A 54,934-nucleotide genomic window follows, 5' to 3' on the forward strand; every position below is an offset into this window, starting at 1 on the left:
GTGTCCATCACGTAGATGGCCCGACTGCGACTGCGTCGGTTCAGGCCTTCAAGGTAATCGTTGACGGTCTTGCGGGTTTCCTGGTTCGGGTCGGCCAGCAGCGTGGAGACGCTGGACTCCAGTTCCAGCAGGCTGGGCAGGTAGGTGTATTTGCTCAGCTCGCTTTCGACGGTGCGGGCATGCAACTCCAACTGGCGTTCGCCGGTGTCGCTGAGGGTGCGGATGCCGTAGTACTCACTGACCCAGAAGCCGATGAAACCCAGGCCGATCATCAGGGCGATGATCAGGGGCGGCAGGAACAGTTGGCGGATCAGACGTGGTTTCACGGCAAGTGATGGCGGTGCGGCGCGAAATTGGTTGGGGTCGCATTTCATCACAGATGCCTTGGGTCAACCAGTTGTGCTGATGGTGCTTATTCTGTGGCGAGCGGGGCAAGCCCGCTCGCCACAACAAGCCCGTCTTCACAGACAGAGCAGCGAGTTGCTTCTTAGTGCTGCAGGATTTTCTCGAGGAAGTGCTGCGCGCGTTCGGAGCGGGCGCTGATGTCGCCGAAGAACTCTTCTTTCGGGCAGTCTTCGATGATCTTGCCGGCGTCCATGAAGATCACGCGGTCGGCCACTTTGCGGGCGAAGCCCATTTCGTGGGTCACGCACATCATGGTCATGCCTTCCTGGGCCAGTTGCACCATCACGTCGAGCACTTCGTTGACCATTTCCGGGTCCAGCGCCGAGGTCGGTTCGTCGAACAGCATGACGATCGGGTCCATGGCCAGGGCGCGGGCAATCGCCACACGTTGTTGCTGGCCGCCGGAGAGCTGGCCCGGGTGCTTGTGCGCATGTGCCGACAGGCCGACGCGCTCGAGCAGTTGCAGGCCTTTCTTGGTGGCTTCTTCCTTGCTGCGGCCCAGCACCTTGATCTGCGCGATGGTCAGGTTTTCGGTGATGGTCAGGTGCGGGAACAGTTCGAAGTGCTGGAATACCATGCCGACGCGCGAGCGCAGTTGCGGCAGGTTGGTCTTCGGGTCGGCGATGGAAGTGCCGTCGACCACGATGTCACCCTTCTGGAACGGTTCCAGCGCGTTGACGCACTTGATCAGGGTGGATTTACCCGAGCCGGACGGCCCGCACACCACGATCACTTCGCCTTTTTTAACCTCGGTGCTGCAATCGGTCAGCACCTGGAAGTCGCCATACCACTTGTTGATGTTCTTGATAGAGATCATACGGCAAACCTTTTTTGCAGACGCTTGACCAGCAGCGAGGCGGAAAAGCTGATGATGAAGTAGACGACACCGGCGAAAACCAGGAACTCATTGGAGCGGCCGATGATGTCGCCGTTGGAACGGGCGGAGTTGAGGAAATCCACCAGGCCCACGGTGTAGACCAGCGAGGTGTCCTGGAACAGGATGATCGACTGTTGCAGCAGCAACGGGGTCATCTTGCGGAACGCCTGGGGCAGGATGATCAGGCGCATCGTCTGGCCGTAGGTCATGCCCATGGCCTGTGCAGCCGCCATCTGGCCCTTGGGGATCGACTGCACGCCGGCCCGCACGATTTCACAGAAGTACGCGGCTTCGAACATCATGAACGCCACGACGCAGGAGGTGAATGCGCCGATCGGGGTGTCTTCGCCGGTGATCCAGCGCAATACGAACGGCACCGCCAGGTAGAACCAGGTGATCACCAGCAGCAGCGGGATCGAGCGGAAGTAGTTCACATAAGCGCCGGCAACGCGCGACAGCAGTTTGCTGGACGACAGGCGCATCAGCGCCAGGACCGTACCCAGCGCGATACCGCCGACCACGCCCATGACCATCAACTGCAGGGTCATGACCATGCCGTTCCACAGGCCCGGGATGGCGGGGATGATGCCGCTGAAATCGAAGTCCATTATTTACCCCCCACGGAGATCAGGCCGGGCACTGCGACTTTCTTCTCGACCACGCGCATCAGCAACATCAGGCTCATGTTCAGGGTGAAGTAGATCAGCGTGGCCAGGGTGAAGGCTTCAAACAGGTTGGCCGAGAACTCGGCGGTCTGCTTGGTTTGCGCCAGCAGTTCCATCAGGCCGATCAGGGACGCCACGGAGGAGTTCTTGAAGACGTTGAGGAATTCCGAGGTAAGCGGCGGAATGATGATCCGGTAGGCCTGGGGCAGCAGCACGTTCCAGTAGATCTGCGGCAGCTTGAAGCCCATGGCGCGTGCAGCGGATTCCTGGCCGCGTGGCAGCGCCTGGATGCCGGTACGCACTTGCTCGCACACTCGGGCGGCGGTGAACAGGCCCAGGCACACGACAACGCTCAGGTAGGCGGAGGTGGTCGGGTTGAGGTCCTGTTTGTACCAGTCCTGCAGGTTCTGCGGCAGCATGTCGGGTACCAGGAAGTACCAGATGAACAGCTGAACCAGCAGCGGCACGTTACGAAACAGTTCCACGTAGCAGGTCGCGATGCCCGCTACGATGCGGTTTGGCACGGTGCGCATGACGCCCAGAATGGACCCCAGCAGCAAGGCGATAATCCATGCCACGACAGCGATGGCGATGGTCCAGCCCAAGCCGGCGATGTACCAGTCGAGATAAGTCTCGCTGCCCACGCCAGTGGACTTGAAGAACACGCCCCAGTCCCAGTTGTAATTCATTAGGGTCTCCCCTCGAGATCGATCGATGTACAAGCACCCGCTTGGGGAAGATCCTTTCCCGCCTGGCGATGAACGCCAGGCACACGCGATCGGCTCGAAAACCGCCAGGTCGAGTGTTCCACAATAAAGCCAGCAGGTAGTAACAGACGCCTGAGGGAGGTTGGCTCCCTCAGGAGATAAGCTTAGTCAGGTATCAGATTTTTACGTCAGGGGCTGGTTTGTCGCTTGGGTTGGCGATCAGCTCCTTCACCTTGTCGCTCATCGGGAAGTTCAGGTTCAGGCCTTTTGGTGGGATCGGGCTCTCGAACCATTTGCTGTAGATCTTGTTGATTTCGCCGGATTTGTACAGGGCAACGATGGCGTCATCTACAGCCTTCTTGAAGTCCGGGTCGCCTTTGCGAACCATACAGGCGTAGGCCTCAAAGGACTGTGGAGTACCGGTGATGACCCAGTCGTCCGGCTTCTTGGCCTTGGCTTCTTCACCGGCCAGCAGGGCGTCGTCCATCATGAACGCTACGGCGCGGCCGCTTTCCAGCATCTGGAAGGATTCGCCGTGGTCTTTGGCGGAGATGACGTTCATGCCCATCTGCTTGTCGGCGTTCATCGCCTTGATGATGCGCTCGGACGTGGTGCCAGCGGTGGTCACGACGTTCTTGCCTTTCAGGTCGGCGAAGTCGGCGTAGCTCGGCTTGCCATCCTTGTCTTTCTTGACCAGCAGACGGGTGCCGATTTCGAAGATGTTGACGGTGAAATCAACTTGCTGGGCGCGTTCGGCGTTGTTGGTGGTGGAACCGCACTCGAGGTCCGCGGTGCCGTTCTGGATCAGCGGAATACGGGTTTGCGAAGTGACCAGGTTGTACTTGGCCTTCAGGTCGGGCTTGTTCAGGTCTTTTTTCAGGGTTTCAACGATAGCCAGCTGAATGTCGTGGGAGTAGCCCACAGGTTTGCCCGAGCCATCCGCGATGTAGGAAAACGGAATGGAGCTGTCGCGGTGAGCGAGGGTGATGGTGCCGGAGTCGTTGATTTTCTTCAGTGTGCCGGTGAGTTCGGCGGCGAAAACTGGAGTGCTGATCAGAGCAGCAGCGATAGCTGCGCCCAGGATATGGGGAACGATGCGCATCAATACTTCCTCGACATTTGTTTTTTTTATGAAGCCGGCTAGACGGCTCTCTTGTACAGCGAATGCCCGTGACGGCTCCTGAGGCGTCTCAGGCAATCGTCAGGGAGTGTAGAGCATGAGTCGTGCCATACCTCGAATAAAAGGTTATCTATTTGATTTATAAGGGTATTAAATTTTTGTTTCGAGGAATTTATCATGCCGTGATCCGGCAATCCGAATAGGCGGTGGTATGGCGTTCGGAAAACCGAATAGGGCGTGTGGGATTTATCTTGCATAAAAAAGCCCCTGGGCCGTCCGGCGCAGGGGCTTTGCGGGGCGACCTGATCAGGCCGCTTCAATCTTTGCACGGGTCTGCTCGACCTTGGACAGGTAACGTTGCACGTTGTCCTGTTCTTCCGGGGTGGTGAACAGGCCGAGCTTGGTACGGCGCCACAGCACGTCCTGGGGCTGTGTGGCCCACTCTTCGGCGCACAGGTAATCGACTTCGCGGGTGTACAGGCCACCGCCCAGGTGGTCGCCCAGGTCGGCCAGCGACTGCACACCTTCCAGCAGGCGCCAGGTGCGGCTGCCGTAGGTGGTGGACCAACGGCGGGCGATCTCGCTCGGTATCCAGTCGAACTTGCTGCGAATGGCTTCGGCCAGGGCTTCTGGCGTCGTCATGTTTTCACCGCCCGGCAGGCTGGCGGTGGCGGTCCAGCTCGGGCGCATCTGGGTGAAGTACGGTGCCAGTTGCGCCATGGCCGATTCAGCGAGTTTGCGATAGGTGGTCAGCTTGCCGCCGAACACCGAAAGGATCGGCGCTTCGCCCGTGCCACCGGACAGTGCCAGGGTGTAGTCACGGGTGATGGCCGACGGGTTGTCCGATTCGTCGTTGCACAGCGGGCGTACGCCGGAGTAGGTGTGCACGATGTCATCGCGGCTCAGTTGCTTCTTGAAGTGCGCGTTGACCACTTTCAGCATGTAGTCGGTTTCACCTTCGGTGATCGCCACTTTTGCCGGATCGCCGGTGTATTCGCGGTCGGTGGTGCCGATGATGGTCAGGTGGTTCAGGTACGGAATGGTGAAGACGATGCGCTGGTCTTCGTTCTGCAGGATATGCGCGTGGGCGCCTTCATACAGTTTCGGCACGATCAGGTGGCTGCCCTGGATCAGGCGGATGCCGTAGGGCGAATCCAGCTTCAGGTCGTCCTTGATGAACTTGGCGACCCACGGGCCGGCAGCGTTCACCAGGGCCCGGGCGCGGATCGAAAACAGGCTGCCGTCGGCGCGCTCCATGTTCATTTCCCACATGCCATTGCTGCGGTGGGCGCTGATGCAACGGGTCTGGGTGTGGATGTGCGCGCCTTTTTCGCGGGCGGCCATAGCGTTGAGCACCACGAGGCGGGCGTCATCGACCCAGCAGTCGGAGTATTCGAAACCTTGGGTGATTTCGCTTTTCAGCGGGCTGTCGGCGCCGAACTTGAGGCTTTTCGAACCGGCCAGTTTTTCACGCTTGCCCAAGTGGTCGTACAGAAACAGGCCGGCGCGGATCATCCACGCCGGACGCAGGTGCGGGCGGTGCGGCAGCACGAAGCGCATCTGCTTGACGATGTGCGGGGCCTTGGCCAGCAGCACTTCACGTTCGGCCAGGGCTTCGCGCACCAGGCGGAATTCGTAATGTTCGAGGTAGCGCAGGCCGCCGTGGATCAGCTTGCTGCTGGCGGAGGAGGTGTGGCTGGCCAGGTCGTCCTTTTCGCAAAGGAATACCGACAAACCGCGACCGGCTGCGTCTGCTGCAATACCGACGCCATTGATCCCGCCGCCGATAACGGCAACATCATAGACTTCGGCAAGCGGTGGAGCAGGCAAGGTAGAAGGGTTCATCGGCTGGCCTCGCGATCTTTTTCGTATTGGAATTCGAACATTAATGTTCATTTGCGAAAATGGTAGCTGATAAACGCGCGCGCAGCCACCTGAGTTCGATTGAAAAAACTCATCGAAGGGCGGGCAAAGGAAAATTTGTGAACATGAGCCAGTGCTGGCTGGAGAAATGGGTGGTCTGGTCAATAGCTATCGGGGGCAAGCCCCCTCCCACATTGGAATGTGATCAACCTGTGGGAGGGGGCTTGCCCCGGATGGCGTCAGTGCAGACGCTACACCACTTCCAGACGAACCTTGTGGTCATTGAGCAACTGCACCAACGCTGGCACCGGCTGCTGATCCGTCACCAGGCAATCCACCAGGCTGATCGGCCCCAGGCGAATCATGGCATTGCGCCCGAACTTGCTGGAGTCCGCCGCCAGGATCACCTGGCGCGCATTGGCGATGATCGCCTGGGAAACCCGGACTTCCTGGTAGTCAAAGTCGAGCAAGCTGCCATCTTCATCGATACCACTGATGCCCACCAAGGCAAAGTCGACCTTGAACTGGTTGATGAAATCGACACTCGCCTGACCGACCACGCCCCCGTCACGCCGCACATTGCCGCCGGTCAGCAGCACGTCGAAGTCGTCCTTGGCACTGAGCATGGTGGCGACGTTGAGGTTGTTGGTGATGATTTTCAGATGGTTGTGGTTGAGTAACGCACGGGCGATGGATTCGGTGGTGGTGCCGATATTGATGAACAACGAGGCGTGATCGGGGATCTGCGCGGCGATGGCTTCGCCGATGCGCTGTTTCTCGTCGCGCATCTGGTCGGCCCGCATGGCGTAGGCGGTGTTTTCGACGCTGGAGTCATAGGCCGCGCCGCCGTGGTAGCGGCGCAGCAGATTAGCGTCCGCCAGTTGGTTGATATCGCGGCGGATGGTTTGCGGGGTAACAACGAAGAGCTGCGCCATTTCCTCGATACTGACATAGCCGCGTTCGCGGACCAGTTCGAGGATTTGTTGTTGGCGGGGAGGCAGATTCATGGGGCGTCCTTTGGGCTGCCATACAAAAGTGGCCCATGATGACGCAGGAATCCGCTCCCTGCCAGTTACAACCCGACGTTGGCTTATTCAGCGCCTTCGTGCGGCTCCCAATCACGGGTGCGGCTGACAGCTTTTTGCCAACCGGCGTAGAGTTTTTCCTTGGCGGCTTCGTCCAGTTGCGGTTCGAATTCGCGCTCGATCACCGCCTTGCCGCGCAACTCGTCCAGGCTGCCCCAGAAGCCGCACGCCAGGCCGGCCAGGTAGGCGGCGCCGAGTGCAGTGGTTTCACGCATTTGTGGGCGCTCGACCTGGGTGCCGAGGATGTCGGCCTGGAATTGCATCAGGAAGTTGTTGGCCACCGCGCCGCCGTCCACACGCAGGGCCTTGAGGCGTTCGCCGGAGTCCTGTTGCATGGCGTCGAGCACGTCGCGGGTCTGGTAGGCAATCGACTCCAGCGCTGCACGAATGATGTGATCCACGCGTACGCCACGGGTCAGGCCGAACAGTGCGCCACGGGCATACGGGTCCCAGTAGGGCGCGCCCAGGCCGGTAAACGCGGGTACCAGGTACACGCCGTTGCTGTCCTTGACCTTGCCGGCAAAGTATTCGGTGTCGTGGGCATCGTTGATGATTTTCAGCTCATCACGCAGCCACTGCACGGTGGAACCGCCGTTGAATACAGCACCTTCCAGGGCGTAGGCCACTTCGCCACGCGGACCGCAGGCGATGGTGGTGAGCATGCCGTGCTTGGACTTCACCGCTTTGTCGCCGGTGTTCATCAGCAGGAAGCAGCCGGTGCCGTAGGTGTTCTTAGCCTGGCCGGCTTCGACGCACATCTGGCCGAACAGGGCGGCCTGTTGGTCGCCGGCGATACCGCCGATGGCGATGCCGCTTTTGGTACGGCCGTAGATTTCCGAGGAGGACTTCACTTCCGGCAGCATTTCGCGCGGCACGTCGAGGATCTCCAGCATCTTGGCATCCCACTCCAGGGTGTGGATGTTGAAGAGCATGGTGCGCGAAGCGTTGGTGTAGTCGGTGACGTGGGTCTTGCCGCCGGTAAATTTCCAGATCAGCCAGCTGTCGACGGTGCCGAACAGCAGCTCGCCGTTGCGCGCACGCTCGCGGCTGCCTTCGACGTTGTCGAGGATCCACTTGAGCTTGGTGCCGGAGAAGTACGGGTCGGTGACCAGGCCGGTGGTGTCGCCGATGTATTGCTCGTGGCCGTCGCGCTTGAGTTGCTGGCAGATCTCGGTGCTGCGGCGGCACTGCCAGACGATCGCGTTGTAGATCGGGCGACCGGTGACTTTGTCCCACACCACGGTGGTTTCACGCTGGTTGGTGATACCGATGGCGGCGACCTGGTCATGGTGCAGGCCCGCTTGAGCCAGGGCCTCGACCATCACGGCGCTCTGGGTGGCGAAGATTTCCATCGGGTCATGTTCGACCCAGCCCGCCTGCGGGTAATGCTGGGCGAATTCGCGCTGGGCGGTGCAGACCACGTTGGCGTCACGATCGAAGATGATCGCCCGGGAACTGGTGGTGCCTTGGTCAAGGGCGATGATGTAGTTCTTATTCTGAATATCGGTCATGTCGAATGCCTTGGAAAATAAGAAAGTCGGTAATCAGCCTGGGCCGTAAAAAGGGCAGGTACGTTCAGGCTGGCGCTATCAGGAAATACGGGTCTTGCCGTTGACAGCCGTGTCAGGTGTTGCTTCAGCTATAGCAGGTGCGGCGCTCGGCAGGTGACGGGCAATCAGCCCGCGATAGGCCGCGGCGCCGAGGCATGCGCCGACAATCGGCGCGAAAATCGGTACGAGGAAGTAAGGAATATCGCGGCCGCCAGTGAAGGCCATTTCACCCCAACCCGCAAAAAAGGTCATCAGCTTGGGCCCGAAATCCCGCGCCGGGTTCATCGCAAAGCCGGTCAGCGGGCCCATGGCGCTGCCGATCACTGCGATCAGCAGGCCGATCAGCAGGGGCGCCAACGGGCCGCGTGGCAGGCCGTTGTTGTCATCGGTGAGGGCCATGATCACGCCCATCAGAATGGCGGTGATGACCATTTCCACCAGGAACGCCTGGGCGGTGCTCAGCAGCGCATGGGGGTAAGTGGAGAACACCGACGCCAATTCCAGGCTGGCCTGGGAGCCGCGCACCATATGGTGGGTTTGTTCGTAATCGAAAAACAGGTTGCTGTAGAGCGTGTACACCAAGGCCGCCGAGCAGAAGGCGCCGGCGATCTGGGCGAGAATGTAGAAGGGCAGTTTGCGCTTTTCGAAGTCGGCGAAAATGCACAGCGCGATGCTGACAGCCGGGTTGAGGTGGGCTCCGGAAATACCGGCGCTCAGGTAGATCGCCATGCTGACGCCGACCCCCCAGATGATACTGATCTCCCACAAGCCAAAGCTGGCACCCGCGACCTTGAGCGCAGCGACACATCCTGTACCGAAGAAGATCAGAAGCGCAGTCCCCAGGAATTCGGCCATGCATTGGCTCGAAAGTGAAGGCTGTTGAAGAGCAGTTGTCATGGAAAACCTCAGTTGTTGTTCTTGTCTGGCGCACAACCTCAACGGGCTGTTGCGCGATTTTCACCGTGGCAGGGATCCCCATCCCGACCATGGCTTACTGCTTTGAACGCTGCGGGTGTATTCCTACAGCATTCGGAAACGAAAAAATATAGACAAGAATGACGGCTGTCAAAGGTCGAAAGTGAACTGTCAGTCACTTTCAAACTATTGGTCTGGTGAATGATCACGCTTGTCACATTGCGTGTGTACCGCAAGAGTGGGCGGACTAGAGCGTTTTACGTGGGCTTGGCCTAGAATTGGCCATCTGTTTGCCATGCCTCGGAGATACCATGACGCCCGCATTGGACCTGTTGAAAAAAGTTCGCGCCGAACATCGAGTCCACAGTTACGAACATGACCCAAAGGCGGCGTCCTATGGGCTGGAGGCCGCGGAAAAATTGGGCCTGGACCCGGCGCAGGTGTTCAAGACCTTGCTGGCCAGCAGCGAGAAGGGCGAATTACTGGTGGCAGTGGTGCCGGTCGTCGGAAGTCTGGATCTGAAGGCCCTGGCGCACGCGGCAGGCGTCAAGAAAGTCGAAATGGCCGACCCGGCGGCCGCGCAACGCTCCACTGGCTATCTGTTGGGCGGCATCAGCCCGCTGGGTCAGAAGAAGCGTCTGCGCACGTTTATCGATGTGACGGCGCAGCCGTTCGCGACGATTTTTGTGAGCGCGGGAAGGAGGGGGTTGGAGGTTGAGCTGCCGGCGGCGGTGCTGGCTGAGCATACCCAGGCCAAGTTCGCGGAAATTGGCCGGGTATGACGGGGCTTTATACCGGGCTGTAACGCCGTACGCCGGATTCGACTGGAGGGAGGTGTGCGGCCGTGCTGCCGGACGCCTGGAACAACACCAGGTGTTCGGCGGCCACCCGAATGCCCACATCCGCACCGACCTGATGATCGGCATGACTCGGGAAAATCGACTCCAGCTGCGCGCCGGTCGGCAGCTGCAGGCGGTACAGCGTCGATGCGCCGAGGAACGTCTTGCCGACGATCCGCGCTTTCAACCCGCTGTCCGGCGCGTAGACGATGTCATCCGGACGCAGCAACACATCCACCGCACCGCCGGTAGGCCAGGTGTAGGCGCGGTTGCCGCGCAGCTCACCCAGTTCGGTGCTGACCGATTCCGGCGAGCTCAATTGACCACGGATGAAGTAACCCTGGCCGATAAAGCTGGCGACGTAAGGTGTCTGCGGTTCGTGATAAAGGTTGTAGGGCGTGTCCCACTGCTCGAGACGGCCCTCTTTGAACACCCCGACCTGGTCGCTGACGGCGAAGGCTTCTTCCTGGTCATGGGTCACCAGGATCGCGCTGGTGCCGCGTGCCTTGAGGATGTCGCGCACTTCGTGGCTGAGCTTGCGTCGCAACTCGCCATCGAGGTTGGAGAAAGGCTCATCCAGCAACAGCAAGGCCGGTTCTGGCGCCAAGGCTCGGGCGAGGGCGACGCGTTGTTGCTGGCCGCCGGACAGCTCATGAGGGAAGCGCTTGCCCAGGTTCTTCAGGTTTACCAGCTCCAGCAACTCGGCAACCACCCGGTCTTTTTGCGGGTGCTTGCGAATACCGAAAGCAATGTTGTCGGCCACGCTCAGGTGAGGAAACAGCGCGTAGTCCTGGAACACCATGCCGATGCGACGTTTCTCGGGAGCCAAGGTGAACCCGGCACTGGAGATCACTTCGCCGGCCAGGCTGATTTCACCTTCGTGCACCGGCTCAAACCCGGCAATCGCTCGTAGGGTGGTGGTCTTGCCGCAACCCGAGGAGCCCAGCAGGCAACCGATGTCGCCCGCATTGAGGTGCAGGTTGAGGTTCTGTACCACCCGTTGATCTTGATAGCCGCATGCCAGGTTGCGCAGGTTCAGCAGTAATGGATGGCTCATGCGTGGTGGTACGACGGTGGCACGAGGAATTCGAGCAGGGCCTTTTGTGCATGCAGGCGGTTTTCAGCCTGGTCCCAGGCGACCGAGCGAGGGTCGTCGAGCAGGTCGGTGCTGATCTCTTCACCACGGTGGGCCGGCAGGCAATGCATGAACAGGACATCGGGCGCGGCCAGGTCGAGCAGGGCGCGGGTCACCTGATACGGGGCGAACAGGGCCAGGCGCTTGGCGGTTTCGTCTTCCTGGCCCATGGAGGTCCACACGTCGGTGCTCACCAGGTGGGCGCCGATCACCGCGTCACGCGGATCGCGGACCAGGGTCACGCGGTCGCCGGCTTGTGCCAGGAAGCGCGCGTCAGGCTCGTAGCCTTCCGGGCAGGCCACGCGCAGTTGGAAGTCGAATTGGATGGCCGCTTCTATATAGCTGTTGCACATGTTGTTGCCGTCGCCGATCCAGGCCACGGTCTTGCCCTGGATCGAGCCACGGTGTTCAAGGAAGGTTTGCATGTCGGCCAGCAGTTGGCACGGGTGCAGGTCATCGGACAGGCCGTTGATCACCGGTACACGGGAGTTGGCGGAAAATTCGGTCACGGTGCTGTGGGCAAAGGTACGGATCATCACGGCATCGAGCATGCTCGACATCACTTTCGCGCTGTCGGCGATCGGCTCGCCACGGCCCAGCTGGGTGTCGCGCGAGGACAGGAAGATAGCCTGGCCACCGAGTTGGATCATGCCGGCTTCGAACGACACACGGGTGCGGGTCGACGACTTCTCGAAGATCATGCCGAGCACGCGGTTTTTCAAAGGCTCGAACAGTACGCCGCGGTTACGCAGGTCTTTAAGCTCAATGCCTCGACGGATCACGCTGACCAGCTCTTCGGGCGTGCAATCCATCAGGGAGAGAAAGTGCCTTGCGCTCATCATTAACTACCTTTTTGCAACAGACCGCAGATACTCAAAGCCTTGTTTGTTGTGACAACGGGCGAGACCTGCGGCGAAAGCCGCACGGGGCGACGAAATAGGGGAAGGCGCGATCTTATAATTAAATGTCGCGTCTTACCAATAGGGCTACGGTTTTTAAGGGTGTTCAAGCAGGGCGCCGAAGCGCTTTTGAAGATGAATTCCAGACAGCAGCGGGCCATTTGTACACTGGCGCCGAGACCTTTTGCAATGCGCGGAGGCGGGCGCAGACCAGGCTGGGTCGGTTTCAGAGGCTATGGGGCGGGTTTTGAAACATTTGCTCACGCTTGCTCATGGCCGGGCCTGATGCTGGTCGATTCACGTGGCGAACGTTGCTGGCGCGCCTGCCGCTCCCGGCCCATAGTGGGATCAAAGCCCCTATAAAAGAGACTGGCCATGACCAAGACTCTCCACCACCGTGCCTGCCATCTGTGTGAAGCCATTTGTGGCCTGACCCTGGAAACCACCCAGGCCGACGACGGCAGCCTGGCGATCACCTCGATCAAAGGGGATCCGCTGGATACATTCAGTCGCGGGCATATCTGCCCCAAGGCTGTGGCGCTGCAGGATATCCAGAATGACCCCGACCGCCTGCACCAGCCGATGCTGCGGGTGGGCTGTGAATGGCAGCCGATTGCCTGGGAAGACGCCTTTGCGCTTGTAGCCGAGCGGCTCTCAGGGATTCAGGCGCGGCATGGGCAGAATGCAGTGGCGGTGTATCAGGGCAATCCCAGCGTGCACAACTACGGACTGATGACCCACAGCAATTACTTCCTGGGCCAGTTGAAGACGCGCAATCGGTTTTCCGCCACCTCGGTAGACCAGTTACCCCATCACCTCACCAGCTACCTCATGTACGGCCATGGCCTGCTATTGCCAATCCCGGATATAGATCACACCGACTTCATGTTGATTCTGGGCGGCAACCCACTGGCGTCCAACGGCAGCATCATGACCGTGCCTGATGTGGAGAAGCGCCTCAAGGCGATCCAGGCCCGGGGCGGCAGAGTGGTGGTGGTCGACCCACGGCGCAGCGAGACGGCGGCGATGGCCGACCAGCATCTGTTCGTGCGCCCGGGTGGTGATGCGGCATTGCTGTTCGGAGTGCTCAACACGTTGTTTAGCGAGAACCTGACCCGCACCAGCCATTTGCCGGTGGAAGGCCTTGAGGAGGTTCGTCGCGCCATCGCCGGCTTTACCGCCGAGGCCATGAGCCGTCAGTGTGCGGTGCCTGCCGAACAGATCCGCCAGTTGGCGCGGGACTTTGCTGCCGCCGACAAGGCGGTGTGTTACGGACGCATGGGGGTATCGACCCAGGCGTTCGGCACGCTGTGCCATTGGCTGGTGCAACTGATCAACCTGGTGACCGGCAACCTGGACCGCGTGGGAGGGGCGCTGTGCACTACGCCGGCGGTGGATCTGGTTGCATCGACTGGTGGTGGGCATTTCAATCGTTGGCAAAGCCGGGTTTCCGGGCGCCCGGAGTATGGCGGCGAGCTTCCGGTGTCAGCATTGGCCGAAGAAATGCTCACCGAAGGGGAAGGACAAATCCGTGCGTTGGTGACGGTGGCGGGCAACCCGGTGTTGTCGACGCCCAACGGCCGGCAGTTGGAACAAGCCCTCGACGGATTGGAGTTCATGGTCAGCATCGACCTTTATATCAACGAAACCACGCGCTATGCCGACCTGATCCTGCCGTCCACGTCGGCGCTGGAGAATGATCACTACGACACCACCTTCAATATGTTCGCGGTGCGCAATGTCACCCGCTTCAATCGCGCAATCCTGCCCAAGCCTGCGGGCGCGCTGCATGACTGGGAGATCTTTGTCGGCCTGGCCAAGGCCTTTGCCGCACAGACGGGCGCGGTGCTCAAGCCGACCATGCCGCCTGCGCAGATGATCGACTTCGGGCTGCGTGCCGGGGTGTACGGTGATGCGTCCAGCCACAAGTTGTCGGTGGCCGTGCTGGCGGACCATCCTCATGGTGTGGACTTGGGGCCGCTGCAGCCCAATCTTGCGGCACGCTTGAAAACCGTTGATGGCAAGGTGCAGGCGGCGCCGGGGGTGATCCTTGCCGACCTGGCGCGTTTTGCCGCGCAGCCGTTGCCAGTGGCCGATGAACTGCTGTTGATCGGCCGCCGTCACGTGCGCAGCAATAATTCCTGGATGCACAACTACCATCGGCTGGTGAAGGGCAAGCCACGTCATCAATTGCTCATGCACCCGGATGATCTGGCCAGTCGGCAGTTGAGCGATGGGCAGCGCGTGCGCGTGAGTTCGCGCATCGGCATGATTGAAGTGGAAGTCCTGGCCAGCCTGGACATGATGCCCGGCGTAGTCAGCCTTCCGCATGGTTGGGGCCATGGCCGTCCAGGCGTGCAGATGACAATCGCCAGCGGACAGCCGGGGGCGAGCGCCAACGATTTGACCGACGAGCGGCAGTTGGATGAGTTGTCGGGCAATGCCGCACTCAATGGCGTTCCGGTGCAGGTAGCAGCCGCCTGAGCACCACGCTGGAATTTTGCGTTACAATGCGCCACCGTGCCGACCTGTGAGTCGCAAAGTTCCAGCCGAGGTGTTCCATGGATATCATCGAAACGATCAAAGAGCAGATTGCCAACAACACCATTCTGCTTTACATGAAGGGCGCGCCTAATGCTCCTCAGTGCGGTTTCTCCGCGAAAGCTTCCCAGGCCATCATGGCGTGCGGCGAGAAATTCGCTTACGTGGATATCCTGCAAAACCCTGAAATCCGCGCCAACCTGCCGAAGTACGCCAACTGGCCGACCTTCCCACAACTGTGGGTTGCCGGTGAACTGGTCGGCGGCAGCGACATCATCGTTGAGATGGCGGCTGATGGTTCGTTGCAAACGCTGATCAAAGAAGCAGCGGCAAATGCGGCGGCCAAGACCGACGCGTGATTGGCCTGCAATAAAAAGCCCCGCTTCTCGAGAGAGAGCGGGGCTTTTTTGCTTCTACAGGAAGCGGGGTTACTCGCCCATCTGCGACTGCAGGTAGTTTTCCAGGCTGACTTTATCGATCAGGCCCAGTTGGGTTTCCAGCCAGTCGATGTGCTCTTCCTGGTCTTCCAGGATGTCTTCCAGCAGTTCGCGGCTGCCGAAGTCACCTTTGGTTTCACAGTGAGCAATGGCGGCCTTGAGGTCGCTGTGGCTCTTGCGTTCGAAACCCAGGTCGCTGCTTATCATTTCCTGGGTGTGTTCGCCGATGCTCAGCTTGCCCAGGTCCTGCACGTTCGGCAGGCCTTCCAGGAACAGGATGCGCTTGATCAGCGCGTCCGCGTCCTTCATGGCCTTGATCGATTCTTTGTATTCGCGCTTGCCCAGCTTTTCCAGGCCCCAATCGTCATACATGCGTGCATGCAGAAAGTACTGATTGATCGCGACCAGTTCATTGGCAAGGGATTTGTTGAGTTGCTGGATGACTGAGATGTCGCCTTTCATGACTGGGGTCCTGCCCTGTAATCGCTGTGTATAAAGCGGAGTTTGAGCGGCGAAATCCCTAGTGTCAAACCTAAGTTATTGAATAATAAATGAAAATTAATCGGAATAAGAATGTTTGTGTTCCGCGTCTTAGCGCTAACTTATTGAATTGCGGGCATAAAAAAACCGGACACTAAGTCCGGTTCCTTAAAACATGCCTAATCAGGCGTGTGTAAATTCTGCTGAATAGGGGAGCGCGGTCTGAGCGGTCTGCAGCTGTGTCAGGGTTTCCCGTACCACTTGCTTGGCGAGGCAAGCACATTTACCACACTGGCTGGCAACGCCGGTGGCTTCACGCACTTCCTTGTAGCTGCAGCAACCTTCATAGATTGCTTCGCGGATTTTTCCGTCGGTGACGCCAGTACAGAGGCACACATACATAAGGGAGAACCATCGCGGGTTTAAGGCTTAAGTGCGGTGGATCTTAATGTTAACGAGAATGATTGTCAAAGTAGAATCGTAGGGTATTCACTGGCACCGTGCCCGCACTGACGAACGGTTTTTTCAGTGTATGATGGTCGGTCTTCACGAAGCGTGACTGCGTCACAGGGCTGTCGCTTATAAACGGCAGACTCAAGGCCGGTCCTTTTACTTCAATCGTCACCCTTACATCAGGAGATAACCAATGAGCGTACTCGTCGGCAAACAAGCCCCGGATTTCGACGTACCTGCCGTCCTCGGCAATGGCGAAATCGTAGACAGCTTCAAACTGTCTGAAGCCATCAAAGGCAAATACGGCCTGGTGTTCTTCTACCCGCTGGACTTCACCTTCGTCTGCCCGTCGGAGCTGATCGCTCTGGACCACCGCATGGACGATTTCAAGGCGCGCAACGTTGAAGTGGTAGCCGTTTCCATCGATTCCCATTTCACCCACAACGCCTGGCGCAACACCGCCATCAATGATGGCGGCATCGGCAAAGTGAAATACACCATGGCTGCCGATATGAAGCACGACATCGCCAAGGCCTACGACGTTGAGTCCGAAGGCGGCGTGGCCTTCCGTGGCGCGTTCCTGATCGACGACAAAGGCGTGGTTCGCTCCCAGATCATCAACGACCTGCCACTGGGTCGTAACATGGAAGAGCTGATCCGTCTGGTCGACGCCCTGCAATTCCACGAAGAGCACGGCGAAGTCTGCCCTGCCAACTGGAAAAAAGGCGACAAAGGCATGAACGCTTCGCCGGAAGGTGTTGCGGCTTACCTGACCGAGAACGCTGGCAAGCTGTAAGCCACGTTTGCGGCAAAAAAAACCGGCCTGAGAAGGCCGGTTTTTTTATGCGCGGGATTCCACTTCAGTCGTTGAAGTCTTCCCAGCCGCCCATCTGTTTCCAGCGGTTGACGATGCCGCAGAACAGCTCGGCCGTCTTCTCTGTGTCGTAGCGGGCCGAATGAGCCTCACGACCGTCAAAGTCGATGCCGGCTGCCTGGCAGGCTTTGGCCAGCACGGTCTGGCCATACGCCAGCCCGGCGAGAGTAGCGGTGTCAAAGCTGGAGAACGGGTGAAACGGGTTGCGCTTCATGTCCAACCGCGCCACGGCGGCATTCAGAAAGCCCAGGTCAAAGCTGCTGTTGTGGCCGACCAGGATCGCGCGCTTGCAGCCATTGGCCTTCAATGCCTTGCGCACGCCACGGAAGATATCGGTCAGTGCCGCTTCTTCACTTACTGCCATGCGCAATGGGTGATCGAGCTTGATCCCGGTGAACTCCAAGGCAGCCGCTTCGATATTGGCGCCTTCGAACGGCTCGACGCGGAAGAAGTGGGTGTGTTCCGGGAACACAAAACCCTGTTCGTCCATGCCGATAGTCGTCGCGGCGATTTCCAGCAGCGCATCGGTGGCGCAGTTGAAACCACCGGTTTCTACGTCGATGACAACCGGCAGATAGCCGCGGAACCGCTCGGCCATCGGATGACGGGATCCGCCACCGCTGTGCTCGTGTTCGTCATCGTAATGGTCTTCACTCACTTGCTTTCCTCCAGCAGGCGCCAGCGCAGTGTTTCACCGGCGCGCAGCGGGATGACAGTCAGCTCGCCAAACGGCAGGCTGGCAGGGGCGGTCCAGTCTTCACGAACCAGGGTAATGCGATCGGTATTCGCCGGCAGGCCGTAGAAACGCGGGCCATTGAGGCTGGCGAACCCTTCGAGCTTGTCCAGGGCGTTGCGCTGTTCGAACGCTTCAGCGTATAGCTCGATGGCGGCATAGGCGGTGTAGCAGCCGGCACAACCGCACGCGGCTTCTTTGGCGTGCTGGGCGTGAGGCGCGGAGTCGGTGCCGAGGAAAAACTTCGGATTGCCGCTGGTCGCCGCATCCAGCAAGGCCACCTGGTGCGTGTTGCGCTTGAGGATCGGCAGGCAATAGAAGTGCGGCCGAATCCCGCCTACCAGCATGTGGTTGCGGTTATACAGCAGGTGATGCGCGGTGATGGTCGCACCAACGTTGGCCGAGGCCTCGGTGACGAACTGCACTGCATCGGCAGTGGTGATGTGCTCGAACACGACCTTGAGGGTCGGGAACAGCTCCACCACACGACGCATGTGTTCGTCGATGAAGATCTTCTCGCGATCGAACACGTCCACATCGCCACGGGTGACTTCACCGTGGATCAGCAGCGGCATGCCGACGTCGGCCATGGCTTCGATGGCCGGCAGGATCTTGTCGATACTGGTCACGCCGGAATCGGAGTTGGTGGTGGCGCCGGCCGGGTACAGTTTGGCGGCGTGCACAAACCCACTGGCCTTGGCCTCGCGAATTTCTTCGGGCTGGGTGCGGTCGGTAAGGTACAGCACCATCAGCGGTTCGAACCGGCTGCCGGCCGGCCGTGCAGCGAGGATACGCTGGCGGTAGGCATCGGCTTGCTCGGCGTTACGTACCGGAGGAACCAGGTTAGGCATGATGATGGCGCGGCCAAAGGTACGCGCTACATCGGCCACGGTGTGGGGTAACGCAGCACCATCGCGAAGATGAATATGCCAGTCGTCGGGACGCAGCAGGGTCAGGCGGTCGGACATTGGGGATTCCAGGCGGGTCAATCTGGGGGGAATGCTACCGGAAAAGACTCTATCAGGCACTCGCTATCAAGTTTTGCAGGATGCAACCGATAGCCTTTTGTATGCCTTATCGATGTATGACGCTTTGAAGTGTTGTAGAAACCAGTGGAGCCTCCCGTGCGCCAGCATTACCTAGCCCTGCTCAGTGTGTTCGCCAGCCTGCCCGCGATGGCCCTCACGTTCCAGACACGTCTGGAGAACATTGAGTGGAAGGTAGAGGGCGACCAGTTCGAGTGCCGTCTGACCCAGCCGATCACAGACTTCGGTTCGGGTGAGTTCGTGCGCCGGGCGGGTGAGCAGGCAATATTTCGTCTGAAAGCCTATAACGGTTCGCTGGGCACAGGCTCGGCCACCTTGTTGGCTGCCGCCGCCCCTTGGCAGCCAGGCCGAGGCGATATCAACCTCGGCGCCGTGCGTGCCGGTAGTGGCGATGTGTTGTTCAATAGCTCGCAGGCCCAGGCCGGTCGCCTGTTCACCGGACTGCTGGAAGGGCGCAGCCCGACGGTCCGCCACTACGGCCGTGAAGGCGGCTACTCCGAAATCCGCTTGTTGCCGGTGAAATTCAATAAGGCTTATAACGACTACCAGCTGTGCACCGCCAAGCTGTTGCCGATGAATTACGATCAGGTCAAACAGACCGAAGTCGGATTCCCGGGGGGCGGTATCGAGTTGGACGCAGCCGCCAAGAAGAAACTCGACGTGATTCTTGCATTCATGAAAGCCGACCCGACGGTCAACCATATCGAGTTGAATGGCCATTCGGACAACAGCGGCAACCGCCTGACCAATCGCGACGTCTCTCGCCGCCGTGGCTTGGCGGTGATGGACTACTTCAAGGCCAACGGTATCCAGGAGTCGCAGATCACCCTGCGCTTCCATGGCGAAAGCTACCCCCTTGCGCCCAACACCAATGCGGCCAACCGGGCACGCAATCGTCGTGTGAATATCCAGCTTGAACGCGTGGCAGCCCCCGAGAAGCCGGCGCCCCAAGCCACTGGCGCAAGTAACCCTGCACACACGTCTTAAGGTGCGACCATCGGTCGCCCGTTCGACATAATCTGTCGCTTTATCTTCATTTGCTGTCGCGCCCCTGTAAATCCCCGGTTTTGGTCGGTAGAATCGACGCCTTTCCGTACAACCCCGTGGAGTGATGGCATGGCCGACGTAAACAAGGTCGTTCTCGCGTATTCCGGCGGCCTGGACACTTCGGTGATCCTCAAGTGGCTGCAGGATACTTATAACTGTGAAGTGGTGACCTTCACCGCTGACCTGGGTCAGGGCGAAGAGGTCGAACCTGCACGTGCCAAGGCGCAAGCCATGGGCGTGAAAGAGATCTACATTGACGACCTGCGCGAAGAGTTCGTCCGCGATTTCGTCTTCCCGATGTTTCGCGCCAACACCGTCTACGAAGGCGAGTACCTGCTGGGTACTTCCATCGCACGTCCGCTGATCGCCAAGCGCCTGATCGAAATCGCCAACGAAACCGGCGCCGACGCCATTTCCCATGGTGCTACCGGCAAGGGCAACGACCAGGTGCGTTTCGAGCTGGGCGCCTATGCACTCAAGCCAGGCGTGAAAGTGATCGCCCCTTGGCGTGAATGGGACCTGCTGTCCCGTGAAAAACTGATGGATTACGCTGAAAAGCACGCGATCCCGATCGAGCGTCACGGCAAGAAGAAGTCCCCGTACTCGATGGATGCCAACCTGCTGCACATCTCCTATGAAGGCGGCGTGCTGGAAGACACCTGGACCGAGCACGAAGAAGACATGTGGAAATGGACCGTCTCCCCGGAGAACGCTCCAGACAAGCCGCAATACCTGGAACTGACCTACCGCAATGGCGACATCGTCGCGCTGGACGGCGTCGAAATGACCCCGGCCACTGTGCTGGCGACCTTGAACCGTATCGGTGGCGAACACGGTATTGGCCGTCTCGACATCGTCGAGAACCGCTACGTGGGCATGAAGTCCCGTGGTTGCTACGAAACCCCAGGCGGCACCATCATGCTGCGCGCCCACCGGGCCATCGAATCCATCACCCTGGACCGCGAAGTGGCTCACCTCAAAGACGAGCTGATGCCCAAGTACGCCAGCCTGATCTACACCGGCTACTGGTGGAGCCCTGAGCGTCTGATGCTGCAACAGATGATCGATGCTTCCCAGGTGCATGTGAACGGCGTTGTGCGCCTGAAGCTGTACAAGGGCAACGTGATCGTCACCGGTCGCAAGTCTGATGAGTCGCTGTTCGACGCCAACATCGCTACCTTCGAAGAAGATGGCGGCGCCTACAACCAGGCGGACGCAGCAGGCTTTATCAAGTTGAACGCACTGCGCATGCGCATTGCGGCCAACAAAGGTCGCTCGTTGTTCTAAGTCTCAGCCGGTTTAAAGAATGGCCCCTTATTCAGGGGCCATTTTTTTTGCCTATGGATTTTGTGTGGAATTGCGATGTTTATAGATGGTTAAACATTTGTTGATATTTTTCAGTCGACGCATTTTCAAATGCACCTTCGAGGGTGCTGTTGTTGAAAGTTTGTAGGGCGAATGATTTTTTTACACCTGCCTAGGAACTGGTCTTACAGAAGATTCACTCATGAAAGTGAGGTAAACGTATAAAGCGCGGAATACGCTGTAGGAATTAAGGATGTAAGAGAATATGTTGAATGGAACTAAAACAGTCGGACATTTCTTGTCGGGATTCCTGAGTGGAGTGCAGAGGGAAGGGGCATTTCCTGAGAGTTGTGTGCGGCACGTTTACCCACCCCCAGATACTCCATGGATATTTCACTCAAAATATGTAAGTCCCCGGAAAGGTCTGAAAGGATCTATAAAACTGGATACATCTGAGTTAGCGTTTTTTTGTAGGGCAATTCCTTTATCGCTGTGGGGTGGGTCTCTGCTTGCTGTTGCTCGGGGGGGAACGCTATGCCAACCAGGAAACGACTAGGCTATTGTGCTTGCTCTAAATAATTCGAACAGCGAAATTGGACTTTCTCATGAATAAAGTGCTGATCGTGGATGATCATCCCGTCATTCGTCTTGCTGTGCGTATGCTAATGGAACGTCATGGTTATGAGGTCGTTGCCGAGACCGATAACGGTGTCGATGCATTGCAACTTGCACGGGAGCATATGCCGGACATTGTCATACTGGATATCGGGATTCCCAAACTTGACGGGCTGGAAGTTATTTGCCGGCTGTCTTCTACCAAGCAATCCGTGCCTTTCAAGGTGCTGGTGCTGACGTCACAGGCCCCTGGCCATTTTTCCATGCGTTGCATGCAGGCGGGGGCTGCCGGCTACGTGTGCAAGCAACAGGACCTGACCGAGTTGCTGAGTGCGATCAAGGCGGTGCTGTCGGGCTATAGCTACTTCCCCAACCAGGCACTCAACTCGGTACGCTCCACCATGGGCAATGCCAGCGAGGCCGATATGGTCGAGCGTCTGTCGGGTCGGGAAATGATGGTATTGCAGCAGTTGGCCCGGGGCCGAACCAACAAGGAGATTGCCGACGGCATGTTCCTCAGCAACAAGACCGTCAGCACCTACAAGACACGTTTGCTGCTCAAACTCAACGCCCGCTCCCTTGTGGACCTGATCGAACTGGCCCAGCGCAACGGCTTGGTATAGAGGAGGGCACTGCAGCGCACATTGTCTGGGTGACCGGCAGAAAAAAGCCTCCGTAAGGGAGGCTTCCGGCCGTCGACAGTTCGATCACAGATCGAAGTCATAATCTGCCAGCTGTTTTTGCAAGCGTCGTTCTTCCAGAAGATTGTCGATGGTGCGGCGTTTGCTCAAATTGGTCTTGGCTACCTCAACGGGTGCTTCTGCCCCATCATCATCCGACTCAACAAGGTCGTCTTCCACTTCCAGTTGTTCTTTGCCAGTGCTCATAAGGTTCACTCCGGGCTAGGACTGCCGTTGGCGCTCCTTATAACGATAATCCATGATCGGGTAAAAAAGATTTTTTCAATCGGCTGATCGAGAAAACCAATGATCCCTCAATCGTCGGACGTCTTGTCCTTGTATTCGCACAGGTCTTCGATACGACAGCTGCCGCAACGCGGCCTGCGGGCCTGGCAAACGTAGCGTCCATGAAGGATCAGCCAGTGGTGAGAGTCCAGTAGATAGGGCTTGGGTACAAACTTCATCAACTGCTTTTCGACCTCAACCACGTTCTTCCCACGGGCAATGCCGGTTCTGTTGCTGACCCGGAAGATATGGGTGTCCACCGCCATCGTCAGTTGCCTGAACGCGGTGTTGAGCACCACATTGGCAGTTTTACGACCGACTCCTGGCAGGGCTTCCAAGGCTTCACGGGTTTGTGGCACTTCACCGCCATGCAGTTCCACCAGCAGGCGGCAGGTCTCGATAACGTTTTTGGCTTTGCTGTTATACAGACCGATGGTCTTGATGTACTCAGACAATCCTTCCACACCCAGGGCATAGATCGCCTCTGGTGTGTTCGCCACGGGATACAGCTTGGCCGTGGCCTTATTGACGCCGACGTCGGTGGATTGGGCCGACAGGATCACCGCAATCAGCAACTCGAACGGCGAGGTGTAGGCCAGTTCGGTCTTGGGTTCTGGATTGTCTTCGTGAAGCCTGCGGAATATTTCCAGGCGTTTTGCGGCGTTCATGGGGCGGTGGGTTCCTTGCAGAAGGTCGGCGGGATTGTATCAACACACACCCGGTTTGCAGATCAGGCGTTGTTGAGCGCATCCATTTGGTGCTGCGCGTCCTCCAGCTTGCGTTGCGCCTCGGCCAGTTGCCGAGGTTCGATGTTCAGGTCCTGGGCTTTCTTCAGTTCCGCTCGACGCATCGCCAGCTGGATTTTGGCGCGTTTCAGATCAGCAGTGTTGCTGGATGACGTCGCTGCTTTCGGTACGACACCCACCTCCAAGGCAGCCAGCGCTTGTTCCGCCGCTTCGAATTGCCGTTGCAGGATGATCAACTGCGACTGCTGTTCAAAGGTCGGAGGGTGACCAAACGCCTTCAAGGATTTGTGCAATTGGGCCCGGCTCATTGCGACAGCGATTTTAGCTTTCTTGATCGCGACATCCTGTGCCGTATCGGCTTGCACAGGTAAAACCGGCACGGAGCGCTTGGTCCGGGCCTGGCGTTCAGCGAGTTTTTGCGCTTCCTCCCGTTGCAGGCGCGCATTGCGTTGCTCATACCGCCGCCTTGCCCGGTCGCGCTTGAGGTGGCGTTCATGGCGTTGCTGATCATTTGTCGCCAGGCCACCGACAATCGGCAATACAGTGGTTGTCGGGTGCATTTCAATGCAGTCGACGGGGCAGGGCGCGACGCAGAGGTCGCAACCGGTGCATTCATCCATGATGACGGTGTGCATCAGCTTGGCGGCGCCGACGATTGCGTCTACGGGGCAGGCCTGGATGCACTTGGTGCAACCGATGCACTCAGCTTCGCGGATGTAGGCAACCTGGGCGGGTGCTTCCCCGCGACTGGCGTCCAGATCCAGCACCGGCACCTGCAGCAACCGTGCAACGTCGGCGATGGTTTCCTGGCCACCGGGCGGGCACTTGTTGATCGCCTCGCCACGGGTGATGCCCTCGGCGTAAGGCTTGCAACCCGGGTGCCCGCACTTGCCGCATTGGGTCTGCGGCAGCAGTGCGTCGATGCGTTGAATGAGGTTCATGCTGTGATCACAGGCATAGCAAACTGGGTTTAATGGGAGGGCAGGGATTTGTTGTGGTGAGCGGGGCATGCCCGCTCGCCACAACAAGCTCCTTCACCACAACATGCCCATACAAGGTAGCTTACTTGATGCGCTGACCCGGCTTGGCACCACTGTCAGGGCTGAGCAGGTAGATCTCTTCGCCACCAGGGCCGGCCGCCATTACCATGCCTTCAGACACGCCGAACTTCATTTTCCGAGGCTTGAGGTTGGCGATCATCATGGTCAGGCGGCCATCGAGTTTGGACGGGTCCGGGTAAGCGCTCTTGATCCCGGAGAACACGTTACGTTGCTCGCCGCCGAGGTCCAGTGTCAGGCGCAGCAACTTGTCGGCACCCTCCACGGCTTCGGCCTTGACGATCAGCGCGACACGCAGGTCCACTGCAGCGAAAGCGTCGAAGTCGATTTCCGCGGAAATCGGATCCTTGGCCAGCTCGCCATTACCCGCCGGCGTCGATTCGCCGGTGTCGGTCTGGCTGGCGACCAGGTCTTCTTTCGAAGCGTCGGTCATGGCCTGGACTTTCACCGGGTCGATACGGGTCATCAGTGGCTTGAACTCGTTCAACTGATGATTGCCGAGCAGGGTGGCGTGATCGTTCCAGGTCAGCGGCGCCACGTTGAGGAACGCCTCGGCGTCGGCGGCCAGCAGTGGCAGCACGGGTTTGAGGAAGATCACCAACTGGCGGAACAGGTTGATGCCTGTGGCGCAGATCGCCTGGACTTCCGCCTGCTTGCCTTCCTGCTTGTTCAGCGACCATGGTGCCTTGTCGGCGATCCAGGCGTTGGCGCGGTCGGCCAGGCCCATGATCTCGCGCATGGCACGGGCGAAGTCGCGGGCTTCATAGGCGTCGGCAATACTCGGCGCGGCGGCCAGGAAGGCGTCGGTGAGTTCCGGCGCAGCGTTCTCGGCTACCAGTACACCCGCGTTGCCCTTGTGGATAAACCCGGCGCAACGGCTGGCGATGTTGACGACTTTACCGACCAGGTCCGAGTTGACCTTCTGCACGAAGTCTTCCAGGTTCAGGTCCAGGTCGTCGACGCCACGGCCCAGTTTGGACGCGTAGTAGTAGCGCAGGTATTCCGGGGACAGATGGTCCAGGTAGGTGCGTGCCTTGATAAAAGTGCCACGGGACTTGGACATTTTCTGGCCGTTGACCGTCAGGTAGCCGTGTACGGCAATGCCGGTTGGCTTGCGGTAGCCCGAACCTTCGAGCATCGCCGGCCAGAACAGGGCGTGGAAGTTGACGATGTCCTTGCCGATGAAGTGGTACAGCTCGGCGCTGGAGTCCTTGCTCCAGAACGTGTCGAAGTCCAACTCCGGCGTGCGGTCGCAAAGGTTCTTGAAGCTGGCCATGTAACCGATCGGCGCATCCAACCACACATAGAAGTATTTGCCCGGCTCGCCCGGGATCTCGAAGCCGAAGTACGGCGCATCCCGGGAGATGTCCCACTGCTGCAGGCCGCTGTCGAGCCATTCGGAGAGTTTGTTGGCCACGGCATCCTGCAGGGTGCCGCTGCGGGTCCAGGTTTGCAGCATCTGCTGGAAATCCGGAAGCTTGAAGAAGAAGTGCTGGGAATCCTTGAGCACCGGGGTAGCACCGGAGATCGCCGATTTGGGATCCTTCAGATCAGTGGGTGCATAGGTTGCGCCGCACTTTTCACAGTTGTCGCCGTACTGGTCTTCAGTGCCGCATTTCGGGCAGGTGCCCTTGATGAAACGGTCGGCCAGGAACATTTTCTTTTCCGGGTCGAAATACTGGGTCACCGAACGCTGGTCGATATGCCCGGCTTCCTTGAGCCGCAGGTAGATCTGGCTCGACAGTTCACGGTTTTCTTCGGAGTGGGTCGAGTGGAAGTTGTCGAAATCCACCAGGAACTCGGCAAAGTCGGCGCTGTGTTCAGCCTGCACGTTGGCGATCAGTTGTTCCGGGGTGATGCCTTCCTTTTCGGCGCGCAACATGATGGCCGAACCGTGGGCGTCGTCCGCGCAGACATAAATGCATTGGTTGCCGCGATGCTTCTGGAAGCGCACCCACATATCGGTCTGGATGTACTCAAGCATATGGCCAAGATGGATGGAACCATTGGCATAGGGCAGGGCGCTGGTGACGAGGATCTTGCGTGGCTCGGACATGGGGCTCGGCTACTTGATGAAACGGAGGTCGGCCACTATAAAGCGCCGGGAAATATATTTCACCCTGTGGCGCTGTTTCAGAATCTTCCCAACCTGCGAAAGCATGCCGTAACGCCGCTGGAACGGTTAGGATAGCCGCCTGTTTCAGTCAGTCTTTTTCGGGAGTAGCCCATGAGCGCCGTCAATCGCGCAGCGGTGGAAGCCGTGCTTCGCCAGTACACCGACCCTTATTTGAACCAGGACCCGGTCAGTGCCGGCTGTGTACGCGCCATCGACGTCCAGGGTGACCAGGTGTCGGTCCAATTGGAACTGGGCTATGCAGCCGGTCTGTTCAAGAGCGGTTGGGCGCAGATGCTGCAAATGGCCATTGAAGGTCTCGACGGCGTGCGCTCGGCCAAGGTCGACATCCAATGTGTGATTGCCGCGCACAAGGCCCAGGCACAGATCCCTGGCCTGGCCAACGTCAAGAACGTAGTGGCCGTGGCGTCCGGCAAGGGCGGCGTGGGTAAATCCACCACGGCGGCCAACCTGGCCCTGGCCCTGGCCCGCGAAGGTGCGCGCGTGGGCATTCTCGATGCGGATATCTACGGCCCGAGCCAGGGCGTGATGTTCGGCATCGCCGAAGGCACACGGCCGAAGGTCAAGGACCAGAAGTGGTTCGTGCCGATCGAGTCCCTGGGCGTGGAAGTGATGTCCATGGCCTTCCTCACTGATGACAACACGCCGATGGTCTGGCGCGGCCCGATGGTCTCCGGCGCTTTGCTGCAGCTGGTTACCCAGACCGCCTGGGGCGACCTGGACTACTTGGTGATCGATATGCCGCCAGGCACCGGTGATATCCAGTTGACCCTGGCGCAAAAAGTCCCGGTGGCCGGCTCGGTGATTGTTACCACGCCCCAGGACCTGGCGCTGCTCGACGCGAAGAAAGGTGTAGAGATGTTCCGCAAGGTCAACATCCCGGTGCTGGGCGTCGTGGAGAACATGGCGGTGCACATCTGCTCCAACTGTGGTCATGCCGAGCATCTGTTCGGCGAAGGCGGCGGCGAGAAGCTGGCCACTCAGTACGGCGTGGAACTGTTGGCCTCGTTGCCGCTGTCGATGCTCATCCGCGAGCAGGCGGATGGTGGCAAGCCTACCGTCGTGGCTGAACCGGACAGCCAGATCGCCATGATCTATCAGGAGCTGGCGCGTCATGTAGGTGCGCGGATCGTCCTGCAGGAAGCAGCCACGCCAGCCATGCCGACCATCACCGTCAGCGACGACTGAGGCGGTTGAAGGGAAAAAAGCCCCGACGTGTCGGGGCTTTTTCATGTCTGGAAGATGGTCAAGGTGTGTTTGTTTCTCAATCACGCAGTTGGTCGTGTAAGCATTTGCTTACTTTTTCGTAAGTGTTTGGTTTTTTTACCTTCCACGGACGTCGGTTTTCTTCGAAGCTTTTTTCTAACCAATTGAAATTTAACAATTAATTATTCCGTGTTCAGGGCGATTGCATGTCAGTTCATGGGTAGGATCCCGTTGAACTTCCTATGGAACTCTTTAAGATCAGCCCTGTGTCCACGGATTGGCACGGCCATCAAGGAACGATGGTTGAAGGAACGTCGCAGGATGCGATTCATCAGGATGATGAAAAGGAATACAGGGACTAGGGAAAAAATGTGGGCGGGTCATACCGCCCCTTTTTTTTGCCTGTAGGAAAGAGAAACCGGCCACCTAGAAACGCAAAAAGGCCCGCAAGGGGCCTTTTGGATGGGGCGACGCTATCAGCGTTCGAGGTGTGCAATCTTACCTTTTTTGCCATCCCACTCCGCTGCATCCGGCATCGGATCTTTGCGCTCAGTGATGTTCGGCCAGACTTCCGCCAGCTCGACGTTCAACTGAATGAATTCCTGCATCTCCGCCGGGACTTCATCCTCGGAGAAAATAGCGACGGCCGGGCATTCAGGTTCACACAGGGCGCAATCGATGCACTCATCCGGGTGGATAACCAGGAAGTTCGGGCCTTCGTAGAAGCAGTCCACCGGACACACTTCGACGCAGTCGGTGTACTTGCACTTGATGCAGTTGTCGGTAACGACGAAGGTCATTTCTAATTTTCTCCTCAGGCGGCGGCAGCGAAACCCTTTGTGGCAGGGCTCGCGAGGTTTGGGAGCGATAGTCTGCAGGCCAGGCTAATAGCCTGCAGCATCCCAAACCGCGCGAGAGTCTACCAGCTTGCAAGCGTGTGCGTTATATCCGAACTTGCAGTGCATATAACATTTCGAGCGCTTTTCGCGGCGTCAAGCCGTCCAAGTCAAGCTTAGCCAATTCATCCAGCACCGGATGGGGCAGGCTGGCAAACATGTCGCTCTGGTGCGGCGCAGCCGGTTTGCTGGCGGCTTTGGCTGGGCTGGCGACCACCGTCTCATGGGGCAGGGCCGTGGTTTCCAGACGGCTGAGGTGCTCGCGAGCGCGGGTGATCACATCGTTCGGCACCCCCGCCAGTTGCGCCACGGCCAGGCCGTAGCTCTGGCTGGCGGGCCCTGGCAGCACGTGGTGCAGGAACACGATGCGCTCGTTGTGCTCGGTGGCGTTCAGGTGCACGTTGGCTACCAGCGGCTCGCTTTCCGGCAACACCGTCAGCTCGAAATAGTGCGTGGCAAACAGCGTGTAGGCACGCAGGTGCGCCAGGCGTTCGGCTGCCGCCCAGGCCAGGGACAAACCGTCGAAGGTGCTGGTGCCGCGACCCACTTCGTCCATCAGCACCAGGCTGCGTTCGGTAGCGTTATGCAGGATGTTGGCGGTTTCGCTCATTTCCACCATAAAGGTCGAGCGCCCACCGGCCAGGTCATCGCTGGAACCGATGCGGGTGAAAATGCGGTCCACCAGGGACAGCTCGCAACTGGCCGCCGGCACAAAGCTGCCGATATGCGCCAACAGCACGATCAAAGCGGTCTGACGCATGTAGGTGGATTTACCGCCCATGTTCGGACCGGTGATCACCAACATACGGGTATCGTCGTCCAGGGACAGGTCGTTGGCAACGAACGGCGTGGTCAGCACCTGTTCTACAACCGGGTGACGACCTTGCACGATGCGCATGCACGGCTCGCTGACAAAACGCGGGCAGTTCAGATCAAGGTTCAGCGCACGCTCGGCGAGGTTGCTCAGCACGTCCAGTTCGGCCAGCGCTGCGGCAGTGTCCTGCAGCGGTGCCAATTGGCTGATCAAGTCCTCCAGCAGATTCTCATAGAGCATCTTCTCTCGAGCCAGGGCGCGGCTCTTGGCCGACAGTGCCTTGTCTTCGAATTCTTTCAGCTCCGGGGTGATAAACCGTTCGGCGCCTTTGAGGGTCTGGCGACGTTGATAATCGATCGGCGCCGATTCGGCCTGCTTGCTGGGCAACTCAATAAAGTAGCCATGCACACGGTTGTAGCCGACTTTCAGGTTGGCCAGACCGGTGCGGGCTTTTTCGCGGGCTTCCAGGTCGATCAGGAACTGCCCGGCGTTTTCGCTCAGGGACTGCAGTTCGTCCAGCTCGCTGTCGTAACCGGTCTTGAGTACGCCGCCATCACGGATGATCGCCGGCGGGTTGTCGATGATGGCTTTTTCCAGCAAGGCCGCCAGCTCCGGGTAAGTCCCGGCTGTAGTTGCAAGCTGTTGCAGGTGCGGCGTATCCAGCTCGGTCATCGCCACCTGCAGTTGCGGCAGGGCACCGAGGGCATCGCGCAGGCGCGCCAGGTCACGGGGTCGTGCGTTACGCAGGCCGATCCGCGCCAGGATGCGCTCGATATCGCCGATTTCCTTCAACTGTGGCTGCAGCTTTTCAAAGCGATAGCCGTCCAGCAGGCAGGTAATGGACGTCTGGCGTGCTTGCAGCACAGTCAGGTCCCGCAGCGGACGGTTCAGCCAGCGGGTCAGCAGGCGGCTGCCCATGGCCGTCTGGCAGCGATCGACCACCGATTGCAAGGTGTTATCGCGACCACCGGCCAGGTTGGTGTCCAACTCCAGGTTGCGACGGCTGGCGCCATCGAGCACCACGGTATCGTCCAGACGCTCATGACGCAGGCTGCGCAAGTGCGGCAGGGCGGTGCGCTGGGTTTCCTTGGCGTAGCCAAGCAGGCAACCGGCGGCGCCGATGGCCAGGGTCAGGGTCTCGCACCCGAAGCCTTTGAGGTCCTGTACGGAGAACTGCTGGCACAGACTTTTCAGCGCCGAATCACGCTCGAAATCCCACGGCGCACGGCGCTTGGCCCCACGACGTTTTTCTGCCGGCAGATCCTTTGGCCAATCATCCGGGATCAACAGCTCCACTGGGTTGATGCGTTCCAGCTCCGCCAGCAGGTTCTCCCAGCCCTTGATCTCCAACACGCTGAAGTTGCCGCTGGTGATATCCAGTACCGACAGGCCAAACAGACGCTCATCGCCCAACACGGCGGCAATCAGGTTATCGCGACGCTCATCCAGCAGCGCCTCATCACTCACCGTTCCCGGCGTAATAATTCGCACCACCTGGCGTTCAACCGGCCCCTTGCTGGTCGCCGGGTCGCCGATCTGCTCACAGATCACCACCGACTCGCCCAGCTTCACCAGCTTGACCAGGTAACCCTCCAACGAATGGTAAGGAATCCCACACATCGGAATCGACTGCCCCGCCGATTGCCCGCGCGCGGTCAGGGTGATGTCCAGCAGCTTGGCGGCCTTCTTCGCGTCTTCGTAGAAGATCTCGTAGAAGTCGCCCATGCGGTAGAACATCAACTGATCAGGGTGCTGGTTCTTGAGGCGCCAGTACTGCTGCATCATCGGGGTGTGGGAGGACAGGTCTGAAGTGGTTTTACTCATTGGTCGTAGGCAAATTCGTTGAAAGGAGTGGGGCAAATGTGGGGCATTCCGCCCTGCGATTTTGCGATGGGCGCAAGGTTAACATGCGAGGTCGGAGCTTCGCAGGTCGCAAACGGATAGGTAAAACGCAAAAGCCGGCGGTGCATTTACTTAACTGCAAGTAAACGCGCCGCCGGTATCTTTGATGCCTTTGTATTACAGCGACCGCACAGGGATGCAGATGTCGCAGATGAACTCACCGGTGTCCGAATCGGTTGCGGTTGCCGCAAAGAACATCTCGAAACATGGTCGGTCATCGCATTGCAGACCGCTGGAAGGCATCCATTCTCGCGTCAGCCACATCCAGGCATCGGCTATTTTTTCTGTTTTCCCTTTGAAGCTCGCTACGGCATAGCGGCCGCCCGGCAGGGTCTGAATGTCTGCCTGGGCGCTGGTTAAAAAAGAGGCTGGCACTTCAACGCAAGCATCGTAGCGGCACTTGTTCGGGGGCGTGATGGATGGATCGTCATACCCTATGCCGTAACACCGTTCATCGCCGAGGCCATTGGAGTGCATCCACGGCGCCATGGTCCCGCGCCAGAAATGGCCGATTGCGGGGCCATAGGGGCCGATCAGGCGTTGGTAGGCAACGCGTACCTTGGGTAAATCAATGATGCGTACGTCCATGGTGGGCTCTTTCGTTGAAGGAGAAGAGAGCCCAGCGTCGTCGAACGTACGCTCATGTGCCTGATGGGCATTGCCGAAGACCTGATCAGGATTGCTCTGCTGCGCACCCGGCCGCGGGCCGATGGCTGCCGCCTGTGCTGCCAGTCGCTGCGGTGTGTTGGTGCGCCACTCGGATGGCGTGCAGCCAAACTGTAGTTTGAAGGCCCGTGCGAATGCTTCGCCCGAGTTGAAACCGCTGGCCAATGCTGTTTCGAGTACGGTTTCGTGGTTGCCGCAGGACAGGCGGAACGCTGCCTTCTCCAGTCGCCGCCGGCGGACATAGCTGCCCAATGTCTCGCCCATCCACGCCGCGAAAATCCGATGAAAATGGAAGCGCGAAAAGTTGGCGATATCGGCCAACCGGGCACCCTCCAAGGGGGTATCCAGGTGGGTATCGATGTAGTTGAGTACGCGGTTCATGCGTCGGGCGTACTCGGCGCGGGATGCGTGGACGGAGGATTTGGTTGTCATAGTGCGTGACAGTATGCATAAAAAATGCAAATTAGCATTTGCCAAGCCAAAAAACTCCCGTCACTATCCTCGTTATGCAAAAACGCAACGTTTCTATCGTCTTAAGAGAATTGCTGGACCGCGACCGGATCTCCCCCACGGAGCTTTACCGGCGCACCGGCGTGCCACAATCCACGCTGTCCCGGATCCTCAGCGGCAAGATCGTTGATCCGTCGGACAAGCACATCTCCCGTATTGCCGAGTACTTCCGTGTCAGCACCGATTACCTGCGCGGGCGCGCGGCGATGGGCGCTTTGCGCGATGACGCGCGCGACCCGATGCATTCGGAACTCAAGGACATAAGCCTGTGGGACGACGACACGCCCGTCAATGATGACGAGGTGTCGATCCCCTTTCTGCGCGAGGTTGAATTGGCTGCTGGATCAGGAAGATTCGTCATCGAGGAAAGCGAGAAGGCCAGCCTGCGGTTCGGCAAGCGCAGCCTGCGGCATAACGGTGTGCAGTTCGACCAGGCCAAGTGCGTGACGGTGCGCGGCAACAGCATGTTGCCGGTGCTGCGCGACGGTGCGACGGTCGGGGTGAACGCGGGCAAGAGTGGCATCGGCGATATCGTCGATGGTGACTTGTATGCCATCAATCACAACGGCCAATTGCGCGTGAAACAGCTCTATCGCCTGCCTTCCGGGATCCGCCTGCGCAGTTTCAACCGCGATGAGCACCCGGATGAAGACTACAGCTTCCAGGATATCCAGGATGAGCAGATCAGCATCCTGGGTCATGTGTTTTGGTGGGGTATGTACGCCCGTTAACCTTCCCGCGTAAGACAAAGCCCGCCAACGAGCGGGCTTTTTTCCGTCTGCAGAAAATCGCCAAACCCCCGTCCTATAAGGCTATAAATGCGTCAATGCATTTATCCGCTAAAAATAAATGCATTTGTGCATTGACTGTATATGCATACATATCTATTCTTCATCTCAAGCCAGCCAAACAAGGCCTGGTGGAGGCGGCAAGGATGCTGCCAGGAAAGACAAGGAAGGCACGCAACACCGGCAAGGACGCCATCTGAGCGGTGGCAGGGATGCCAGGCAATACCGGCAAGGATGCCGACGCTCTTTAGTTTCAAAGCATGACCAACACAGGCAGCGATGAACCGGCCTCATAACGGTTCAGAGGGTTGGCAACTGACCCGGGTGTGCAGCGTAAAGCACCAGAAGCAGTTATCCGGCAGACAGGGATCGTGGTCGGAAAAACATCGAGGAAAGATCCGTACCGCGCCAGTAGCGCCGAAAGATCGAATATGGACCGCATTACTGAAAAGCCCGGGCAACCGGGCTTTTTGGAATGCCTACCTACGAAATGGATTTACCCAAGAGCCGGCCCGGCGCCGGTAGTGCTCAGCCAGGAGGCGTGACATGACAAACGAGCAGCAAGCGTTAGCGGAAATGCCTATCTGGCTGGTGATCGTACTGGCCCTGATCGGCGGGGTGTCCGGCGAAATGTGGCGCGCCGACAAGGAGGGCGCCCGCGGTTGGTCGTTGATCCGGCGCCTGGCCCTGCGGTCCGGGGCGTGCATGGTCTGCGGGGTCTCGGCCTTGATGCTGTGCTACGCCGCCGGCATGTCGATCTGGACCGCCGGGGCCATTGGTTGCCTCACCGCCATGGCCGGTGCGGACGTGGCCATCGGCCTTTATGAACGCTGGGCGGCCAAGCGCATCGGGGTCAACCAGGCCCCGAACTCTCGCCCGGATCAGCAGTAAGCGCTGCAAGGATGCAAGCAGATGACACTTCTCGAAAAACCTTCCCAACTGCCTGTGGCGATTGGGGACGCGCTGAAGCGCGCGTTCCCACAACTACGGGTCGGTAATCACCATGACTTCTCCGAGACGGGCGACAAAACCGGCATTTTGATCAGCGTGGAGCGCAATGGCCCGGGTGTTCGCTCCCTTGCCGGGCGCAAGGCGCATGCCTTGTCGGTTTCACTCAAGGTCACGGTCGTCAGTGGCTCGACGCCCTTTGACGCCTGCGACCTGGCCAGCCAACTGATGGACTTGGCCCTGGATAACCGCTGGGGCCTGCCGCCCGATCAATGTGACCTGCCCACTGCGATTGTCGCGGCACCTTCCGTGCTTACCAGCGCGGAAACGGACTACGACACCTGGACTGTTTCCTTCATCCAAACCCTCTATCTTGGCCCGTCGCTGCTCGAAGATCCCACAGGCAAGCCGCTGTTTGCCTGCACCTGGGAAGTCACGAACATCGATGATCCCGACCAATACCGCCCGTTGCAGGAGTAGCCCATGTTCGATGCATTGCTACGCATGCAACTGGGGCCGATCGTCGAGCGCCTGGCCGAAATGGAAGCCCAGCTTGAAGATCTCTATCGACGCGCAGAAAGCTTCTGCCGAATTGGCGTGTGCCAGGAGGTCGACGCCGCCAGCAATACCTGCACGATCAGCCACGGGGACTTACTCAGTCCGGCGATCAAGTTTTTCAACCCCAGCGCCGGGGCGCAGACCGAAACCCGTATCCCCTCAGTGGGCGAGCAATGCTTGTTGCTCAACTATGGCGGCGGCGAGGGTGGGGCGCAGTCGGTGGCCTTGTTCGGCTTGAACAGCGATCGTTTTCCGCCGGTTTCCAGTGTTCCGACGCTGACCCGGCGGCGTTATCAGGATGGCACCCAGAGCGACTACGACGACGCCAGCCACGCCTTCAATTGGGTCAACGGCCCAACCACGTTTATCGGTTCTCGCGAACAGGTCTACGTCAAGGTCGGCGCCGCCAGCCTGACGATGAGCGGCCAGAGCATCACGCTGCAAGTAGGCGGTACCAGCCTGTTGCTGGATGCCGGCGGCGCGCACTTCACCGGCCCGGTGGTGGACCATCAAGGCCGGGTCATCAGCCCCTGATAAGGACATCCCATGATTGGAATCGACCGTGACACCGGGGCAGCCGTCGATGACTGGTTGCAATTCGTGCAGCGCGCCACCCGAGCGCTGACCACTCCCGTGGGCACTCGCCAGAAGCGCCCGTTGTACGGCTCGCTGATCCCGCAACTACTCGGGCAGAACCTCGGTGACGATCTGCTGATCCTCGCCCAGAGCCACGCCGCCCAGGCGTTCTATAACCCCCAGAACGGTATCGCCGACTTTCAGCCCCAGATCATCGTCGCTACCCGTCAGGGCGCCGGTTTGTTGCTGCGTTTTGCCGGCACCTGGAAAAACCGCCAGCAATCCTTCGAGGTCGTGACATGAGCATGTTGATCCCTGGCCAGAACCAACTGGCCGAACCGGCCATCATCGCGGTCGATGAGTTCGAACCATTGCTGGCCGAGTTCAAGGCCTTCGTGGTTGATTACGTCGCCACTCGCGCCCCGCAAAGCGCGGCCAAACTCAAGATCAGCCTCGACAATGAAAGCGAACTGCTGACCCTGGCCCTGGAAGCATTTTGCGTGCGCCTGCAAACCCACGAACGCAAGTACAACGCCCGCATCAAGCAGATGTTGGCCTGGTGGGCAACCGGCAGCAACCTGGACGCACGCCTGGCTGATATGGGGCTGGAGCGCCAGGTCCTCGACCCAGGTGACCCGGCTGCTTTCCCGCCGGTGCCGCCGATTCTGGAAAGCGACGACGACGCCCGCCTGCGTTACTACCTGGCGCCCCACGCCCCGGCGGCGGGTTCGCGCATGCAGTACCGGCGTGAGGTGTTCACCCTGGGCGAGCGGCCATCGGTCAAGGTGCAAAGCGCCACGCCGGGCGTAGTGACCGTCAGCTACACCTTTGACCCGGACGGCTATGCGGCCCAGGTCAAGGATGGCAACGGTCGGCGTACCGCCCCCGGCGAGGTGATGGTCACCGTGCTTTCCAGGGAGGGTGATGGCACCGCTTCCGCCGATTTGCTTGACGGCGTGCGGCGACATTTCGCACGGCCCGATGTAAGGCCGGAAACCGATCTGGTCACCGTCCAGGGAGCACAGATCCAGCGCTACAAAATCCGCGTGATCGCCAAGATCAACGCCGGCCCGGATTCTGGCTTGACCCAGGTTGCTGCACAGAAACTGCTGCAAACCTACGCCGACTCCTGCCATCGCCTGGAAGGTCGGGTCGACCCAAGCTGGATCGACTACGCCATCCACAGCGCTGGCGCGGCGCAACTGCAGATCCTTGAGCCGCTGGAGCCGATCATCAGCACCGCGTTCCAGGCCCCGTATTGCACGGGCGTCGAGGTGGAGGTGCGCACGCTATGATGGATGAACCCAAAGCGAGCCTGTTGCCGGTCAACAGCTCACCGCTGGAAAGGGCGCTGGACCTGGGGTTGGACCATTTGCTGGAACGGGTTGCGCCAGCGTTTCCAGCGCTAATGGATCCAGCCCGGACACCTGCGGCGTTCTTGCCTTACTTAGCGGCGGATCGCGCGGTCAATGAATGGAGCACCACGGCCCCTGAGGTCGAGAAGCGTCTGACTGTCAAACTCGCCTGGCCCACCGCACGCCAGGCCGGTACACGCAAAGCCCTTGAAAACGCCGCGAGGGGGCTGCAACTGAGCCCCGAAGTGCGCGCCTGGTACGAGCAGAAACCACCGGGTGTGCCCTACAGTTTTACCGTACGCGCCTGGACCGAATTGCCCTACAGCGAAACCATCGACGCCCGGCTCGACCGCCGTTTGGTCGATGCTAAGAGCGAGCGCGACGTCCTCTCGATCGTCGTGGGCCTGAGTGCTTCTGGCTGCCACAGCATCGGCGCAGCCATGCTGTGCGGTGAGCTGACCACAATCCACCCAAACGTGCTATCAGGTGTCGAGGCCTCGGGTCGCACCTTCATGACGGCCGGTCTATACACCGTTGAAACCACCATCCTTTATCCACAGGAGCGCTAAATGGCTGACTATTACACCCTGCTCACAGACGCAGGAATCGCCTACGAAACCGCCTGCAAGGCGGCGGGAGTGCCGATCAAACTGGCGCAGATTTCCGTAGGAGACGGTAACGGCGCGGTCTACAACCCAGATGCCAGCGCCAAGGCACTTAAACGCGAAGTCTGGCGAGGACCTTTGAACGCCTTGTTTCAAGACGAGAGAAACGCCAACTGGCTGATGGCCGAAGTCACTATTCCCTCGGATGTCGGTGGCTGGTATGTGCGAGAAGCCGGATTGTGGACCGATACCGGAATTTTGTATGCCGTCGTTAAGTATCCGGAGTCGTATAAGCCGGTGCTGGCAACGTCGGGGTCGGGTAAAGAGTTTTATATTCGCTCGATCTTTGAAACGAGTAATGCTGCGATTGTGACTTTGTTGATTGACGATACGATAGTCAAAGCTACCCGCGCCTGGGTCATCGATTACATTGCCAATGCGACCTATAAAAAGTCTGAAGTTGATGCAATGACCGCGCAGGCCACTGAGTTAAATCGTGGTACGGCTAAGGTTGCAACTCAAGTTCAGACCCTTCAGGGGCTGGATGACGCCACCATTATCACGCCAAAAAAGCTGCGCTTAGGGTTTTCTATCTCCTTGGGTATCAATAGTTATGTTGTCTTTCCAAGTTGGCTGGGTGGTTTGATCTTGCAGATGGGTTACGGCAACGTGGTGACAACAGAGTCGGTTATCTCTTTTCCTTTGGCTTTTCCAAATCGTTGCCTGTGGGTTTCAGAGTGCGACAACACTGGAGCGACCGGCACTATCAAGACGATCTGGCAGTTTCGCTCTATTTCCGCTACTGGCCTGAATGCGCTAAACATGGGCACGCTTACCAAAGGCTCAAGCACCTTCAACACAACAACCGCGTCAGGTTGTGTTTACTTTGCAATCGGTTATTGAGGTTCAAATGAAGCGTTATTACAGTCAAAAAACGGGATGTACTTACTTGGACGGCCTTCATCAAAGGATGCCCTCGGATGCTGTTTTCCTACCCGAAGAGACCTATGAAGCGGTTATTCGTGATGCAGGCATCAATACTGTTCGCCGCCATGATAAGCAGGGGATGCCCTATCTTGTTGATGTAGTGCCTAGTGTCGCCGACCTTGCACTTGAGGCGCGCAGTTGGCGTGACAATCAACTGACTGCAGTCACTTGGTTACGCGATCGTCATCGCGATCAACTGGAAATGATGGCGCCTACGACCCTGGATGCTGAGCAGTACCTGGCCCTGCTGACTTATATGCAGGCGCTGCGCGACTGGCCCCAATCCGCCCAGTTTCCAAACACTGAACATCGGCCATCAGCACCGTTATGGCTTGCCGAGCAGACCGAATAAGCACCCTGCATTGTCTGAGCATGTTCTTTAGCCCACATACGCTTTCACTCAATACCGCGCCAAGCGGTTTTTTTTCGCCCGGAGATCCATCTATGGTCAATCGCCAAACCTACACCGTCCTCATCCCTTTCCCCACCGGAGGCGGCCATTGGTCCACCGTCGGCGAGGAACTGGAGCTGCTGGACGTCGAAGCATCCGCCCTGCGCACCGCCGGCCGCCTGGAACTGACCAGCGTCCTCAACTCCACCCCAAAGAAGGCTGACTGACCATGGCTGAGGTTCTGAACTTCGAGCACAACGGTATCACCGTGAATGCCACCGAATCCCCCGAGGCCATGGGTGGCCTGGGTGACAACGTGATCGGCCTGGTCGGCACTGCGCCGAAGGCCCATGCGTCGATCCCGAAGAATGCGCCGTTCCGCATCAACAGTTTCACCACCCAGGCGCTGCTGGACCCGACCGGCACTGAGTCGGGCACGTTGTTCCATGCCGTGTACCAGATCCTCAAAGTGGTGAAGGTGCCGGTCTATGTGGTGATCGTGGAGGAGGGCGCCACCCCGGCTGATACGCTCAACAATGTGATCGGCGGCGATGAGCCAGTCACCGGCCGCAAGCTGGGCCTGGCCGCATTGGCCAGCGTACCGGAAGACTTGACCATCATCGGTGCCCCCGGCTTCACCGGCACCAAGGCCGTGGCCGGTGAGTTCGCCTCGTTCGGCAAACGCATCAAAGCCCGCGTGGTGTTGGATGGCAAAGACGCAAGCGTCGCCGACCAAGTGACCTACAGCGGTGAACTGGGCGGCGCCGATCTCGGTTTTGACCGCTGCCTTCTGGTGCACAACATGCCGTCGGTGTACTCCAAGGCGGCCAAGAAAAACGTGTTCCTCGCGCCATCGTCCCTGGCTATCGCTGCGCTGGCCAAGGTCAAGCAGTGGGAAAGTCCAGGCAATCAGGTGACGTTCGCCGAGGACGTTTCCCGCGTGGTCGAGTACAACATCCTCGACACCTCCACCGAAGGCGACCTGCTCAACCGCTACGGCGTGAGCTACTACGCCCGTACCATCCTCGGCGGTTTCTCGCTGCTGGGTAACCGCTCCATCACCGGCAAGTTCATCAGCTACGTCGGCCTCGAAGACGCGATCAGCCGCAAGCTGGTCAAGGCCGGCCAGAAAGCCATGGCCAAGAACCTCACCAAGTCCTTCATGGACCAGGAGGTCAAACGCATCAACGACTGGCTGCAAACCTTGGTCGCCGACGAAACCATCCCTGGTGGCAGCGTGTACCTGCATCCGGAATTGAACAGTGTCGAGAAGTACAAGAACGGCACCTGGTTCATCGTCATCGACTACGGCCGCTACGCGCCGAATGAACACATGATTTATCAACTCAATGCCCGCGATGAAATCATCGAGCAGTTCCTGGAGGACGTTCTCTAATGTTTACCAACCGAGTCAGACAGGCCATCGCGGCCACCCTTCAAGGCCTGCCGTTGTCCGCGACGGTGGAGGAGTTCACTCCGCCGAAGATCGAGTTCGACATGGAGCCCATGTCCGGCGGGCGCTTTATCGCCGAGGAAATGGCCAAGAGCGGCAAGGTGCTCGGCGCCACGCTGGTGCTGCAAGGTGCCGGCCCGGAGATCATGCTCGCGCTGGGCGTACGCCTGGGTGATGACATCCTGCTCAACGTGCGCGAAGCCGGCCAGGATCAGGATGGCAAGACCTACTTCACCTACCACACCGTTGGCGGCAAGCTCAAATCCCTGTCCGAAGCGAAGCTGAAGATGGGCGATAAGGCACTCACCACCCTGGAGTTGTCCTGCCGCACTTACAACCGCCTGGAAAACGGTATTCCGGTCATCGACATCGATGTACGCACCCAGAAGTTCGTGCTCAACGGCGTCGACATCCTCGGCGATGCGCGCCGCGCCGTGTTGATGCCGTAATGCCCCGGGGGCGGGCGTGCTCGCCCCCATACTTCACCAAGGAGCTGTCTCATGGCCTGGATGCCACCGCTGCATGTCCTGCTGTCCCCGATCACCGCCGATACCGGCGCGATAATCGAGCAGGTGCAACTCAAACCGCTGTACTACGCCGCGCAAAAAGACGCGCTGGCCCGGGCCGGTGATGACGAGGACGACCAGTTTTTCGAACTGGCGAAACTCGCCACCGGCCTGTCGGAAAAAGAACTCGACCAACTCAAGCGCCCGGATTACGTGAGCATTGCCCAGTACGTACACGAGATGTCGACGCGTCCTGCGTCGTTCTTTCTCGGCGAACAAGCGGAGTCGACCCACGACCAACCCGTCCAACTGCTGTTGCCCCTCGACGCAGCCGGCCGAAACCTCATCGAACTGCCCCTGGAAATGCCCGCGCTGCGCGCTACCAAGGTGATGAAGAAACTCGCCACCAACAAAGAGCGCGCCGAGTTCATCACCGCGCACTGCGCCGGCCTGATGATTCCTGACCTGGCCGGCCTGACCGTGCCTGACTGGACCGAATTGCAGGAGCGTATCGACGATTTTTTAAATCAACCGGCGGACTTCTTTCGGAGCGCGACATCGAAGTGATCCTCGATGTGGTGCCGCTGATTTACTCAGTCAATGAGGCCGAGATCCTCGACTGGGACGCCGGAAAAGCATTGCGCCGCTACGACATCGCGATCACTCGCCTTGGCGTCAAACAGGAGTAAGCGGGATGCAGAACAAGTATTCGCTGGCGTATGCCGCGGCCAAGGATGGCCAGGCGGTCGTCGGCAAGGACGCCGCCATGGTCAACTCAGGCGCGTTGGCACCTGAGCGCCTTGGTGAGACGGCACCGATACACCCGAGGAGCGTGGCGCTGACTAACGCAAGCTTGCAGCTCAGTGGTCTGTCATTGTCCCTGGGGTTACTGCGCAGCAGCGTGGATGGACTGCGCGCCTCTGTATCGCGGCTTGAAGCCGTTGACGTTAACCCGTCCAGAACTGACAGGCAGATTGAGCCGAGCAGCGCCACGGCGTTCAAGTCGAGCAAGGTGGATGATCGGCGCCTGACCCGCGAAGCCTTGACGGTGCGCAATATGGAGCGCCTCGACCCGGTCACGGCTTTTCAGCAGGCGAATGCCAGCTTTGCGTTTGGATCGAAACGCCCCCCTGAAAAATCAATAACGGTCTTGCGCGAAGAGTCGACCAAAAGCACGGAGCGGTTGACCAAAACGCTTGAACCTGTGCCGGTCCTGGGAGAAGCCACATGGCTGCGGGCTAAAACCGGCGTGTTGGACACTGTCAACAATTGGGCCAGCGATTCACCGGTCGCCGCTGAATCGCTCAAGACTGCTGAAACGGTGATGTCGTCGGTCGTTTCACCGGTGGTTTCCGAATTCTTTTCGGGCGTGGGCGAGACGATTAAAGAGCGGGTGACGGGCAATTTGGTGGATATGACGCTGGGCAAGTTGCCCGGGGTTGGCACGTTGTTCAAGGACGGCGGTTACGATAAAGAAAAGGACAAGGGTCAAGGTTGCTGCTGCCCTGACGAGTCGCAGAGCGGCTCCACGCGCCCCAGCATTATTCTGCCGCCGGGCTACGAGCGTGAGCGTGGGCAAAGCACTTCCGGTAAAGCCCCCGGCAAGGGCTCGGGTAAAAAAGGCGGCAGGCTCGGTAATTGGCTGCGTGATGCATCCGATCGATTGGGTAAGGCGATGTTGCCCACGCCGCCTGCGTTGCACGCTGCGCAGGCGCCCCCTTTGCCTCAAGCCTCGACTTCGCGGTTGGCCGGCACCATGACCCGGCTGGAGTCGGTCGGTGCCCGTCGTCTCGGCCCGATGCGGTATGTGGACACCGCTATGGATGTGGTTGAGGGCGTGCGCAACGGTGACGCCAAAGCCGTCGGCGCCGGACTCAGTGCCGCCGGTGGCGCCTGGGCCGGGGCCTCTGCCGGTGCGGCCATCGGCACCATGATTTTTCCCGGTGTCGGTACAGCGGTCGGTGGTGCAATCGGTGGTTTGTTGGGCAGTGAGGCTGGCAGTTGGCTCGGTGACAAGCTGCTCGGTTCAAGCGACCGCCTGCCCGCGCCCGCCGACGTCAGCAAGCGCCTGGACAATGCTCAGGCCGACAACCGTCAAGTCACGTTCGCCCCGCAGATCACCATCAATGCAACGGAGCAGGCCAGCTATCAACAGCTGGCGGAGTTGGTGGTGCAACAGATCGAAGCGCAATTTTCGCCGCTGTCGATGAGCGACCTGCTGGGGTCACGACGTGATTCGGCACTGACCGATATTGGAGGGGTGTGATGCGGCAACAGATGGCATTGGGCACGTTTATTTTCGGGCTGTCTCGTGGATTCGCCTACGACACCCTGGACCGCGCCAGCACAGGTGGATGGGTCGGCCTGCCGATTATTGCCGGCAAACCCAAGTCCAGCCAGGTCGGCCAAGAGCTTGAAACGCTGACCTTCGGCGGTAAGGCCGCACGGGCAACCGGCATGGCACGCCTGGATGAGCTGCGTGCGTTGCAAGCCCTGCGTGCGCCATTGCCGCTGGTCGATGGCGTAGGCCTCAGCTGGGGGCTGTGGACGATCAAATCGGTGAGCGAAAAACAATCCAATGTGATCGACGATGGCACCGCCATGGTTATCAATTGGTCGCTGGTATTGGAGGAGTTCGTCAATGCGTAGGGTGCGAAGTATTGCTGGTGATTCGGTGAACCTGTTGCTGTACCGCGAGCTTGGCCGCTGTGACGATGCCGCCGAGGAAGTGCTGTGGCGGTTGAACCCAGGGTTGGCCGAGCAGGGCGCAGTACTGCCGGCAGGTGTCAGTGTGATTGTGCCGGAACTGGACAGGCAGCCCATTGCGAAGCAGCCCGTTTCGGCCTGGGACTAAGGAGCGACCATGACACTTGGATATACGCCAGTGGTGGAAATCTACGGAGCCAATGCCGCGCTGCTCAACGAACGCCTGTTGGAGTGGGAGCATAGTGATACGGCCGGTCTTGTCTCAGACCATCTCAAGTTAACCCTCGATATCGAGGGCCTTGATGGCCTGCCCGACCTGGGTGGGAAAATCGGTCTGCGCGTGGGGTATCTGGAAACCGGCCTGGTGGACAAGGGGACGTTCAAGATCACCAAGCGCACACCGTCACTGTTTCCCATGCGCCTGGCATTGGAGGCCACGGCGGCACCGTTTGACATGGACGGGTTCAAGCAACGTCGCACCGCCAGTCACGGGCCGATCACCCTGGGCGCGCTGTTCCGTCAATTGACGGCGCGCTACGGTTATTCACCACGGGTGGCGCCTGACCTCGAAGGCAAGCAGATTCCGCACATTGACCAGACCAACGAAAGTGACATGGCGTTGCTGACACGCTTGGCCAGACGTTTTGATGCCGTGGCCAAGCCGGTCGATGAGTTTTATGTGCTGGGCCGAAAAGGCCAGCTCACGTCGTTGTCGGGCAAGACCCTGCCGGATGTGCGGCTGTCGCTGACGCGTGACAATCGCCCGGGTGAGCGTGCTTTTATCAGCGCCAAGATGTCCGAGGGCAGTCGCGCTAAATATGACGGCGCACAAGCGTCCTGGTGGGATGCGGCGGCCGGTAAGAAAAACGTGGTGCAGGTGGGTATCGAGCCGTTTAAAGAGGTTACGCAGCGTTACCAGAACGAAGCCGAAGCCCGTTCCGCTGCTGAAGGCGAGATGCGCCGTGTGAGACGTGAAGGGCTGAAGATCGAGGTGATTTGCCCTGGAAACCCCGCATTCGCCGCTGAAGGCTTGTTGCTGCTGGATGAGTCATGGCCAGGCTTCATGCAGGGGCGTTGGTCGATCAATACCGTGACGGCCAGTGGCAAGCGCAAAGACAGCTATCGCTGCACGATCAGCGCGAGCGGTTTGTCCCCCGCGGAATAAACCGCGCCATTGACACCCCTCATGCTTCGTTTGAGGTTTCTGATGTGGAGACAATATGGTCCTGTCTGAGCAGCAACTCGTAACTATCCTACCGAACTCCCGCATCAAGGCGGGAGTTTTCATTACTGCGCTGAACTGCGCCATGCTCCACCGTCAAATCAACACGCCACAACGCATCGCCGCCTTCCTCGCCCAAGTCGGCCACGAGTCCGGGCAACTGCGCTACGTGCGCGAACTGGGCAGCGATCAATACCTGAGCAAGTACGACACTGGCATCCTGGCGGCGCGCCTGGGCAATACTCCTGAAGTGGACGGCGACGGCCAGAAGTACCGGGGCCGGGGGCTGATCCAGGTGACGGGGCGCCGTAACTACCAGGCCTGCAGCCAGGCATTGTTTGGTGATGATCGTTTATTGCGCGAGCCGATGTTGCTGGAGCAGCCCCAGTGGGCTGCTGAATCCGCCGCCTGGTTCTGGCAAAGCAATGGCTTGAATGAACTCGCTGACAAGGACCAGTTCACCACCATCACCCGGTGCATCAACGGCGGGCTCAATGGACTGGAGGATCGTTTGCAGCTGTGGGCGCGGGCGAAGGCGGTGTTATGCGTTTCTTAGTTGCGATTGGCGTATGCGTGCTGGTGGCCGTTGTCTGGCAGGTGCAGGCGTGGCGGTACGGGGCACAGATTGAACGCTTGTCGGCCGCACAGACCCAGAAAGCCCTGCATCTACAGCAGGCCGAACAAGACAGACGGCTGGCCCTTGAGCAACAGCTCAGTGCCATCGACCAACAACATGCCCGGGAGTTGAGCGATGCCCAACGTACTCAAGCCGCTTTGCGTGACCGCCTGGCTACTGCTGATGTGCGGCTGTCAGTCCTTCTCGACGCTTCCAGTGGCTGCCCAATGCCGGCCGCCACCGCCGCCGGCAGCGTGGTTCATGCAGCCCCGCGAGCCCGACTTGACCCAGCGCATGCTCAGCGAATTCTCCGCATCACCGACGACGGCGACAGCGCCCTGATTGCCTTGCGTGCCTGCCAGGCGTATGTGCGAGCCGTCGCCCGTTAGTGTCTTGAGACAGTCCGTCACTTGCGTGTGAGATTGTCTCCTGTAGGGTAGGCGAACCCCCGCCCACGACTGGAGACGACCGTGAAGGAAATCACTCAACTGGCTGCCGAACTGGGCCGCCGCCTGCAGGTGCTCAACGCCCATGTCACCACGGCCGAGTCCTGCACCGGCGGCGGTATCGCGGAGGCCATCACGCGAATTCCGGGCAGCTCAGCCTGGTTCGAGGCGGGCTATGTCACCTATTCCAATCGGCAGAAGACCCGGCAATTGAATGTGCCGGAGACATTGTTTGCAAAAGTCGGGGCGGTCAGCCAGGAAGTGGTGGAAGCAATGGTCCGTGGCGCCCAGGAAAAAAGCCTGGCGCGGTTTGCTGTCGCCGTCAGTGGCGTGGCAGGGCCGGACGGTGGTTCGCCAGACAAACCGGTCGGCACCGTATGGCTGGCGTTTGGCGTGGGCGAAGAGATCACGGCCGAGCTTGAGCACTTCACCGGCAACCGCGATGAGGTTCGCCGACAAACGGTTAAGGCCGCGCTAGAGGGCTTGTTGCGACGAGCTGCAGCAGAAATAGAAAATCAGGGGTAGGCGATCCCGGATCTTTGTGGAACAATACTGTCTACTTATACAGGTGTTGGCCGACCAGGCCTTATTGATTACGTGAGGACTTTAATGGACGACAACAAGAAGAAAGCCTTGGCTGCGGCCCTGGGTCAGATCGAACGTCAATTCGGCAAGGGTGCCGTAATGCGTATGGGCGATCACGACCGTCAGGCGATCCCGGCTATTTCCACTGGCTCTCTGGGTCTGGACATCGCACTCGGCATTGGCGGCCTGCCAAAAGGCCGTATCGTTGAAATCTACGGTCCTGAATCTTCCGGTAAAACCACCCTGACCCTGTCGGTGATTGCCCAGGCACAGAAAATGGGCGCCACCTGCGCGTTCGTCGATGCCGAGCACGCCCTGGATCCTGAATACGCCGGCAAGCTGGGCGTCAACGTCGACGACCTGCTGGTCTCCCAGCCGGACACCGGTGAGCAGGCCCTGGAAATCACCGACATGCTGGTACGCTCCAACGCCATCGACGTGATCGTGGTCGACTCCGTGGCCGCCCTGGTGCCCAAGGCTGAAATCGAAGGCGAGATGGGTGACATGCACGTGGGCCTGCAAGCCCGTCTGATGTCCCAGGCGCTGCGTAAAATCACCGGTAACATCAAGAATGCCAACTGCCTGGTGATCTTCATCAACCAGATCCGCATGAAGATCGGCGTGATGTTCGGCAGCCCGGAAACCACCACCGGTGGTAACGCACTGAAGTTCTACGCTTCGGTCCGTCTGGACATCCGCCGTACCGGCGCGGTGAAAGAAGGTGACGAGGTTGTGGGTAGCGAAACCCGCGTCAAAGTCGTGAAGAACAAAGTGGCTCCGCCTTTCCGTCAGGCTGAGTTCCAGATTCTCTACGGCAAGGGTATTTACCTGAACGGCGAGATGATCGACTTGGGCGTACTGCACGGTTTTGTCGAGAAATCCGGTGCCTGGTATGCCTACAACGGCAGCAAGATCGGCCAAGGCAAGGCCAACTCGGCCAAGTTCCTGGCGGATAACCCGGACATCGCCGCCACGCTTGAAAAGCAGATTCGCGACAAGCTGCTGACCGCAGCGCCAGACGTGAAAGCTGCCGCCAACCGCGAGCCGGTTGAAGAAGTGGAAGAAGCTGACACTGACATCTGAAGCAAACGATGACCGTTGTACTGGATACAATCGTCGCCGTTCGGCGCACCGCAATGGACCTGCTTGCTCGCCGCGAGCATGGTCGAGTCGAGCTGACGCGTAAACTGCGTCAGCGCGGCGCGGAGCCCGAGATGATCGAAACCGCCCTCGACCGCTTGACGGAAGAGGGGCTGCTTTCCGAATCCCGTTACCTTGAAAGCTTTGTTTCCTACCGGGCGCGTTCTGGTTACGGCCCGGCACGCATTCGTGAAGAACTGAGCCAGCGTGGCCTGCAACGAGCAGATATCGACCTTGCGCTACGGGAGTGCGGCATCAGTTGGCAGGCGCAGTTGGAAGACACCTGGCGACGCAAGTTCGCGGGCCATCTTCCGATTGATGCCAGGGAGCGTGCGAAACAGGGGCGCTTCCTGAGTTATCGCGGGTTTTCGATGGAAATGATCAGCCGCTTGTTGAGTGGTCGGGATATGGACGACTGAACACCTTGCTGTGCTGGCCGCATTGATGAGCAGACTTCTATGGCGAGCTGGCTTGTTGTAGTGAGCGGGTTTGTTGTGGCGAGCGGGCTTGCCCCGCGTTGGGCTGCGCAGCAGCCCCAAATGCCTCGCCTCCACTCCACCTGAAACACCACCAAAAAGACCCACTATGAAAATAGTGGGTCTTTTTTTTTGCCCTCAAAAAATCAAGCCGGCTCCGGCGTAACCCGCTGCTGCGCCTTCCCCTGAGCCTGCGCCCAGTTCTCCGGCAGGTTGATGTAATCCACCAACTCCCGCAGCCGGCCCTGATCGCGGCCATTGAAGTTGAACACCAGCCGCGTCAAATGGCTGAACCGTGGCTCATCATGTTCCTCGCCGGTGTATGCGAGCTGTTGAAACTCTCCGCTCAACCGCAGGCTGGCAAATTCAGTCTGCAAATGGGCCAATGCCCCATCGCTGAGAGGGTGATGCATGCGCACCACAAACTCACGCTTCAACCAGCGGGTGGAGTGGAAGTTGGCATAAAACTGGTTGATCTCTTCCACGGCCTCTTCGGCGCTGTACACCAGGCGTATCAGCTTGAGATCGGTAGGCAGGATGTAGCGGTTGGCTTCCAACTGACTGCGGATAAAGTCCAGGGCGCCTTGCCAGAACCCGCCGCCGGGCGCGTCCAGCAACACCACCGGCACCAATGGGCTCTTGCCAGTCTGGATCAGGGTCAGTACTTCCAGCGCTTCATCCAGGGTGCCGAAACCGCCTGGGCACAGTACCAGCGCATCGGCCTCCTTGACGAAGAACAGCTTGCGGGTAAAGAAGAAGTGGAAGGACAGCAGGTTCTCGGTGCCATCAATGGTCGGGTTGGCATGCTGTTCAAACGGCAGGGTGATGTTGAACCCCAGGCTGTGTTCCAGGCCCGCGCCTTCGTGGGCCGCCGCCATGATGCCGCCGCCACCGCCGGTGATCACCATCAAGTCAGAGCGTGCCAGCGCAGCGCCGACTTCGCGGGCCAGGGCGTACAGCGGGCTTTCCACCGGAGTACGGGCCGAGCCGAATACCGTCACTTTGCGGCGGCCCTTGAACTGTTCGAGCACGCGAAAGGCATTGTCCAGTTCACGGATGGCTTGCAGAGTGATCTTGGCGTTCCAGCGATTGCGGTCGTCCTGGGCCATGCGCAGCACGGTGAGGATCATGTCGCGATACAGGGGAATATTCGGACTGTTGGGAGCGATCAGCTGGAGTTGAGCGTCGACCTGCTGCGTGAGGTCAGCACCGTTTTCTTCAAAGTGCCGAAGCAGGCGCTCATTCGGTTCGTAAGGCATTCAACTTCTCCTTATTGCAGGGCCCGGGTGGCCGACGAGCCGTTCGCCGGAGGCGACGACACTGCATGTGTCGTTGCTTGCCGCAGGGGGCAACCTTCTTTTGCCCTGAAAATATTACAGAACAGCGTGAAAAGTGCTGTGAATGAATGGTCGGGATGACTTGATCATGGGCCGCAAAACCCTTGGCTGGCAACCGCTTATTGGTCACTTATCAGGGAGTTTAGCCGTTGGCAGGACGTTGAAGCGGGGGAGTACGCGCCACCGGACGGCAGCGCGCGAAGGTCACGCTGTTACTTTTTCTTCTTTGCCGCCGCCGGTGCCGGGCAATCCGCTTCGATGAATTTCACCGAGGCCACAGGACGGTTGGTCTTGTTCTCGGTGATTTCGTAACGCATCACTGCGCCCTTGGCCATCAGCTCGCGGTAGCCCTTGTTCAGGCACACGCTCTGGCCCAGCTGGAAATACACCGCCTTGGGGTTGGCGCGCATTTGTTCGGCGCGGTCAGGCAGGACGCTCAGGTGATCGATCAGTTGCATGCCTTCCACGGTGTAGGCCACTTCCAGGGTTTTTTCGTCGATTTCCCGGGGCAGGTCCTTGTTGCTTTCGGCCGCGACGCTTTGCAGCTTCCGGTTCATTTGGGCCTCCAGCAGCGAGGCCGCCTGGGCGCACACGGGCAATACCAGCGCGAGGGCGACGGATGGGGCGACAAGACGCAGCATGGAACGCAGCATGAAACTCTCCTGATTCGGTTACTGGTGCATAGACCAGCCACTGCGCTGTGCGTTCAGTGGCGCGCAATTATAGGTGAGCCGTTGCCACTACAGCCAGGCGTATCGCTGGTAAACTGCGGCCACTTCCGCCTTCCACGAGTTTTCACCGTGTCGATTTACCCGTCCCTACGGCACAGCCGATGAGCCACGCCGTTTCCCGCCTGCGCACCCAGCGCCTGGCCCGTGCTGTGCGGCCGTTCCTCAATCGTGGCTCGCGTGCCGAACGCTGCCCTGGCTGCCGAGTCATCCCCGAATACTGCCTATGCGCCTGGCGGCCCAAGGTCGAAGCGCGCTCCGCCATGTGCCTGCTGATGCATGACGTTGAGCCGATGAAACCCAGCAACACCGGTTGGTTGATTGCCGATGTCATCCAGGACACCACGGCATTCGCCTGGTCGCGCACTGAGGTCGACCCTGAACTGCTCACCTTGCTGGCCGATCCGCATTGGCAGCCCTATATCGTGTTCCCCGGCGAATTCGTCGTGCCCGAGCGCGTTGTGAGTGAAGTGAAGGTGGAGGAGGGCAAGCGCCCGCTGTTCATCCTGTTGGACGGCACCTGGAGTGAAGCGCGCAAGATGTTCCGCAAAAGCCCCTACCTGGAGCATTTGCCGGTACTCAGCCTGGCGCCGGAACAACTGTCGCGCTACAAATTGCGCCGCTCCAAGCGCGACGACCATTTCTGTACCGCTGAAGTCGCTGCCCTGTGCCTTGAGTTGGCCGATGATCTGGCAGCCAGTGAAGTCCTGGACGCCTATCTGGATGTCTTCAGCACCCATTACCTGGCCGCCAAGTTCCAGATGCCGCTGGATCCTGCGGACACTGTGCATACGCGCCTTGCGCCCTATATTCCGACGGCATAACCAGACGACGTTTGCATGATGGCACCACGCACCCGCAACCCGCTAAAATGCCCACGGGCGTAGTGCTTGACCCTCCAGGCTACGCTGGGCATGCTGGGCGCCGATCAGGGCCCCCCTGAAAACAGGATCATTTAATCAATGGCCACATACGAAATCCTGATAGCCGATGACCACCCGCTGTTTCGCAGTGCGTTGCACCAGGCCGTGACCCTGGGCCTCGGCCCGGACGTGCGCCTGGTTGAAGTGGCCAGCATTGCCGAGTTAGAAGCCCGCCTCACCGAAAAGTCCGACTGGGACCTGGTGCTGCTCGACCTGAACATGCCGGGCGCCTACGGTTTCTCCGGGCTGGTGCTGTTGCGCGGCCAATACCCGCAGATCCCCGTAGTGATGGTCTCGGCCCAGGAAGAAGCCGACGTGGTCGTGCGCTCCAAGGAGTTCGGCGCGAGCGGTTTCATTCCCAAGTCCAGTGCGATGGAAGATATCCAGAAAGCCGTGCGCACAGTGTTGGATGGCGATGTGTCCTGGCCGCCGCAGGCTTTTGAACAAATCAACGTGTCCGACGAAGCCAAGGCCGCCCGTGATGGCCTTGCCAGCCTGACGCCCCAGCAGTTCCGGGTGCTCACCATGGTCTGCGAAGGCCTGTTGAACAAGCAGATTGCCTATGAGCTGAGCGTCTCGGAAGCGACGATCAAGGCGCATGTGACGGCGATTTTCCGCAAGTTGGGCGTACGTACACGCACCCAGGCGGCGCTGCTCTTGCAACAACTTGAGTCAATTTCGCAGCACTAGCTTGTTACCGATTCACGCTTTTTTGACTTTGCGTGATCTAGTTTCCCCACTTCTTTGGTTCAGTTGCCTACATCTATGTCGCCTTTCAAGGGTCAAACCGGTATCAAACGTATCTTCAATGCTGGGGGATATTCCCTGGATGGTCTGCGCGCGGCGTTCACCGGCGAGGCGGCGTTCCGCCAGTTGGTGTTGCTCAACGTGATCCTGATCCCGGTGAGCTTCTTCCTGAATGTCAGCCGGGTCGAGCGAGCGTTGTTGATCGCCGTGTGCCTGCTGGCGTTGATCGTCGAGTTGCTCAACTCAGCGGTAGAGGCGGCGATCGACCGCATCTCCCTGGACCGCCACCCACTGTCGAAAAACGCCAAGGACATGGGCAGCGCAGCGCAATTCGTGGCCCTGACCATGATCACCCTGGTGTGGGCCGTCATCCTGATCTGAGCCTCAGGCAATGCTCGGCAGCACGATCTCGTCGCTGCGCTGAACCCCGGCGGTGAAGGCGCGGCACAACTCCAGGAACTCGCGCATGGCCGAGGTCTGGTACTTCTGTTTATGCCAGATGAAGTAGAACTGCCGGGCCAAGTCCAGGTCCGGGGTTTCCACCGGCACCAGGCTGCCGCGGCGAAACGCGTCGCGCAGCGCCAGCCGCGAAATACAGCCAATCCCCAGTCCTGATTCCACCGCACGCTTGATCGCCTCGGTGTGTTCCAGCTCCAGGCGGATATTCAGCGCGCTGCGGTGATGGCGCATGGCTTGGTCGAAGGTCAAGCGTGTGCCCGAGCCTTGCTCCCGCAGGATCCACGCCTCGTGGGTCAACTCATCCATGCTCGCCATACCATGCTTGGCCAGGTGATGCTGCGGCGCGCAAAACACCACCAGTTCATCTTCCACCCAGGTTTGCACCTCGATATCCGGGTGGCTGCAGTCGCCTTCGATTAGACCCAGGTCAATTTCGTAATGCGCAACCTGGTGCACGATATGTGCAGTGTTCTGCACATGCAGTTTCACCTGGCTCTCGGGGTGCTGCTGCATGAAGCTGCCGATCAGCAGGGTGGCCAGGTAGTTGCCGATGGTCAGGGTGGCGCCGACCGCCAGGGAGCCGAAGCCGGACTTGCCGTTGAGCAGATCCTCGATCTCCTTTGCCTGGTCCAGCAGCGCTACCGCCTGGGGCAACAGTTGATGACCGAGCGCGTTGAGGCTCAGGCGTTTGCCTGCACGGTCGAACAATTGGCAGCTGGATTGACGCTCCAGCTCGGTAATGGAAGTGCTGGCGGCGGATTGAGATAAGGCCAGAAGGCCAGCAGCGCGGGAGACGCTTTCCTGCTGGGCGACGGCGACGAAGACTTGCAGTTGACGGAGAGTAAATCGCATATCGATATAACCGATAACCCTTATCTTAATAATCCAGTTAACAGATATTGTCGCCGCCATTAGAATGCTGTGCAATTGCGCAACTACATTTGGCGCAGACCCATTTCCAGGAGTCCCCCGTACATGAGCAACATGAACCACGAGCGTGTCCTCAGTGTTCATCACTGGAACGACACTCTGTTCAGCTTCAAGTGCACCCGCGATCCGGGCCTGCGCTTCGAGAACGGTCAGTTCGTGATGATCGGCCTGCAACAGCCCAACGGCCGCCCGCTCATGCGCGCCTACTCCATTGCGAGCCCGAACTGGGAAGAGCACCTGGAGTTCTTCAGCATCAAGGTGCCTGATGGCCCGCTGACTTCCCAATTGCAACACCTGAAGGAAGGCGACGAGATCATCATCAGCAAAAAACCGACAGGCACCCTGGTGCTTGACGATTTGAAGCCAGGCAAACACCTGTACTTGCTCAGCACCGGTACCGGCCTTGCTCCCTTCATGAGCGTGATCCAGGACCCGGAAACCTACGAGCGTTTCGAAAAGGTGATCCTGTGCCACGGCGTGCGTTACGTCAACGAAGTCGCCTACCGCGAATTCATCACCGAGCACCTGCCGCAGAACGAATTCTTCGGCGAGGCCTTGCGTGACAAGCTGATCTATTACCCGACCGTGACCCGCGAGCCGTTCGAGAACGAAGGCCGCCTGACCGACCTGATGCGCAGCGGCAAGCTGTTCAGCGACATTGGCCTGCCCCCGATCAACCCCGAGGACGACCGCGCCATGCTGTGCGGCAGCCCAAGCATGTTGGATGAAACCAGCGAAGTGCTGAACAGCTTCGGCCTGAAGGTTTCGCCACGCATGCGTGAGCCGGGTGATTACCTGATCGAGCGCGCGTTCGTCGAGAAGTAAGATAGCCGGGCCATATGCTGACTGGGCCACACAGAAGATCCAAATGTGGGAGGGGGCTTGCCCCCGATGAGTGCGTGTCAGTTGATACATCTGTAGCTGACACACTGTTATCGGGGGCAAGCCCCCTCCCACATTGGGTTTTCGGTTTATCCAGCCGGTAGCACTTCCAACACACAAATCACCCCCGCCTCGGGATAGTGCCAACGCACATCCACATCCCAGAACTGTGCCCCGTATTCGCGCTCCGGTCCCGGCACCTGATACGCCGGTCGTGGATCCTGCGCCAGGCACTGATCAATCAGTTCCACCAGGGGCTCGCCAAGGCGCTGAGCATGCCCTTGTGCCTGCTGCAGCGCAGTCTTCAGCCACTGCACGGGGATCAACTGCGGCGCTGCGCTGGCGATGCTGTTGGTGGCCGTGTCGACAATGTCGGCATACGGCACATACGGCTTGATATCCAGGATCGGCGTGCCATCCAGCAAATCGATCCCGGAAATCCACAGGCGTCCCGGTTCCACCTTGTCCAGCTTCACCACTGATTGGCCAATGCCATTCGGGCGGTGCGTGGCTCGAGTGGCAAACACGCCCATGGACGTGTTACCGCCCAGGCGCGGAGGGCGCACTTTCAGGCGAGGCTTGTCTTCCAGGGCCTGGTGGAACAGAAACAGCAACCACACATGACTGACCTGCTCCAGGCCCTGCACCGCCTCGCCGCTGTCGAACGGCGCCACTAGCTCCAATACGCCACGGGCGGCTGGCGCCAACTGCGGTTGGCGCGGAATGGCGAACTTCTCCTTGAAACAGGAGCGCACGAACCCGACGGGCGAGACCTGGTAACTCATGGCTTACGCACGAACCCGCAGGGTCAGGCCCTTGAGGAAGTTACGCAGCAACTGGTCGCCGCAGGGACGGTAGTTGGTGTGGCCGAACTTGCGGAACAGCGCGCTCAGTTCCGGCTTGGACACCGGGAACTCGGCGGCCTTGAGGATGGCGTGCATGTCGTCTTCCTTCAGTTCGAAGGCCACACGCAGTTTCTTGAGGATGATGTTGTTGGTCACTGGGGTTTCGATCGGCTGCGGCGGACGGCTTTCGTCCTTGCCGCGCTTGAAGATCACCAGCCCATCGAGGAAATGCGCCAT

62 protein-coding genes and 1 pseudogene (2 of these 63 running past the window's edge) are annotated in these 54,934 nt (G+C 59.4%); 36 read left to right on the top strand and 27 right to left on the bottom strand.

Features of this window, described 5'->3' with window-relative positions:
• The 9 genes from aauS to BFN10_RS04795 all read right to left on the bottom strand — a co-directional run.
• Positions 1–374, bottom strand: partial view of a two-component sensor histidine kinase AauS gene (aauS, locus tag BFN10_RS04755; protein ID WP_071488702.1) — the 5' end (the start) only. 1,528 nt of this gene lie to the left of the window's left edge; 374 of the gene's 1,902 nt are visible here — the first part of the coding sequence; it begins with the start codon at positions 372–374; its stop codon lies beyond the left edge, outside the window.
• Positions 375–487: 113 nt separating this feature from the next.
• Positions 488–1,222, bottom strand: a complete 735-nt coding sequence (locus BFN10_RS04760) for an amino acid ABC transporter ATP-binding protein (protein ID WP_071488703.1) — start codon at positions 1,220–1,222, stop codon at positions 488–490.
• Positions 1,219–1,890 (bottom strand): amino acid ABC transporter permease, encoded by a 672-nt coding sequence (locus BFN10_RS04765; protein ID WP_071488704.1) that lies wholly within the window; start codon positions 1,888–1,890, stop codon positions 1,219–1,221. The genes BFN10_RS04760 and BFN10_RS04765 overlap by 4 nt, the downstream gene beginning before the upstream one ends.
• Positions 1,890–2,636 (bottom strand): amino acid ABC transporter permease, encoded by a 747-nt coding sequence (locus tag BFN10_RS04770; RefSeq protein ID WP_071488705.1) that lies wholly within the window; start codon positions 2,634–2,636, stop codon positions 1,890–1,892. Before BFN10_RS04770 ends, BFN10_RS04765 begins: the two co-directional genes overlap by 1 nt.
• Before the next feature lie 193 nt (positions 2,637–2,829).
• Positions 2,830–3,756, bottom strand: coding sequence for a glutamate/aspartate ABC transporter substrate-binding protein (locus BFN10_RS04775; protein ID WP_071488706.1), 927 nt, complete (start codon positions 3,754–3,756; stop codon positions 2,830–2,832).
• A gap of 324 nt (positions 3,757–4,080) precedes the next feature.
• On the bottom strand, positions 4,081–5,619 hold the full coding sequence (gene glpD / locus BFN10_RS04780; protein WP_071488707.1) for a glycerol-3-phosphate dehydrogenase: 1,539 nt from the start codon (positions 5,617–5,619) through the stop codon (positions 4,081–4,083).
• Between the two features lie 269 nt (positions 5,620–5,888).
• The gene (locus BFN10_RS04785) at positions 5,889–6,644 is read right to left on the bottom strand and encodes a DeoR/GlpR family transcriptional regulator (RefSeq protein ID WP_034118315.1); all 756 of its coding nucleotides are present in this window, start codon (positions 6,642–6,644) and stop codon (positions 5,889–5,891) included.
• An 83-nt stretch (positions 6,645–6,727) separates the two neighbouring features.
• On the bottom strand, positions 6,728–8,233 hold the full coding sequence (gene glpK / locus BFN10_RS04790) for a glycerol kinase GlpK (RefSeq protein ID WP_071488708.1): 1,506 nt from the start codon (positions 8,231–8,233) through the stop codon (positions 6,728–6,730).
• Between the two features lie 78 nt (positions 8,234–8,311).
• Positions 8,312–9,169: an MIP/aquaporin family protein gene (locus tag BFN10_RS04795; protein ID WP_071488709.1), complete on the bottom strand. Its 858-nt coding sequence runs from the start codon at positions 9,167–9,169 to the stop codon at positions 8,312–8,314.
• 329 nt (positions 9,170–9,498) lie between these two features.
• On the opposite strand from BFN10_RS04795, the gene ybaK reads away from it, so the two are divergent.
• Positions 9,499–9,969 (top strand): Cys-tRNA(Pro) deacylase, encoded by a 471-nt coding sequence (gene ybaK / locus BFN10_RS04800; protein WP_071488710.1) that lies wholly within the window; start codon positions 9,499–9,501, stop codon positions 9,967–9,969.
• A gap of 7 nt (positions 9,970–9,976) precedes the next feature.
• Here ybaK and BFN10_RS04805 read toward each other — a convergent pair whose 3' ends face one another.
• Positions 9,977–11,083, bottom strand: a complete 1,107-nt coding sequence (locus BFN10_RS04805) for an ABC transporter ATP-binding protein (protein WP_071488711.1) — start codon at positions 11,081–11,083, stop codon at positions 9,977–9,979.
• Positions 11,080–12,000, bottom strand: coding sequence for an ornithine carbamoyltransferase (gene argF / locus BFN10_RS04810; protein WP_010212747.1), 921 nt, complete (start codon positions 11,998–12,000; stop codon positions 11,080–11,082). Before argF ends, BFN10_RS04805 begins: the two co-directional genes overlap by 4 nt.
• 435 nt (positions 12,001–12,435) lie before the next feature.
• Here argF and BFN10_RS04815 point away from each other — a divergent pair, with 435 nt between their 5' ends.
• Both BFN10_RS04815 and grxD read left to right on the top strand, forming a co-directional pair.
• Positions 12,436–14,544, top strand: a complete 2,109-nt coding sequence (locus tag BFN10_RS04815; RefSeq protein ID WP_071488712.1) for a molybdopterin oxidoreductase family protein — start codon at positions 12,436–12,438, stop codon at positions 14,542–14,544.
• 77 nt (positions 14,545–14,621) lie between these two features.
• The gene (gene grxD, locus BFN10_RS04820; RefSeq protein WP_016970749.1) at positions 14,622–14,960 is read left to right on the top strand and encodes a Grx4 family monothiol glutaredoxin; all 339 of its coding nucleotides are present in this window, start codon (positions 14,622–14,624) and stop codon (positions 14,958–14,960) included.
• A gap of 69 nt (positions 14,961–15,029) precedes the next feature.
• Here the strand turns inward: grxD and bfr are convergent, their stop codons facing one another.
• Both bfr and BFN10_RS28650 read right to left on the bottom strand, forming a co-directional pair.
• Positions 15,030–15,500, bottom strand: coding sequence for a bacterioferritin (gene bfr, locus BFN10_RS04825; RefSeq protein WP_071488713.1), 471 nt, complete (start codon positions 15,498–15,500; stop codon positions 15,030–15,032).
• 201 nt (positions 15,501–15,701) lie between these two features.
• Entirely contained in the window at positions 15,702–15,920 is a 219-nt protein-coding gene (locus tag BFN10_RS28650; protein WP_083351544.1) for a bacterioferritin-associated ferredoxin, read from the bottom strand.
• 244 nt (positions 15,921–16,164) lie between these two features.
• Here BFN10_RS28650 and BFN10_RS04830 point away from each other — a divergent pair, with 244 nt between their 5' ends.
• Positions 16,165–16,767, top strand: a complete 603-nt coding sequence (locus tag BFN10_RS04830) for a peroxiredoxin (RefSeq protein ID WP_003172097.1) — start codon at positions 16,165–16,167, stop codon at positions 16,765–16,767.
• Between the two features lie 64 nt (positions 16,768–16,831).
• Here the strand turns inward: BFN10_RS04830 and rnt are convergent, their stop codons facing one another.
• On the bottom strand, positions 16,832–17,503 hold the full coding sequence (gene rnt, locus BFN10_RS04835; protein ID WP_010564138.1) for a ribonuclease T: 672 nt from the start codon (positions 17,501–17,503) through the stop codon (positions 16,832–16,834).
• A complete protein-coding gene (pyrC, locus tag BFN10_RS04840; protein ID WP_071488714.1) occupies positions 17,500–18,546 on the bottom strand; it encodes a dihydroorotase in 1,047 nt (348 codons plus the stop codon). Before pyrC ends, rnt begins: the two co-directional genes overlap by 4 nt.
• Positions 18,547–18,702: 156 nt before the next feature.
• On the opposite strand from pyrC, the gene BFN10_RS04845 reads away from it, so the two are divergent.
• The 3 genes from BFN10_RS04845 to BFN10_RS04855 all read left to right on the top strand — a co-directional run bounded on the left by BFN10_RS04845 (position 18,703) and on the right by BFN10_RS04855 (position 22,214).
• A complete protein-coding gene (locus BFN10_RS04845) occupies positions 18,703–19,611 on the top strand; it encodes a flagellar protein MotY (RefSeq protein ID WP_071488715.1) in 909 nt (302 codons plus the stop codon).
• Positions 19,612–19,740: 129 nt separating this feature from the next.
• Positions 19,741–20,958 (top strand): argininosuccinate synthase, encoded by a 1,218-nt coding sequence (locus tag BFN10_RS04850; RefSeq protein WP_010212738.1) that lies wholly within the window; start codon positions 19,741–19,743, stop codon positions 20,956–20,958.
• Between the two features lie 623 nt (positions 20,959–21,581).
• Positions 21,582–22,214: a response regulator transcription factor gene (locus BFN10_RS04855; protein ID WP_058423776.1), complete on the top strand. Its 633-nt coding sequence runs from the start codon at positions 21,582–21,584 to the stop codon at positions 22,212–22,214.
• 84 nt (positions 22,215–22,298) lie between these two features.
• On the opposite strand, the gene BFN10_RS04860 is transcribed toward BFN10_RS04855, so the two are convergent.
• The 4 genes from BFN10_RS04860 to metG form a co-directional block, all read right to left on the bottom strand.
• On the bottom strand, positions 22,299–22,478 hold the full coding sequence (locus BFN10_RS04860; RefSeq protein WP_071488716.1) for a PA3496 family putative envelope integrity protein: 180 nt from the start codon (positions 22,476–22,478) through the stop codon (positions 22,299–22,301).
• Positions 22,479–22,585: 107 nt separating this feature from the next.
• The gene (nth, locus tag BFN10_RS04865; protein ID WP_071488717.1) at positions 22,586–23,224 is read right to left on the bottom strand and encodes an endonuclease III; all 639 of its coding nucleotides are present in this window, start codon (positions 23,222–23,224) and stop codon (positions 22,586–22,588) included.
• 62 nt (positions 23,225–23,286) lie between these two features.
• Positions 23,287–24,243, bottom strand: a complete 957-nt coding sequence (gene rsxB, locus BFN10_RS04870) for an electron transport complex subunit RsxB (protein WP_071488718.1) — start codon at positions 24,241–24,243, stop codon at positions 23,287–23,289.
• Positions 24,244–24,364: 121 nt separating this feature from the next.
• Complete coding sequence (gene metG, locus BFN10_RS04875; RefSeq protein WP_071488719.1) at positions 24,365–26,416, bottom strand: methionine--tRNA ligase; 2,052 nt, start codon at positions 26,414–26,416, stop codon at positions 24,365–24,367.
• Positions 26,417–26,587: 171 nt separating this feature from the next.
• On the opposite strand from metG, the gene apbC reads away from it, so the two are divergent.
• Positions 26,588–27,682 (top strand): iron-sulfur cluster carrier protein ApbC, encoded by a 1,095-nt coding sequence (gene apbC / locus BFN10_RS04880; protein ID WP_071488720.1) that lies wholly within the window; start codon positions 26,588–26,590, stop codon positions 27,680–27,682.
• 494 nt (positions 27,683–28,176) lie between these two features.
• Here the strand turns inward: apbC and fdxA are convergent, their stop codons facing one another.
• From fdxA to BFN10_RS04895, 3 genes are all read right to left on the bottom strand, one after another.
• Positions 28,177–28,500 carry a ferredoxin FdxA gene (gene fdxA / locus BFN10_RS04885; protein ID WP_071488721.1) on the bottom strand — a complete coding sequence of 108 codons (324 nt, stop codon included), beginning with the start codon at positions 28,498–28,500 and terminating at the stop codon, positions 28,177–28,179.
• 142 nt (positions 28,501–28,642) lie between these two features.
• Positions 28,643–31,234: a DNA mismatch repair protein MutS gene (mutS, locus tag BFN10_RS04890; RefSeq protein ID WP_071488722.1), complete on the bottom strand. Its 2,592-nt coding sequence runs from the start codon at positions 31,232–31,234 to the stop codon at positions 28,643–28,645.
• Between the two features lie 195 nt (positions 31,235–31,429).
• Positions 31,430–32,359 carry an AraC family transcriptional regulator gene (locus BFN10_RS04895; protein WP_197678248.1) on the bottom strand — a complete coding sequence of 310 codons (930 nt, stop codon included), beginning with the start codon at positions 32,357–32,359 and terminating at the stop codon, positions 31,430–31,432.
• Positions 32,360–32,484: 125 nt separating this feature from the next.
• Between BFN10_RS04895 and BFN10_RS04900 the strand changes: the two genes are divergently transcribed.
• From BFN10_RS04900 to recX, 24 genes and pseudogenes are all read left to right on the top strand, one after another.
• Positions 32,485–33,219 carry a LexA family transcriptional regulator gene (locus BFN10_RS04900; protein ID WP_071488724.1) on the top strand — a complete coding sequence of 245 codons (735 nt, stop codon included), beginning with the start codon at positions 32,485–32,487 and terminating at the stop codon, positions 33,217–33,219.
• A gap of 603 nt (positions 33,220–33,822) precedes the next feature.
• Positions 33,823–34,167, top strand: coding sequence for a phage holin family protein (locus BFN10_RS04905; protein ID WP_071488725.1), 345 nt, complete (start codon positions 33,823–33,825; stop codon positions 34,165–34,167).
• Positions 34,168–34,188: 21 nt separating this feature from the next.
• Complete coding sequence (locus BFN10_RS04910; protein WP_071488726.1) at positions 34,189–34,704, top strand: hypothetical protein; 516 nt, start codon at positions 34,189–34,191, stop codon at positions 34,702–34,704.
• Between the two features lie 3 nt (positions 34,705–34,707).
• Entirely contained in the window at positions 34,708–35,316 is a 609-nt protein-coding gene (locus BFN10_RS04915) for a phage baseplate assembly protein V (protein WP_071488727.1), read from the top strand.
• 12 nt (positions 35,317–35,328) lie between these two features.
• On the top strand, positions 35,329–35,661 hold the full coding sequence (locus BFN10_RS04920; RefSeq protein WP_071488728.1) for a phage baseplate protein: 333 nt from the start codon (positions 35,329–35,331) through the stop codon (positions 35,659–35,661).
• Positions 35,658–36,653 carry a baseplate J/gp47 family protein gene (locus tag BFN10_RS04925; RefSeq protein ID WP_071488729.1) on the top strand — a complete coding sequence of 332 codons (996 nt, stop codon included), beginning with the start codon at positions 35,658–35,660 and terminating at the stop codon, positions 36,651–36,653. The genes BFN10_RS04920 and BFN10_RS04925 overlap by 4 nt, the downstream gene beginning before the upstream one ends.
• Positions 36,653–37,282 carry a phage tail protein I gene (locus tag BFN10_RS04930; protein ID WP_130898093.1) on the top strand — a complete coding sequence of 210 codons (630 nt, stop codon included), beginning with the start codon at positions 36,653–36,655 and terminating at the stop codon, positions 37,280–37,282. The genes BFN10_RS04925 and BFN10_RS04930 overlap by 1 nt, the downstream gene beginning before the upstream one ends.
• A pseudogene (locus BFN10_RS29665) lies at positions 37,283–37,804 on the top strand (phage tail protein); the annotation flags it as partial. It lies immediately after the preceding gene.
• Positions 37,787–38,221, top strand: coding sequence for a gp53-like domain-containing protein (locus BFN10_RS30020; protein WP_414860450.1), 435 nt, complete (start codon positions 37,787–37,789; stop codon positions 38,219–38,221). The pseudogene BFN10_RS29665 and the gene BFN10_RS30020, both read left to right, overlap by 18 nt.
• 7 nt (positions 38,222–38,228) lie before the next feature.
• Complete coding sequence (locus BFN10_RS04940) at positions 38,229–38,657, top strand: phage tail assembly chaperone (protein WP_071488732.1); 429 nt, start codon at positions 38,229–38,231, stop codon at positions 38,655–38,657.
• 92 nt (positions 38,658–38,749) lie between these two features.
• A complete protein-coding gene (locus tag BFN10_RS29400) occupies positions 38,750–38,923 on the top strand; it encodes a hypothetical protein (protein ID WP_165447905.1) in 174 nt (57 codons plus the stop codon).
• Between the two features lie 2 nt (positions 38,924–38,925).
• Positions 38,926–40,092, top strand: coding sequence for a phage tail sheath protein (locus tag BFN10_RS04945; protein ID WP_012722510.1), 1,167 nt, complete (start codon positions 38,926–38,928; stop codon positions 40,090–40,092).
• On the top strand, positions 40,092–40,598 hold the full coding sequence (locus tag BFN10_RS04950) for a phage major tail tube protein (RefSeq protein WP_071488733.1): 507 nt from the start codon (positions 40,092–40,094) through the stop codon (positions 40,596–40,598). Before BFN10_RS04945 ends, BFN10_RS04950 begins: the two co-directional genes overlap by 1 nt.
• A 51-nt stretch (positions 40,599–40,649) precedes the next feature.
• Positions 40,650–41,222, top strand: a complete 573-nt coding sequence (locus BFN10_RS04955; protein WP_071488734.1) for a phage tail assembly protein — start codon at positions 40,650–40,652, stop codon at positions 41,220–41,222.
• Positions 41,219–41,344, top strand: a complete 126-nt coding sequence (locus BFN10_RS29865; RefSeq protein ID WP_017844653.1) for a hypothetical protein — start codon at positions 41,219–41,221, stop codon at positions 41,342–41,344. Before BFN10_RS04955 ends, BFN10_RS29865 begins: the two co-directional genes overlap by 4 nt.
• 5 nt (positions 41,345–41,349) lie before the next feature.
• The gene (locus tag BFN10_RS29670; RefSeq protein ID WP_071488735.1) at positions 41,350–42,921 is read left to right on the top strand and encodes a hypothetical protein; all 1,572 of its coding nucleotides are present in this window, start codon (positions 41,350–41,352) and stop codon (positions 42,919–42,921) included.
• Positions 42,921–43,304, top strand: a complete 384-nt coding sequence (locus tag BFN10_RS04965) for a phage tail protein (RefSeq protein ID WP_071488736.1) — start codon at positions 42,921–42,923, stop codon at positions 43,302–43,304. The genes BFN10_RS29670 and BFN10_RS04965 overlap by 1 nt, the downstream gene beginning before the upstream one ends.
• A complete protein-coding gene (locus tag BFN10_RS04970) occupies positions 43,297–43,509 on the top strand; it encodes a tail protein X (protein WP_071488737.1) in 213 nt (70 codons plus the stop codon). Before BFN10_RS04965 ends, BFN10_RS04970 begins: the two co-directional genes overlap by 8 nt.
• A 9-nt stretch (positions 43,510–43,518) precedes the next feature.
• Entirely contained in the window at positions 43,519–44,526 is a 1,008-nt protein-coding gene (locus BFN10_RS04975) for a phage tail protein (protein WP_071488738.1), read from the top strand.
• Positions 44,527–44,581: 55 nt separating this feature from the next.
• A complete protein-coding gene (locus BFN10_RS04980) occupies positions 44,582–45,139 on the top strand; it encodes a glycoside hydrolase family 19 protein (protein ID WP_071488739.1) in 558 nt (185 codons plus the stop codon).
• Entirely contained in the window at positions 45,127–45,588 is a 462-nt protein-coding gene (locus BFN10_RS04985) for a lysis system i-spanin subunit Rz (RefSeq protein ID WP_071488740.1), read from the top strand. Before BFN10_RS04980 ends, BFN10_RS04985 begins: the two co-directional genes overlap by 13 nt.
• Positions 45,589–45,669: 81 nt before the next feature.
• On the top strand, positions 45,670–46,170 hold the full coding sequence (locus BFN10_RS04990) for a CinA family protein (protein ID WP_071488741.1): 501 nt from the start codon (positions 45,670–45,672) through the stop codon (positions 46,168–46,170).
• An 84-nt stretch (positions 46,171–46,254) separates the two neighbouring features.
• Positions 46,255–47,313 (top strand): recombinase RecA, encoded by a 1,059-nt coding sequence (recA, locus tag BFN10_RS04995; RefSeq protein WP_003189042.1) that lies wholly within the window; start codon positions 46,255–46,257, stop codon positions 47,311–47,313.
• A gap of 8 nt (positions 47,314–47,321) precedes the next feature.
• Complete coding sequence (gene recX / locus BFN10_RS05000) at positions 47,322–47,789, top strand: recombination regulator RecX (protein WP_071488742.1); 468 nt, start codon at positions 47,322–47,324, stop codon at positions 47,787–47,789.
• A gap of 203 nt (positions 47,790–47,992) precedes the next feature.
• Here the strand turns inward: recX and BFN10_RS05005 are convergent, their stop codons facing one another.
• Positions 47,993–49,105 carry an LOG family protein gene (locus tag BFN10_RS05005; RefSeq protein WP_071488743.1) on the bottom strand — a complete coding sequence of 371 codons (1,113 nt, stop codon included), beginning with the start codon at positions 49,103–49,105 and terminating at the stop codon, positions 47,993–47,995.
• A gap of 290 nt (positions 49,106–49,395) precedes the next feature.
• Complete coding sequence (locus BFN10_RS05010) at positions 49,396–49,836, bottom strand: PA3611 family quorum-sensing-regulated virulence factor (RefSeq protein ID WP_071488744.1); 441 nt, start codon at positions 49,834–49,836, stop codon at positions 49,396–49,398.
• A 179-nt stretch (positions 49,837–50,015) separates the two neighbouring features.
• On the opposite strand from BFN10_RS05010, the gene BFN10_RS05015 reads away from it, so the two are divergent.
• The 3 genes from BFN10_RS05015 to BFN10_RS05025 all read left to right on the top strand — a co-directional run bounded on the left by BFN10_RS05015 (position 50,016) and on the right by BFN10_RS05025 (position 51,962).
• Positions 50,016–50,735, top strand: a complete 720-nt coding sequence (locus BFN10_RS05015) for a tRNA-uridine aminocarboxypropyltransferase (protein ID WP_071488745.1) — start codon at positions 50,016–50,018, stop codon at positions 50,733–50,735.
• A gap of 138 nt (positions 50,736–50,873) precedes the next feature.
• Positions 50,874–51,524: a response regulator transcription factor ErdR gene (gene erdR / locus BFN10_RS05020; protein ID WP_071488746.1), complete on the top strand. Its 651-nt coding sequence runs from the start codon at positions 50,874–50,876 to the stop codon at positions 51,522–51,524.
• 75 nt (positions 51,525–51,599) lie between these two features.
• Positions 51,600–51,962 (top strand): diacylglycerol kinase, encoded by a 363-nt coding sequence (locus tag BFN10_RS05025; protein ID WP_058423756.1) that lies wholly within the window; start codon positions 51,600–51,602, stop codon positions 51,960–51,962.
• A gap of 3 nt (positions 51,963–51,965) precedes the next feature.
• Here the strand turns inward: BFN10_RS05025 and BFN10_RS05030 are convergent, their stop codons facing one another.
• Positions 51,966–52,892, bottom strand: a complete 927-nt coding sequence (locus BFN10_RS05030; RefSeq protein WP_071488747.1) for a LysR family transcriptional regulator — start codon at positions 52,890–52,892, stop codon at positions 51,966–51,968.
• Positions 52,893–53,015: 123 nt separating this feature from the next.
• On the opposite strand from BFN10_RS05030, the gene fpr reads away from it, so the two are divergent.
• The gene (fpr, locus tag BFN10_RS05035; RefSeq protein ID WP_003189055.1) at positions 53,016–53,795 is read left to right on the top strand and encodes a ferredoxin-NADP reductase; all 780 of its coding nucleotides are present in this window, start codon (positions 53,016–53,018) and stop codon (positions 53,793–53,795) included.
• 146 nt (positions 53,796–53,941) lie between these two features.
• Here fpr and tsaA read toward each other — a convergent pair whose 3' ends face one another.
• Together tsaA and BFN10_RS05045 are read right to left on the bottom strand one after the other, a co-directional pair.
• Complete coding sequence (gene tsaA, locus BFN10_RS05040; RefSeq protein ID WP_071488748.1) at positions 53,942–54,637, bottom strand: tRNA (N6-threonylcarbamoyladenosine(37)-N6)-methyltransferase TrmO; 696 nt, start codon at positions 54,635–54,637, stop codon at positions 53,942–53,944.
• Between the two features lie 3 nt (positions 54,638–54,640).
• Positions 54,641–54,934: the 3' portion of a YehS family protein gene (locus BFN10_RS05045; protein ID WP_010212675.1), read on the bottom strand. Its footprint extends 168 nt past the window's final position; only the last 294 of its 462 coding nucleotides appear in the window; its start codon lies off the right edge, out of view; its stop codon occupies positions 54,641–54,643.

This window comes from Pseudomonas extremorientalis (genome assembly GCF_001870465.1).
Lineage (GTDB): Bacteria > Pseudomonadota > Gammaproteobacteria > Pseudomonadales > Pseudomonadaceae > Aquipseudomonas > Aquipseudomonas extremorientalis.

Coding starts and splice junctions, on each gene's coding strand:
- BFN10_RS04760 (WP_071488703.1), bottom strand. CDS start 1,222: ATGATCTCTATCAAGAACATCAACAAGTGGTATGGCGACTTCCAGGTG.
- BFN10_RS04765 (WP_071488704.1), bottom strand. CDS start 1,890: ATGGACTTCGATTTCAGCGGCATCATCCCCGCCATCCCGGGCCTGTGG.
- BFN10_RS04770 (WP_071488705.1), bottom strand. CDS start 2,636: ATGAATTACAACTGGGACTGGGGCGTGTTCTTCAAGTCCACTGGCGTG.
- BFN10_RS04775 (WP_071488706.1), bottom strand. CDS start 3,756: ATGCGCATCGTTCCCCATATCCTGGGCGCAGCTATCGCTGCTGCTCTG.
- glpD (WP_071488707.1), bottom strand. CDS start 5,619: ATGAACCCTTCTACCTTGCCTGCTCCACCGCTTGCCGAAGTCTATGAT.
- BFN10_RS04785 (WP_034118315.1), bottom strand. CDS start 6,644: ATGAATCTGCCTCCCCGCCAACAACAAATCCTCGAACTGGTCCGCGAA.
- glpK (WP_071488708.1), bottom strand. CDS start 8,233: ATGACCGATATTCAGAATAAGAACTACATCATCGCCCTTGACCAAGGC.
- BFN10_RS04795 (WP_071488709.1), bottom strand. CDS start 9,169: ATGACAACTGCTCTTCAACAGCCTTCACTTTCGAGCCAATGCATGGCC.
- ybaK (WP_071488710.1), top strand. CDS start 9,499: ATGACGCCCGCATTGGACCTGTTGAAAAAAGTTCGCGCCGAACATCGA.
- BFN10_RS04805 (WP_071488711.1), bottom strand. CDS start 11,083: ATGAGCCATCCATTACTGCTGAACCTGCGCAACCTGGCATGCGGCTAT.
- argF (WP_010212747.1), bottom strand. CDS start 12,000: ATGAGCGCAAGGCACTTTCTCTCCCTGATGGATTGCACGCCCGAAGAG.
- BFN10_RS04815 (WP_071488712.1), top strand. CDS start 12,436: ATGACCAAGACTCTCCACCACCGTGCCTGCCATCTGTGTGAAGCCATT.
- grxD (WP_016970749.1), top strand. CDS start 14,622: ATGGATATCATCGAAACGATCAAAGAGCAGATTGCCAACAACACCATT.
- bfr (WP_071488713.1), bottom strand. CDS start 15,500: ATGAAAGGCGACATCTCAGTCATCCAGCAACTCAACAAATCCCTTGCC.
- BFN10_RS28650 (WP_083351544.1), bottom strand. CDS start 15,920: ATGTATGTGTGCCTCTGTACTGGCGTCACCGACGGAAAAATCCGCGAA.
- BFN10_RS04830 (WP_003172097.1), top strand. CDS start 16,165: ATGAGCGTACTCGTCGGCAAACAAGCCCCGGATTTCGACGTACCTGCC.
- pyrC (WP_071488714.1), bottom strand. CDS start 18,546: ATGTCCGACCGCCTGACCCTGCTGCGTCCCGACGACTGGCATATTCAT.
- BFN10_RS04850 (WP_010212738.1), top strand. CDS start 19,741: ATGGCCGACGTAAACAAGGTCGTTCTCGCGTATTCCGGCGGCCTGGAC.
- BFN10_RS04855 (WP_058423776.1), top strand. CDS start 21,582: ATGAATAAAGTGCTGATCGTGGATGATCATCCCGTCATTCGTCTTGCT.
- BFN10_RS04860 (WP_071488716.1), bottom strand. CDS start 22,478: ATGAGCACTGGCAAAGAACAACTGGAAGTGGAAGACGACCTTGTTGAG.
- nth (WP_071488717.1), bottom strand. CDS start 23,224: ATGAACGCCGCAAAACGCCTGGAAATATTCCGCAGGCTTCACGAAGAC.
- rsxB (WP_071488718.1), bottom strand. CDS start 24,243: ATGAACCTCATTCAACGCATCGACGCACTGCTGCCGCAGACCCAATGC.
- metG (WP_071488719.1), bottom strand. CDS start 26,416: ATGTCCGAGCCACGCAAGATCCTCGTCACCAGCGCCCTGCCCTATGCC.
- apbC (WP_071488720.1), top strand. CDS start 26,588: ATGAGCGCCGTCAATCGCGCAGCGGTGGAAGCCGTGCTTCGCCAGTAC.
- fdxA (WP_071488721.1), bottom strand. CDS start 28,500: ATGACCTTCGTCGTTACCGACAACTGCATCAAGTGCAAGTACACCGAC.
- mutS (WP_071488722.1), bottom strand. CDS start 31,234: ATGAGTAAAACCACTTCAGACCTGTCCTCCCACACCCCGATGATGCAG.
- BFN10_RS04895 (WP_197678248.1), bottom strand. CDS start 32,359: ATGAACCGCGTACTCAACTACATCGATACCCACCTGGATACCCCCTTG.
- BFN10_RS04900 (WP_071488724.1), top strand. CDS start 32,485: ATGCAAAAACGCAACGTTTCTATCGTCTTAAGAGAATTGCTGGACCGC.
- BFN10_RS04905 (WP_071488725.1), top strand. CDS start 33,823: ATGACAAACGAGCAGCAAGCGTTAGCGGAAATGCCTATCTGGCTGGTG.
- BFN10_RS04910 (WP_071488726.1), top strand. CDS start 34,189: ATGACACTTCTCGAAAAACCTTCCCAACTGCCTGTGGCGATTGGGGAC.
- BFN10_RS04915 (WP_071488727.1), top strand. CDS start 34,708: ATGTTCGATGCATTGCTACGCATGCAACTGGGGCCGATCGTCGAGCGC.
- BFN10_RS04920 (WP_071488728.1), top strand. CDS start 35,329: ATGATTGGAATCGACCGTGACACCGGGGCAGCCGTCGATGACTGGTTG.
- BFN10_RS04925 (WP_071488729.1), top strand. CDS start 35,658: ATGAGCATGTTGATCCCTGGCCAGAACCAACTGGCCGAACCGGCCATC.
- BFN10_RS04930 (WP_130898093.1), top strand. CDS start 36,653: ATGGATGAACCCAAAGCGAGCCTGTTGCCGGTCAACAGCTCACCGCTG.
- BFN10_RS30020 (WP_414860450.1), top strand. CDS start 37,787: ATGACCGCGCAGGCCACTGAGTTAAATCGTGGTACGGCTAAGGTTGCA.
- BFN10_RS04940 (WP_071488732.1), top strand. CDS start 38,229: ATGAAGCGTTATTACAGTCAAAAAACGGGATGTACTTACTTGGACGGC.
- BFN10_RS29400 (WP_165447905.1), top strand. CDS start 38,750: ATGGTCAATCGCCAAACCTACACCGTCCTCATCCCTTTCCCCACCGGA.
- BFN10_RS04945 (WP_012722510.1), top strand. CDS start 38,926: ATGGCTGAGGTTCTGAACTTCGAGCACAACGGTATCACCGTGAATGCC.
- BFN10_RS04950 (WP_071488733.1), top strand. CDS start 40,092: ATGTTTACCAACCGAGTCAGACAGGCCATCGCGGCCACCCTTCAAGGC.
- BFN10_RS04955 (WP_071488734.1), top strand. CDS start 40,650: ATGGCCTGGATGCCACCGCTGCATGTCCTGCTGTCCCCGATCACCGCC.
- BFN10_RS29670 (WP_071488735.1), top strand. CDS start 41,350: ATGCAGAACAAGTATTCGCTGGCGTATGCCGCGGCCAAGGATGGCCAG.
- BFN10_RS04965 (WP_071488736.1), top strand. CDS start 42,921: ATGCGGCAACAGATGGCATTGGGCACGTTTATTTTCGGGCTGTCTCGT.
- BFN10_RS04970 (WP_071488737.1), top strand. CDS start 43,297: ATGCGTAGGGTGCGAAGTATTGCTGGTGATTCGGTGAACCTGTTGCTG.
- BFN10_RS04975 (WP_071488738.1), top strand. CDS start 43,519: ATGACACTTGGATATACGCCAGTGGTGGAAATCTACGGAGCCAATGCC.
- BFN10_RS04980 (WP_071488739.1), top strand. CDS start 44,582: ATGGTCCTGTCTGAGCAGCAACTCGTAACTATCCTACCGAACTCCCGC.
- BFN10_RS04985 (WP_071488740.1), top strand. CDS start 45,127: ATGCGTTTCTTAGTTGCGATTGGCGTATGCGTGCTGGTGGCCGTTGTC.
- recA (WP_003189042.1), top strand. CDS start 46,255: ATGGACGACAACAAGAAGAAAGCCTTGGCTGCGGCCCTGGGTCAGATC.
- recX (WP_071488742.1), top strand. CDS start 47,322: ATGACCGTTGTACTGGATACAATCGTCGCCGTTCGGCGCACCGCAATG.
- BFN10_RS05005 (WP_071488743.1), bottom strand. CDS start 49,105: ATGCCTTACGAACCGAATGAGCGCCTGCTTCGGCACTTTGAAGAAAAC.
- BFN10_RS05010 (WP_071488744.1), bottom strand. CDS start 49,836: ATGCTGCGTTCCATGCTGCGTCTTGTCGCCCCATCCGTCGCCCTCGCG.
- BFN10_RS05015 (WP_071488745.1), top strand. CDS start 50,016: ATGAGCCACGCCGTTTCCCGCCTGCGCACCCAGCGCCTGGCCCGTGCT.
- erdR (WP_071488746.1), top strand. CDS start 50,874: ATGGCCACATACGAAATCCTGATAGCCGATGACCACCCGCTGTTTCGC.
- BFN10_RS05025 (WP_058423756.1), top strand. CDS start 51,600: ATGTCGCCTTTCAAGGGTCAAACCGGTATCAAACGTATCTTCAATGCT.
- BFN10_RS05030 (WP_071488747.1), bottom strand. CDS start 52,892: ATGCGATTTACTCTCCGTCAACTGCAAGTCTTCGTCGCCGTCGCCCAG.
- fpr (WP_003189055.1), top strand. CDS start 53,016: ATGAGCAACATGAACCACGAGCGTGTCCTCAGTGTTCATCACTGGAAC.
- tsaA (WP_071488748.1), bottom strand. CDS start 54,637: ATGAGTTACCAGGTCTCGCCCGTCGGGTTCGTGCGCTCCTGTTTCAAG.